At 62.3% G+C, this 43,179-nt stretch carries 34 protein-coding genes and 1 pseudogene; 10 read left to right on the forward strand and 25 right to left on the reverse strand.

Features of this window, described 5'->3' with window-relative positions:
• Positions 1 to 96: 96 nt before the first annotated feature.
• The 15 genes from BFP96_RS08010 to BFP96_RS08080 are packed head-to-tail and all read right to left on the reverse strand — an operon-like array spanning position 97 to position 13,414.
• Complete coding sequence (locus BFP96_RS08010; protein ID WP_065935993.1) at positions 97 to 579, reverse strand: hypothetical protein; 483 nt, start codon at positions 577 to 579, stop codon at positions 97 to 99.
• Complete coding sequence (locus tag BFP96_RS08015) at positions 576 to 1,325, reverse strand: class I SAM-dependent methyltransferase (RefSeq protein ID WP_065935994.1); 750 nt, start codon at positions 1,323 to 1,325, stop codon at positions 576 to 578. Before BFP96_RS08015 ends, BFP96_RS08010 begins: the two co-directional genes overlap by 4 nt.
• A complete protein-coding gene (locus tag BFP96_RS08020; RefSeq protein ID WP_083216604.1) occupies positions 1,322 to 2,569 on the reverse strand; it encodes an NAD(P)/FAD-dependent oxidoreductase in 1,248 nt (415 codons plus the stop codon). Before BFP96_RS08020 ends, BFP96_RS08015 begins: the two co-directional genes overlap by 4 nt.
• A gap of 33 nt (positions 2,570 to 2,602) precedes the next feature.
• A complete protein-coding gene (locus BFP96_RS08025) occupies positions 2,603 to 4,933 on the reverse strand; it encodes an MMPL family transporter (RefSeq protein WP_065935996.1) in 2,331 nt (776 codons plus the stop codon).
• A complete protein-coding gene (locus tag BFP96_RS08030) occupies positions 4,905 to 5,588 on the reverse strand; it encodes an outer membrane lipoprotein carrier protein LolA (protein WP_065935997.1) in 684 nt (227 codons plus the stop codon). The genes BFP96_RS08025 and BFP96_RS08030 overlap by 29 nt, the downstream gene beginning before the upstream one ends.
• The gene (locus BFP96_RS08035; RefSeq protein WP_065897121.1) at positions 5,585 to 6,010 is read right to left on the reverse strand and encodes an acyl-CoA thioesterase; all 426 of its coding nucleotides are present in this window, start codon (positions 6,008 to 6,010) and stop codon (positions 5,585 to 5,587) included. Before BFP96_RS08035 ends, BFP96_RS08030 begins: the two co-directional genes overlap by 4 nt.
• Positions 6,003 to 7,544: an HAL/PAL/TAL family ammonia-lyase gene (gene hutH / locus BFP96_RS08040; RefSeq protein WP_065935998.1), complete on the reverse strand. Its 1,542-nt coding sequence runs from the start codon at positions 7,542 to 7,544 to the stop codon at positions 6,003 to 6,005. Before hutH ends, BFP96_RS08035 begins: the two co-directional genes overlap by 8 nt.
• Positions 7,528 to 8,463, reverse strand: coding sequence for an LpxL/LpxP family acyltransferase (locus BFP96_RS08045; RefSeq protein ID WP_065897117.1), 936 nt, complete (start codon positions 8,461 to 8,463; stop codon positions 7,528 to 7,530). Before BFP96_RS08045 ends, hutH begins: the two co-directional genes overlap by 17 nt.
• Positions 8,460 to 9,194, reverse strand: a complete 735-nt coding sequence (locus tag BFP96_RS08050) for a glycosyltransferase family 2 protein (RefSeq protein ID WP_065892072.1) — start codon at positions 9,192 to 9,194, stop codon at positions 8,460 to 8,462. The genes BFP96_RS08045 and BFP96_RS08050 overlap by 4 nt, the downstream gene beginning before the upstream one ends.
• Positions 9,187 to 10,857 (reverse strand): acyl-CoA synthetase family protein, encoded by a 1,671-nt coding sequence (locus BFP96_RS08055; protein WP_065935999.1) that lies wholly within the window; start codon positions 10,855 to 10,857, stop codon positions 9,187 to 9,189. Before BFP96_RS08055 ends, BFP96_RS08050 begins: the two co-directional genes overlap by 8 nt.
• Positions 10,854 to 11,399 carry a COG4648 family protein gene (locus tag BFP96_RS08060; RefSeq protein WP_065897112.1) on the reverse strand — a complete coding sequence of 182 codons (546 nt, stop codon included), beginning with the start codon at positions 11,397 to 11,399 and terminating at the stop codon, positions 10,854 to 10,856. Before BFP96_RS08060 ends, BFP96_RS08055 begins: the two co-directional genes overlap by 4 nt.
• Complete coding sequence (locus tag BFP96_RS08065) at positions 11,396 to 11,650, reverse strand: acyl carrier protein (RefSeq protein WP_003209389.1); 255 nt, start codon at positions 11,648 to 11,650, stop codon at positions 11,396 to 11,398. Before BFP96_RS08065 ends, BFP96_RS08060 begins: the two co-directional genes overlap by 4 nt.
• 9 nt (positions 11,651 to 11,659) lie before the next feature.
• Positions 11,660 to 11,929: a phosphopantetheine-binding protein gene (locus BFP96_RS08070; RefSeq protein ID WP_065886594.1), complete on the reverse strand. Its 270-nt coding sequence runs from the start codon at positions 11,927 to 11,929 to the stop codon at positions 11,660 to 11,662.
• Positions 11,907 to 12,719: a lysophospholipid acyltransferase family protein gene (locus tag BFP96_RS08075; protein WP_065892066.1), complete on the reverse strand. Its 813-nt coding sequence runs from the start codon at positions 12,717 to 12,719 to the stop codon at positions 11,907 to 11,909. The genes BFP96_RS08070 and BFP96_RS08075 overlap by 23 nt, the downstream gene beginning before the upstream one ends.
• Entirely contained in the window at positions 12,695 to 13,414 is a 720-nt protein-coding gene (locus BFP96_RS08080; protein WP_065892064.1) for a beta-ketoacyl synthase chain length factor, read from the reverse strand. Before BFP96_RS08080 ends, BFP96_RS08075 begins: the two co-directional genes overlap by 25 nt.
• Positions 13,415 to 13,730: 316 nt before the next feature.
• Here BFP96_RS08080 and BFP96_RS08085 point away from each other — a divergent pair, with 316 nt between their 5' ends.
• Together BFP96_RS08085 and BFP96_RS08090 are read left to right on the forward strand one after the other, a co-directional pair.
• Complete coding sequence (locus BFP96_RS08085; protein WP_057724393.1) at positions 13,731 to 14,501, forward strand: ParA family protein; 771 nt, start codon at positions 13,731 to 13,733, stop codon at positions 14,499 to 14,501.
• Between the two features lie 464 nt (positions 14,502 to 14,965).
• Positions 14,966 to 15,184, forward strand: coding sequence for a DUF6124 family protein (locus tag BFP96_RS08090; protein WP_065886606.1), 219 nt, complete (start codon positions 14,966 to 14,968; stop codon positions 15,182 to 15,184).
• Between the two features lie 129 nt (positions 15,185 to 15,313).
• Here BFP96_RS08090 and trxC read toward each other — a convergent pair whose 3' ends face one another.
• On the reverse strand, positions 15,314 to 15,748 hold the full coding sequence (gene trxC, locus BFP96_RS08095) for a thioredoxin TrxC (protein ID WP_057724391.1): 435 nt from the start codon (positions 15,746 to 15,748) through the stop codon (positions 15,314 to 15,316).
• 222 nt (positions 15,749 to 15,970) lie between these two features.
• On the opposite strand from trxC, the pseudogene BFP96_RS08100 reads away from it, so the two are divergent.
• Positions 15,971 to 16,266: pseudogene (locus BFP96_RS08100) on the forward strand (type II toxin-antitoxin system HigB family toxin).
• Positions 16,263 to 16,664, forward strand: a complete 402-nt coding sequence (locus BFP96_RS08105) for a helix-turn-helix domain-containing protein (protein ID WP_065936001.1) — start codon at positions 16,263 to 16,265, stop codon at positions 16,662 to 16,664. The pseudogene BFP96_RS08100 and the gene BFP96_RS08105 overlap by 4 nt, the downstream one beginning before the upstream one ends.
• A 4-nt stretch (positions 16,665 to 16,668) precedes the next feature.
• Here BFP96_RS08105 and selO read toward each other — a convergent pair whose 3' ends face one another.
• The 4 genes from selO to BFP96_RS08125 form a co-directional block, all read right to left on the reverse strand.
• The gene (gene selO / locus BFP96_RS08110; RefSeq protein ID WP_065936002.1) at positions 16,669 to 18,132 is read right to left on the reverse strand and encodes a protein adenylyltransferase SelO; all 1,464 of its coding nucleotides are present in this window, start codon (positions 18,130 to 18,132) and stop codon (positions 16,669 to 16,671) included.
• A gap of 48 nt (positions 18,133 to 18,180) precedes the next feature.
• Positions 18,181 to 21,558, reverse strand: coding sequence for a mechanosensitive channel MscK (gene mscK, locus BFP96_RS08115; RefSeq protein ID WP_065936003.1), 3,378 nt, complete (start codon positions 21,556 to 21,558; stop codon positions 18,181 to 18,183).
• A gap of 49 nt (positions 21,559 to 21,607) precedes the next feature.
• Positions 21,608 to 23,350 (reverse strand): potassium/proton antiporter, encoded by a 1,743-nt coding sequence (locus tag BFP96_RS08120; RefSeq protein WP_065886587.1) that lies wholly within the window; start codon positions 23,348 to 23,350, stop codon positions 21,608 to 21,610.
• 266 nt (positions 23,351 to 23,616) lie between these two features.
• A complete protein-coding gene (locus BFP96_RS08125) occupies positions 23,617 to 25,242 on the reverse strand; it encodes a methyl-accepting chemotaxis protein (RefSeq protein WP_083216605.1) in 1,626 nt (541 codons plus the stop codon).
• A 276-nt stretch (positions 25,243 to 25,518) separates the two neighbouring features.
• Here BFP96_RS08125 and BFP96_RS08130 point away from each other — a divergent pair, with 276 nt between their 5' ends.
• Both BFP96_RS08130 and BFP96_RS08135 read left to right on the forward strand, forming a co-directional pair.
• Positions 25,519 to 25,749 (forward strand): hypothetical protein, encoded by a 231-nt coding sequence (locus BFP96_RS08130; RefSeq protein ID WP_065892051.1) that lies wholly within the window; start codon positions 25,519 to 25,521, stop codon positions 25,747 to 25,749.
• Positions 25,746 to 26,036, forward strand: coding sequence for a cell division protein ZapA (locus BFP96_RS08135; RefSeq protein ID WP_057724383.1), 291 nt, complete (start codon positions 25,746 to 25,748; stop codon positions 26,034 to 26,036). The genes BFP96_RS08130 and BFP96_RS08135 overlap by 4 nt, the downstream gene beginning before the upstream one ends.
• On the opposite strand, the gene BFP96_RS08140 is transcribed toward BFP96_RS08135, so the two are convergent.
• Both BFP96_RS08140 and putA read right to left on the reverse strand, forming a co-directional pair.
• Positions 26,033 to 27,835, reverse strand: a complete 1,803-nt coding sequence (locus BFP96_RS08140) for an acyl-CoA dehydrogenase (protein ID WP_065936005.1) — start codon at positions 27,833 to 27,835, stop codon at positions 26,033 to 26,035. The genes BFP96_RS08135 and BFP96_RS08140 overlap by 4 nt on opposite strands.
• 216 nt (positions 27,836 to 28,051) lie before the next feature.
• Positions 28,052 to 32,005 (reverse strand): trifunctional transcriptional regulator/proline dehydrogenase/L-glutamate gamma-semialdehyde dehydrogenase, encoded by a 3,954-nt coding sequence (putA, locus tag BFP96_RS08145; RefSeq protein WP_065936006.1) that lies wholly within the window; start codon positions 32,003 to 32,005, stop codon positions 28,052 to 28,054.
• 461 nt (positions 32,006 to 32,466) lie between these two features.
• Here putA and putP point away from each other — a divergent pair, with 461 nt between their 5' ends.
• The 4 genes from putP to BFP96_RS08165 all read left to right on the forward strand — a co-directional run bounded on the left by putP (position 32,467) and on the right by BFP96_RS08165 (position 37,935).
• Positions 32,467 to 33,951, forward strand: a complete 1,485-nt coding sequence (gene putP / locus BFP96_RS08150; RefSeq protein WP_065892045.1) for a sodium/proline symporter PutP — start codon at positions 32,467 to 32,469, stop codon at positions 33,949 to 33,951.
• A 336-nt stretch (positions 33,952 to 34,287) separates the two neighbouring features.
• Positions 34,288 to 36,294 (forward strand): type VI secretion system Vgr family protein, encoded by a 2,007-nt coding sequence (locus BFP96_RS08155; RefSeq protein WP_065936007.1) that lies wholly within the window; start codon positions 34,288 to 34,290, stop codon positions 36,292 to 36,294.
• Positions 36,294 to 37,019, forward strand: coding sequence for a DUF4123 domain-containing protein (locus BFP96_RS08160; RefSeq protein WP_065936008.1), 726 nt, complete (start codon positions 36,294 to 36,296; stop codon positions 37,017 to 37,019). The genes BFP96_RS08155 and BFP96_RS08160 overlap by 1 nt, the downstream gene beginning before the upstream one ends.
• 79 nt (positions 37,020 to 37,098) lie before the next feature.
• Positions 37,099 to 37,935, forward strand: a complete 837-nt coding sequence (locus tag BFP96_RS08165) for a 23S rRNA (adenine(2030)-N(6))-methyltransferase RlmJ (RefSeq protein ID WP_065886580.1) — start codon at positions 37,099 to 37,101, stop codon at positions 37,933 to 37,935.
• Between the two features lie 527 nt (positions 37,936 to 38,462).
• On the opposite strand, the gene msrA is transcribed toward BFP96_RS08165, so the two are convergent.
• The 3 genes from msrA to BFP96_RS08180 form a co-directional block, all read right to left on the reverse strand.
• Positions 38,463 to 39,110 carry a peptide-methionine (S)-S-oxide reductase MsrA gene (msrA, locus tag BFP96_RS08170; RefSeq protein ID WP_065936009.1) on the reverse strand — a complete coding sequence of 216 codons (648 nt, stop codon included), beginning with the start codon at positions 39,108 to 39,110 and terminating at the stop codon, positions 38,463 to 38,465.
• A gap of 72 nt (positions 39,111 to 39,182) precedes the next feature.
• On the reverse strand, positions 39,183 to 41,876 hold the full coding sequence (locus BFP96_RS08175) for a putative bifunctional diguanylate cyclase/phosphodiesterase (RefSeq protein ID WP_065934840.1): 2,694 nt from the start codon (positions 41,874 to 41,876) through the stop codon (positions 39,183 to 39,185).
• A gap of 301 nt (positions 41,877 to 42,177) precedes the next feature.
• Positions 42,178 to 43,179: 2-oxo acid dehydrogenase subunit E2 (locus BFP96_RS08180; RefSeq protein ID WP_170875991.1), on the reverse strand; the 1,002-nt coding region annotated here is incomplete at its 5' end.

Consider the following 43,179-nt stretch of genomic DNA (forward strand, 5'->3'; position numbering starts at 1 on the left):
GCATGCCGCCACAGGCGCCGGCAAACAGGCTGCGGCTGACCTCGGCCTGGCCGCGACCGAGGGCACAGATCACGCCCAGGGCGTTGAGGTAGGCGCTCATTTGCCCACGCCCAGCGGGGTAATGCGATAGCTCAACGGTTGGCCCGCCATGTTCACGCTGAACACCTCTGAAGACTGATAGACGATTTGCCAATGGCCCGGCAGCGTTCGCGTAAGGTCCATGGCCTGGGCCGCAGGATACAGCGCACGCAGGTCATCCGCCGAGGCCAGGGCAAACAACAGCGCGGCGAACAGCGCTCGGGCCTGGGGGTTGGGCGGCAGCAAGCCATCGGTCTGCCACTTGCCGTCGATCAACTTCTGCCGGGCCTGGGGAATGCCCAACGGGTCCATCATCGACCAGCGAATCGCCCGCCCTTCACGCTGGATCACCAGCAGCCAATCCTGGCTGAGTTCGCCCTCCAGGCGTTGTACATGCAGTTGCATCGGCAAGTTCAGGGCGGGCATGGTTTGCGGCAACGGCGCCTGGCTGGCGCACGCGCCGAGCAGCAACAGGCAACTCATCAGCAACCAGCGGATCATGAACGCGCGGCCTCTGCCGACTTGCGCGCCACGCAGTTGACCAGGGTTTCCTCGCGCTGGCCCACCGGCGGCGCCTTGCGCAGGCCCCAACGTTCCAGCAGGCCGAAATCGCTGGAGCGGCTCCACCACAGATAGGGGTACGAGACGTTCTGCGCGTCGAATTCAAAGCCCTGCTCGCGCAGCATGTCCAGGTACTGCTCGGCGCTTTTCTGCACATGCATGGGGTGGCGGAACAGCCAGCGAATCACCCAGGTGTCGATATAGGCTTCGGTGGATTCGGCAAACAGCAAATAGCCGCCCGGCTTGAGGACCCGATAGAACTCCTTGAGCGCGCGATGCTGCTCGACCAGGTGGTGAAAGGTCTGGTGGCAAAACACAATATCGACGCTGGCGTCGGGTAACTCGAGGGTGGCGCAGTCGCTGCCGATCAACTCCACGGCCAGGCCCTGGCGAGTGGCTTCTTCGCGGCTCAGGGCCAGGCTGTGAGGGTCGGCATCCAGGCCGATCAGGCGCGCGGGCGCAAATACCTGCTGCAGCAACTTGAACGATTTGCCCTGGCCGCAGCCGGCGTCGAGCAATACCGGCGCCACCGGCAGCGGTTCGCTGAACAGGCTGCGCAGGTCATTGATCGCTACGCGCAACACGTGATGCTGCCAGGTGTGGCTGCGCAGGAACCAGAAGCCGAAGCGGGTTTCTTCGACGTAGTTTTTACTCAGGTAGTTCTTTTCAACGACAGGGCTGGTCATACCGGCTCACTCGCACAGATTTGCGACAGCATCCGCAGGCGCCGCTTGGGCTCGCTGACAAACGGGTTGCTTTCATCCCAGGCGTAGCCGGCGAGGATCGAACTGATCATGCGGCGAATCTGCGGCGAACTGCCGGCGTGGAAGATAACGTCCTGGAACGTCCCGGCGTACCAGCCCTCGACGTAGCAGCGGAAGGTATCGACGCCGCGCTTCAACGGTTCGGCAAACTCGGTTTGCCAGTCCACCGCTTCGCCTTGCAGTTGGCGATGCAGCACGCCCGCGGCCATGCTCGCCGAGCGCATGGCGATGGTGACGCCGGAGGAGAACACCGGGTCGAGAAATTCCGCCGCGTTGCCCAACAGCGCAAAGCCCGGGCCGTGCAGGGTTTTGACGTTGGCCGAATAGCCGCCGATGCTGCGCGCCGGGGTGTCCCACACGGCGTTCTGCAGTACGCCGGACAGGCTTGGGGTTTCGTCGATAAAGCTGCGCAGGCAGGCATCCAGGTCGTGGTCACGGCCGTCGAAATGTTCCTTGGCCGCGACCACGCCCACCGAGCATCGGCCGTTGCTGAACGGGATGTTCCAGAACCAGATATCACGCTGCAGGGGATGGGTGGTGATCAGAATCTTGGTACGGTCGAAGCCTGGGTGTTCGATGCGGTCTTCGACGTGGGTGAACACGGCCTGGCGCAGCGGGAAACCGGACGGCACTTCGAGGTCCAGCAGGCGCGGCAGCACGCGGCCATAGCCACTGGCATCCAGCACGAATGCGGTCTTGAGGTGGTACTCGCTGCCATTTTCGCGGCGTACGTGAAGGTAGCGATGGTTGGCGGAAAAATCCACGCCGACGATGCTCTCGCCGTAGCGGATTTCCACACCCTGCAACGCCGCCTGATCGGCCAGCAGCTTGTCGAACTCGGCACGCTGCACCTGGAAGGTGGTCGGTTTGCCGTTGCTGAAGGTGTCACCGAAATCGAACGCACTGTATCGCTCGCCCCAGGCGAACGCCGCACCGGTTTTCCGTTGAAAGCCGGCCGCCTGCACGGCGTCGAGCATGCCGGCTTCTTCGATAAAGTCGATGCAGTGCGACAGCAGGCTTTCGCCAATCGAGAAACGCGGGAAATACTGGCGCTCGATAATCAATACATCATGCCCTTTGCGCTTGAGCAGCGCGGCCGCGATGGCCCCGGATGGCCCGGCACCGATCACCACCACCTGGCGACGTTCCATTTCAACTGTGGGCACGAAGGCTCCTTGCCACTTTGGCGATATTCACATTCATAAGGCGTGCTTTTGTTGCCCGGCCCAGGGCGCCAGCATAAAGCTGAATGCCAGGCCGAGGCTGACCGACAGGCCGAAATTGCTCACCGCCGGGGTACTGGAGACGGCCAGCAGGCCGAACGATAACCAAGTGGTCAGCGCCGCCAGTAAGGTTCCCAGCAGGCTGACGGCGGCCCCGCCGATCTGCTCGCGCATCAGGATCGCGTAGTCGACGCTGATGGCCGTGACCAGCAGCAGGCCGAACAGGCTGAACAGGGTCAGCGGCTGGCCCAGCCAACCGAGGCTGGCCAGGCTGCACAGCGCCGCCAGCAACGGCAGCGCGACGACGCGCAAGGCGCCGGTGAAGCCGAAGGGCAGCATCAACAGCAGCACGATCAGCCCACAGGACAGCAATTTCAATTCGGCCGCGCTGATTTGAGTGTCGGCAAACACACGGTTCAAATCACCCAGGCGATCGACCAATTGCACACCGGGCAAATCCACCGCCTGCACCCGCAGCAACGCCGGGTTGTTCAGGCCTTGCAGGCTGACCATCGCCGCCACGCCGCCGTCTACCTTGCCCAGCCACAGCGTGCGCCAGGGCTCGGCCAGGGGGCCTTTGAGCGCGGCGTCGATGTCTTCGGTGGGCAGCGCCTGCAACTGCGCGACTTCAGCTTGCAGCGCATCGACGGGGATGCCGATGTCCAGCAACGGTTGCCAATGCTGCTCAAGCTTATTGAGCGCATCGCGCAGTTGCTGCTGTTCGGCGGGCAGGTTGACCAGTTGATTCAGCGCCAGGTAACCCTGGAGCTTGTCCATATTCACCAGTTGATCCAGGCGCTGGCCCAGGGCGGCCTGGCGCTCCAGCAACTGCTGCTGATTGTCGGCGCGCACCAGGAAGAACTGGCTGGTGGGCTGGAACCCGGTAATGCGCGCCACGGCCTGGGCTTCCTGCAGCAATTGCGGCGGCGCGCCGATCCACTGGCGGATATCGTTTTTACTGTTCAATTGCCACAGGCCACCGGCGCAGAACAACAGCACCCACACCAGCAGCACGGCGCCGGGCACGCGCTTGATCAATCCCGCCCGCCACTGCCACAAGCGTTCGGCGATGCGCAGCGGCCATCGCGCCGGGCGCAGTTCGACGCCGTTGAGCAGTGCCGGCAGCAGGCACACGGCGCACAGGTACGCGCCGACCAGACCGGCTGCCGAGAACACCGCGATTTGCGTCAGCGCCGGGAACGGCGTCCAGGCCAGCGCCAGGTAGCCGATGCAACTGGTGGCCAGGCTCAGGCTCAAGCCCGGCAGAGTCAGGCGCAGTGCCGGCCAACTGCGCCACGGCTGCAGGCTCCAGCTTTTGGACAAATAGTGCAGCGGGTAATCCACCGCCACGCCGATCAGGCTGGAGCCCAACACCAGGGTCATCACATGCATATGGCCGAACAGCGCCACACAGGCCACTGCGCCAAACAGCATGCCGACCACCACCGGCACGAAGGCCAGCAGCACCCGCCAGCGCCGGAATGCCAGCAGCAGCAATATCAGGATGCCCAGGGTTGCGCCGCCGCCGACCCAGGTCATCTCCCGCGTGGCTTGCTGCTGCCCGTTGGCCGCATAGAGCAGGCCACTGGCGGCGAGCAGTTGCACGCCTTGCTCGCCGGCCTGGGCGCGGCTGGCCTGGAGCAAATCCGCCACGTGCAGCGGCAGTTTCATGTCGAATGCATTGCCGGTGGTGCGCGCCCGCAGGAGTACCCAGCTTTTGCCGTCGGCATCGGCGATCAACGCGCCGCTGCCGATATCCAGCTGTACCGCGCCGTGTTGCGGCTGGCTGTTCTGGATGCGCCCGGTCAGGCCCAGCCAGTCGTCCTGGCTGGGCACCAGGCTGAAGCCGGCAATGGGGTCGAACAGCGTTTGCACGCGTTGTTGGATAAACGCGTCGGGATGTTCGATCAGTTGCTCGCGGTCCTTGGCCGACAGCATCGCCAGTCGGTCGCGCAGCAGTTGTTCGCGCAGCGCCGGCAAGTCGGCCTGCAGGTTCCACTGCACCTTTTCAAACAGGCCGCTGGCCTGCCAGCGCTCGGCCAGTTGCTGCGCCACGGCCAGCGCTTGCTGGCGGTCGGCATGCCCCACCAGCACCAGCATTTCGCGGTTAAGCGGTTCCTGCATGCGCTGCTCGGCTTGCAGCTCCAGGGCGTCCGGCGTACTGCCGGGCACCAGCTCCATAAGGTTGGCCGACAAAGGCGCACCGTTACGCCACTGCCAGCCGGCCAGTGCCAGCACGGCCACCAGCAGGACCAGGAACAGGCGCGGCAGCAGGCGCTCACTGGGCAAAGTCGTGTTGCTCCGCATCGCTCAACGGTTGGTCGGCGCTGCTGTCCTGCATGCGCAGTACGGTGCTGTCGCCCTGGGCTTCCAACAGCTCGATGGTCTTCACTAGCGCACCGCCATCGATATTGATCTGGGTGAATACTTGCTTGAGCAGCAGTGAGCGCGGAATCAGCGTGAGCTTCCAGTCTTGCGCCTGGCCTTGCAACTGCAGGTCGAAGTCACGCTGCAAGCCGCTGCTGTCGCCCTGCAGCACGGCGAGGAACAGGCGATTCTGCTCGGTGCCGGCGCTCTTGTTCGGCAGCAGTTGCCAGCCATTGGCGTCACGCCGGGCGATGCCCTGACTGGTGATGCGATAGTCCTGTTGCAGCGGGGTTTTGAGCAGCCACAACAGGCCGTGGTCCTTGGCGAGCACGAAAGTGCCCTTGCTGACCAGCGGCTGGGGCAGGGCGCGCAGGTGTTTTTCCTGGGTGAAGTTACCGTGGATCACGCTGGGTTTGGCCAGTTGATCGCTCAGCTGTTGCAGGTCGAAGGCGTGGGCGCTGAAGCTCAGCAATGCGACGGCCACTGCAGGAGCGAGCTTGCTCGCGAAAAACCTGAGGGCGCCACGGGGTGTCAGGCGCCCCGCGTTATCGTTGGCGATCTTCGCGAGCAAGCTCGCTCCTGCAGGGGATCTCATTTCAGGGCCCTTTCGACGGCGTTGGTGAATATTGTTGGCGATGCAAGCTGCATTTCGCGGCTGGCGATTTCCACTGCCACTTGCACGGTGCTGGCGCGGGTCAAGCGTTCGCCGCTGGCCAGATCGGTAATCAGGTAATTGATCTTCAAACGGTTCTCCCACTCCACCAGGCTGGCGCGCACGTTGATCGTTTGGCCGAAGGTGGCGCCGCGCACGTAGCGCAGCTGCATGTCGATCACCGGCCAGGCATAGCCGGCGTCGAGCATCGCGGTGTAGTTATGGCCGATCTTGTCCAGCAACGCGCAGCGCGCCACTTCCAGGTACTTCACGTAATGCCCGTGCCATACGACGTGCATGGTGTCGATGTCGAAAAACGGCACGAGGATTTGAGTGTCGCAGTGCAATACGCCGGGGCTACGCATGCAGCCTCCAGTGTTGCTCGGCGATGCGTTGCAGGCACAGGCGCAGTTCGCCTTCCAGGGCGCGGTCTTCGATGACCGGCGGGAAGTCCCGGGCCAGTTCTTCGTGCATGGCAGCCAGTGCTGGTGGCAGCGCTCGTGCGTCTTCAGCCTGGGCGCGCAGCCACACGCCCTGGTTGGCGGCGAGCAAGGTGGCGGCGGCGACCTGTTCGGTCAGCTCGAGCACGCGGATCGCATCGCGGGCGGCGATGGTGCCCATGCTGACCTTGTCCTGGTTATGGCACTCGGTCGAGCGCGAGAACACGCTGGCCGGCATAGTGTTCTTCAGCGCTTCGGCGGTCCAGGCGCTGGTGCCGATCTGTACGGCCTTGAAGCCATGGTTGATCATTGCGCGCTCGGCCGGCGCGCCCGACAGGTTGCTCGGCAGGCCGTGGTTGTAACGCACGTCCACCAGCAGCGCCATCTGGCGGTCGAGCAGGTCGGCGACATTGGCCACCAGGGTCTTGAGGCTGTCCATGGCAAAGGCAATGTGCCCGCCGTAGAAGTGCCCGCCGTGCAGCACGCGTTCCTCTTCGGCGTCGATGATCGGGTTATCGTTGGCGCTGTTCAGTTCGATTTCGATAAACGCGCGCAGCCAGTTCAGACTGTCGGCCAGCACGCCGAGTACATGGGGCGCGCAGCGCAGGGAGTAGCGATCCTGCAGGCGGTGCAGCGGGGCCGTCGGTGCATCGATGGCCAGGTCCTGGCGCAGCCAGGCGGCGACTTGCATTTGCCCGGGATGGGGCTTGGCGGCGAACAGGCGTTCGTCGAAGTGTTCCGGGTTGCCTTGCAGCGCCACCACATTCAGCGCGGTGATGCGCGTGGCCAGCTGCAGCAGGTAGTCGGCGCGGGCGAAGGCCAGGCAGGCAATGCCGGTCATTACCGCTGTGCCGTTCATCAACGCCAGGGCTTCCTTGGGGCGCAGCACCAGCGGTTCCCAGCCCAGTTCGCGGTGTACATCGGCGGCCAGGCGGCGCTCGCCACCAAACAACACTTCACGTTCGCCGGACAAGGTGGCCGCCACATACGACAGCGGGGTCAGGTCGCCGCTGGCGCCCACCGAGCCTTCCTCAGGGATCAGCGGCAGCACGTCGTGTTCGAGGAATCCGTGCAGGCGCTCGAGCAGTTCCACGCGTACCCCGGACACGCCATGGCACAGCGACTGCAAGCGCGCCGCCAGCACAGCGCGGGTGGCTTGGGCATCGAGCAACTTGCCCAGGCCGCAACCGTGGAAGGTGTACAGATGACGCGGCAGCGCCTCGACGTGCTCGAGCGGCACCGCCACCACGCAGGAGTCGCCGTAGCCGGTGGTCACGCCGTAGATCACGCCTTCCTTGTCCAGCAGCGAATCAAGAAACTGCGCGCCCTTGGCGATGCGCCGGCGATACGCGGCATCGTCCTGCAAGCGAGTGGGCACCTGACGGTTGGCCAGGGCCAGGACGTCTTCGATGCGCAGGGGGCGTTCGCCAAAGGTGATCGGCTCAAGAGACGTGGTCATCGGTCTTCCAGAAAGGGTAAAAGTTGAACCATTGTTGCGGCGCTTGCAGGCAGAACTGGCCCAGGCGTGCGGCGTAGCGAGCGGCCCACAGGGCGATGACCTGCTCACGGGTGCTGCGCTTCCATTCGATCAATGGCGCGAAGGGCTCGATGGTCAGGCGATAGCGGCCCTGGTGCTTGAGGCACATCAGCAGGTTGACCGGGCACTTGAGCAGGCCGGCCAGCAGCCACGGGCCCTGGGGGAATGCGGCATCATGCCCGAGGAAATCCACGCGCACCGTGCGCCCGCCGTGCAGCGGGATGCGGTCGCCGGCAATCGCCAGCCATTCGCCGTCGTCCAGACGCTGGCTGAGCAGCAGCATGGTGGCCGGGTCCAGTTCGCTGACCTGGATCAGGCGCAAATGGGTCGCGCCGGCTTCGCCCAGCAGGCGGTTGAAACGCTCGGCATGCTTGGTGTGCACCAGCACGTTCATGGTCACCTGTTCGCCGATCTCCGCCAGCGCGCGGCACACTTCCAGGTTGCCCAGGTGCGCGCCCACCAGCATCTGCCCGCGCTCGCCACGCAACTGGCCGCGCAATTGCGCGGGGTCGTTGATTTCGATTTGCTCCAGGCGCAGCTTGCCGTTCCACACGTCGAGCTTGTCGAGCAGGGAGTCGGCGAAGGCCATGAACTGGCCGAAGACCTTGGCATGGCTCGGCTGCAGCTCGGCACGCCCGCTCCACTGCGCCAGGCGCTGCTGGTATTGCCAGGCGCTCTGGCGCGCGGTGCGGCCGAACACGAAGAAGTAGAACACGATGCTGTAGAGCAACGGGCTCAACAGGCGCCGGCCAAGAATCTTTGCCGCGAACGCCGTGAGTTTCATCAGCCGGAAGCTGCCGCGCTCCTCGCGGTCGGCCCAGTGTTTGCTGCGCTCGCTCATGCCTGCCACCGGCGCCACAGGATGGCGGGCGCGCGCACCAGCATGCCGAAGAACAGCCGCGTATGCATGGCGCTGATGCGCGCGTTGTCGTGCAACAGGCGAAAGTGCGACAGGCCGTCGGCGGGGTAATGCACCTGGGTCGGCAGCCAGCGCATCGGCTGGTTGCGCCAGGCCAGGCGCACGAGGATGTCCGAGTCGAAATCCATGCGCGTGCCGATGTAGGCCGAGTCCATCAGCGCCAGGGTGGGTGCCAGCGGGTACACGCGAAAGCCGCACATCGAGTCGCGAATCTGCAATGACAAGGTGTTGATCCACACCCACACGTGGGTCAGGTAGCGCGCGTAGAGGCGGCCCTTGGGCACGCTTTCGTCGTATTCGGGATAGCCGCAGATGATCGCGTCGGGGTGCCTGCGGGATGTATCGATAAAGGTCTCGACTTCGCGCAGGTCATGCTGGCCGTCGGCGTCCACTTGCAGGGCGTGGCTGTAGCCCAGGCGCGCGGCTTCGCGAAAGCCCGCCATGACGGCGGCGCCCTTGCCCTGGTTGCGGGGCAGGGTCAGCAGGGTGACGTTATCCAGCGTCGCCAGTTGCATAAGCACCGCCGCACAGGCCGGGCTGCTGCCGTCGTCCACCAACAGGCAGGGCAGGCCACTGTTCAGAAGGCTGCGCACCACGGCGGGCACGGCGGCTTCGTGGTTGTAGACCGGGATCAGGGCGCAGGGGTTATGCATGTGCGGCCTCCAGCACGATCCGGCCACTTGAGCATGCAGCCTCCCCATTGCGATAGGCGAAGTACAGCTTGCCGCGCTCTTGGTCAAAGCGCAGGTGCAATTGAATGTGATCGCCGGGGCGCACCAGTTGCTGGAACTTGAGCACTTCCATACCGGCAAACGTGCTCGGCAAGTCGAGCAGTTGCTTGCCCAGGTTGAAGGCCCATTCCACTTGCACCACGCCCGGCAGCACAGGCGTGACTGGAAAATGCCCGCTGAAATAGGCCAGGTCGGGCGGCACGCTCAGTTGCAATGTCCATTCGCCGTCGATTTCGACCTGCTCCAGTACGTCCGGCGCCTTGGGGCGGGGGGCCAGCAACAGCGCCTCAATGTCCGCCTGGGGCAGTTTGCCCTGGCTGTTTAGCGGCAGTTGGCGCAACAAACGCCAGCGGCGGGGCAAGGCCAGGGCTTCGCAATGCTGGCTCAGGTGCTGGCGCAGGGTTTGGGTCACCGTGCGCCGGCCCTGGTTGCGCAGAACATGCAGGCCCTTGGCGCTCAGTACCACCAGGGCACCGAGTGACGCGCGGTTTTCCTGCACCACGCCCAGGCGGGTTTCAGCGACCCACGGATGGGTCATCAACGCCTGTTCGAGCATCGGCAGGGCGATGCGTTTTTCTTCCAGCTTGACGATACGGTCCAGGCGACCGAGCAGTTCGAACCGGCCATCGGCATGGATGCGCGCGGCGTCGGCGGTCTGTTCGATATGCCCGGCGGGCAGGTAGGGCGAGGCAATGCGCAGGGCACCGTCGGCCGCCTGGCTCAGGTGCACGTCGGCAAACGGCTGCCAGGGTTGTGCGCCCTGGCGCCAGGCGATGCCGCCGGTTTCCGAACTGCCGAGGATTTCCGTCGGCCACTGCTGCAAGCGATCATAGAGGCTGCCGGCGGCTTCGACAGGCAAGGCTCCCCCTGAGGAAAACACCCGTGAGACCTGGCTCAGCGCCGGCCAGTCGAGGTTATCGCCCATGCGCTTGAGCAGCGCCGGGCTGGCCACCCAGGCGAATGGCGAATGCTCGCGACTGGCGCGCTGCATGTCCTCGGGGAATGCCAGTTGCCTGCGCAAAAACGTGCGACCGGCGCACAGTGGCCACAGCACACGGAACAGCAAGCCGTAGATGTGTTGGGTGGCGACGCTGCCGATGATGCAGGCGTCTTGCAGGTCGGCGCCCCACAGTGCCTCCAGCGCCTGCACCTCATTGGCCAGCTGGCGCAGGGACTTGTCGATGCGCTTGGGTTCACCGCTGGAGCCGGAGGTGCACAGGCTCAGTTGGCAGCGATCGAGGTCGAGGGCGGCAGGGCTCAGAGGCGCCTGGTACAACGCTTCAACGTCCGCCGCTTCTGTCAGCCAGGCATCGACGACGGTATCCCAGCGTTGACGGGTTTGCGGCTGCAGGTCGGCAGGCAGCAACACGCCGACCCCGGCACGCCAGGCGCCGAGCAACGCAATCGCCAGCACGCCGGCGTCTTCCAGGTGCACCGCCAGGTGCTGGATGCCACGCGCTTGCAAGCCGGCCGCCAGGCGCAGCGACTGCTCCACCAGTTGAGCATGATTGAGCGCCGGCTCAGTGGTGATCCGACGCTGTTCCTGTGGCTCAAGCAGCAGGTGCTCAAGTTTCAAACCTTTCATACGCGGCCTCGAACCCTTTGTCGTACCAGCCATTCCACGGCAAACAACAGCCCCATCAGCGCGTAGGCGATAAAGCCGTTGTACAACGTCCACCAGCTCAGCGGCGCCCACAAGGTGAGGGCGGCAGCGAGCAGGCCATTACACAGAAAAAACACACTCCACACCACGGTGACCTGGCGCGTATACAGCACCGCGTTCGCCGGCAGGTCCGGCTCAGTCATGCGCGCCAGGCGCTCGACCATCGGCGGCCCGTATTTCAGGCTCAGGCCGAACAGTGCCAGCATGAACCCACTGACCAGGCTGGGGTACCAGCGCAACCATTGCGGGTTATCGAACCAGGCCAGCGCCAGGCAAAACACAATCACCACCAGCGCCATCCAGCGACTGCCGGGGCGTCGTGCAGCGGTGAACGCGCGCAGCAACCACAGGCTGCCCAACAACAGGCCAAATTGCCAGGGCGCAAAATGCTCGGTGCCGTAATACACCGCGAAGGGGTACAGCAGCCCCGCCAGCAACAGGCCAAGGCCGATCAGCCGGCTCATGCGGCGGGCTGGACCAGACGGTACACCGCCTCAACCACGTCATTGACGGTGCGCACCGCCTTGAATTCCTCGGCGGCGATCTTCTTGCCGGTCTGGCGCTTGATATGGTCGATCAGGTCCACGGCATCGATGCTGTCGATTTCCAGGTCCTGGTACAGGTTGGCGTCCAGGGTGACGCGCTCAGGTTCCAGTTCAAACAGTTCCACCAAGGCATCGCGCAGGGTGTTGAAAATATCGTCACGAGTTTGCATGGTCCGGTCTCAAGCTGCCTGTCTGGCCGTGACGAATGCCGCAAGGCTGGCCACGTTGGTGAAGTGATTGCGCGTGTCCTTGGCGTCGGCGTCGATCTTGATGCCGTACGTTTTCTGAATCGCCAGGCCCAGTTCAAGGGCGTCGACCGAATCCAGTCCCAGGCCCTCGCCGAACAGGGTCTGGTCGCTGCCGATGTCGTCGGCGCTGATGTCTTCCAGGCCCAGGGCCTCGATGATCAGCGTCTTTATGTCGTGCTCAAGGCGGTGTTGGTCGCTCATCTTCGGCGAGCTCCTTAATGAAATAGTGATGCAGGTAATCGTTGAGCTTGCGTGACGCCTGGGGCGCGGGGCCCAGTGCGGCAAACGCGTGTGGTTCTATATCGGCACCCACACGCAAACTGAAGTGAAATCGGCACTTGGGAATGCGATACCAGGGCTCGGCCTTGGTCAGGGTGGTGGGGCTGACCTTGATCACCACCGGGGTGATGATCGTCGCACCGCGCAGTGCAATCGCCGCGCCGCCGCGATGAAAGGCCGGTGCCGCGCCGGGTGTGGTGCGGGTGCCCTCGGGAAAGATGATCAGGGTTTGCCCCGCGCGCAGGGCATCGGCAGCGGCATCGAGCATGTCGGCGCTGCCATCGTTGCTGATGTAGCCGGCGTCGCGCACCGGGCCGCGGGTGAACGGGTTCTGGAACAGGCTCTGCTTGACCACGCAATTGGTCTGGCGCATCAGGCCGATCAGGAACACGACATCGATCAGCGACGGGTGGTTGGCGACGATCATCTGGCCCGGGCGACCGAGCTTTTCCGCGCCCTCGACGCTGTACGTGAGGATGCCCAGCCGTTTCATCAGGCGAATGAAGAACCAGAACAGGCAACTGATGGTGTGGCGCGCGCGTCGTTGATGCTGCCCGGCGTCGCCCGGCAGGCAACTGAGCAGCGGGAACACCAGCAAGCGCAGGCACAGCCCGCCGACGCCGAACACAAAGAAGCTGGCGGCCGTGGCGAACAGGCGCCAGTAATAGGCCTGCCGTGGTTTGTCGTTCAGGACTTGGGTCGCCAGTTCCATACTCGGTTCTTCCAGGCATGTTGGCAGGCGCCCTGTTCGGTCAGCAGGGTGCGCAGCAGGTTCAGGGCGTGGGGCCACTGGGTGTGAGTGAGTTGGACAGCGCTGCTGTTTAGTTCCAGTTGCCACTCGTCGCCCGGCGTCAGCAACAGGCCCAGGGCATAGGGGAAGGGCACGTCAGCAATCCAGCTGGCGTACGCCTCGGGCGGTTGTTCTTCGGTAATTATCAGCAATACGGCCGGGGCGCCTTCGTTGAGCAATGCGGCGGCTTCGAGCACGCCGTGTTCGAGGCCATCACCGGCGGCGGCAAGGGCGGTCATCTCGCTGGTTTCATTGCGCAGGATCGACCACAGGCCAATCACCGCGTTATGCACCGACAGGCTGAACTGGGTCGGCGACAGTGGCTGCTCGTTGGCCAGGTCGCTGAGGATGTCGAGGGTGCGCGGGGTTTCGCCGTGGCGGGAAATGAACACCAGCGGCAGGTCTTCAAGGCCTTCGGCCAGTGGCCAGCCGACGCTGAACGCCATGCGCGCCAGACGGCTCAGGCGGCGGCGCTGCATAGCTGGCAAAAATGACACATCGGGGGACGCGTCGCTGACAGGCAGCAACACCGGGTCCCGGCACCAGGCGTGCCAGTCGTCCGCACTCTCAAGGCTTGGAGCCCAGGCGCGCCATTGGGCGATGTTGAAGTTGATCACTGAGAAGTTATCCCGCCCCTGCGGGCTTCCATGTGCGGCCAATGGCCCCGGATTCCGGGACAGAGGGCAATGGCCGAATGGCGCGCATTATCCCGGTGCCGTGGGGTTCTAGCAAATACTGGTTAAAATTTGTTCGCTATTGATTACAAATAAGTCGTTGAAATTTACGCGCTGTGTGCGACAGAAGGTCGAGCCGGAATATCGGAACGTTCCCATTCATTTGTGAGCCAGGCACAGCGGATGGATGAACGAGGTAGCTAACCGGCGCTTTTGCGCTCTACACTCGGGTTATTCATTGATACACGGAGGCTTTTCCATGCGGCGCGTGGTGTTCAATCAGAAAGGCGGCGTGGGCAAGTCCAGCATCGCCTGCAACCTGGCGGCGGTCAGCGCCAGCGAAGGTTATCGAACCCTGTTGGTAGACCTCGATGCACAGGGCAACTCCACCCAGTACCTCACCGGGCTGACCGGTGATGACATTCCCATGGGGATCGCCGATTTTTTCAAGCAAACCCTGTCTTCCGGGCCGTTTTCCAAGAAGAACAAGGTGGATATCTACGAAACGCCTTTCGACAACCTGCATGTCATCACCGCCACCCCGGAACTGGCGGACCTGCAGCCCAAGCTCGAGGCCAAGCACAAGATCAATAAGCTGCGAAAGCTGCTGGATGAGTTGAGCGAGGACTACGACCGTATCTACCTGGACACGCCCCCGGCGTTGAATTTTTATGCGGTTTCGGCGCTGATAGCCGCTGATCGCGTGCTGATCCCCTTCGATTGCGACAGCTTCTCGCGCCAGGCCCTGTATGGCCTGCTGGCTGAAATCGAAGAATTGAAGGAAGACCATAACGAAGGCCTGGAAGTGGAAGGTATCGTGGTCAACCAGTTCCAGGCCCGGGCGAGCCTGCCGCAGCAGATACTCGACGAAATGATTGCCGAAGGGCTGCCGGTGCTGCCGGTGTACCTCGCCAGCTCGGTGCGCATGCGTGAGTCGCACCAAGAGAACAAGCCGCTGATTCACCTGGACCCACGGCACAAGCTGACCCAACAGTTTGTGGAATTGCATAACTTGCTGGAAAACGCCTGATCTCAAGCGCTGCATGGATTCAATGTGGGAGGGGGCTTGCTCCCGATGCGGTATGTCAGCCAGCGTATTTGTAGCTGACCCACCGCTATCGGGGGCAAGCCCCCTCCCACATTTGGATTTGGATTTTTCCCACAAGGTCTGTAGGAAGTCTCTGGCAGCAGAGGATTGGCCTTGTAACCTTGCCTACAGCTACGCCAGAATCCGCCGGCTTGTGCGTCTGGATGTGGGTCTCTAAGGTTTGCCGGTCGCTGAATGTTCAGTGATCGGGTTTAGTAGCCCGCTCAGACGAAAGCATGTGCACCGCTCCAAAAGCATGGCGTCTTTGCCTGTCGATGGTAGCTGTGCGCAGGGCACCTTCGGGTGCGCCGGGTTTTGCTTTCGTTCTACCGGTCTACTAACCTGCGTACAGCTGCCGCCCCTTGTTTAGTAGCAAGCAGGCGATGGCCCTGGCAGAGAACGAAAATATGAATTTATTCACCGTTACACCCAACCTTCCCACCGAAGCGCTGGTGATCAACAGCTACGAAACCTTCTCTTCGGTCCGCACCTTATTGCTCAATCTATCCAACGACCTTACCGGTGAACACCGCGATGTGGCCCTGGCTATCCATCAACTGAGCGAGCTTGGCGTCATGCTGGTCAGCCAGATGATGGACCGCCAAGCCCCGCTATCCTCAAGTTAAAACGCGGTTAAAAATGTGGGAGGGGGCTTGCTCCCGATAGCAGAGTGTCAGGCACTTATGTGTCACTGATACACCGCTATCGGGAGCAAGCCCCCTCCCACACTGTCCTGTGGTGCTTTCCTGACCGGGTTACACGCCCTGACTACGCAACCAACTCATCAACTGCGGCAACGGAAAGGCCCCACTCTGGCGCGCCACTTCCCGGCCATTCTTGAACAGAATCAAACTCGGAATCGACCGGATCCCCAACTGCGCCGACAACTGCTGGTTAGCCTCACTGTCCAGCTTGGCCAACCGGCATTTGCCTTCAAGCTGCCCGGCGGCCTGCTCGAATACCGGCGCAAACGACTTGCACGGCCCGCACCAGTCAGCCCACACGTCCACCAGCAACGGCAGGTCGCCCTTGATCTGGCTGGCGTAGTCGCCCTGTTTCAATTCAAACGGCTTGTTCAACAGCACTGGCTGCTTGCAACGGCCGCATTTGGGCGCATCACCCAGGCGTGCGCCGGGGATGCGGTTGAGACCGTTGCAATGAGGGCAGGGGATTACGAGAGGTTCAGACATCGGAGGCTCCTGGGGACTGGCCAATAGGTTGTATCTGGTGCCGGGGCTGAGATTTATCAAGGCTGGATGCAGAGACTCATTCGCTCACAGTTTCTCCCGCGCCGAATGAATCGTCTGTCTAGGATTGCTGTTGTGCGCCATTGGTCTGTTTACGGCTATAGCAAATTGCGATAGTCGGAAATCAGGTTTAACCTCCATAGCAAGATGCGATAGGGACGTTGCATGCGAGTCATCAGTGAAAAGAGGATCTGGGAAGCAAAGGAAACATGGCCGCGCTCGGCAACAGCTTTGGACCAGTGGTATCGCGTGATCAAGCGCACGCCCCCAAGGACTTCGCTGCAATGAAAGCCATGTTTCCCGCCACGGACAAGGTAGGTGAATTTCATGTGTTTGATATTGGCGGTAACAAGCTGAGGTTGATCGCGTCGGTGCAGTATCGAATGCAGCGCGTTTACATCGAGCACCTGCTGGACCACCGCGACTATGAGAAGGACAAATGGAAGGAAAAAAACAGATGAGCCCGCTTATGCAAGTAGCGGCAGAACACTGGCAGTTCGTTTCGCCGGTGCTGCGCAAGCCGGAAAACGAGGCGGACTACGACGCACTGGTATGCGGTCTGGATGAGTTGTTGAGCCTCGTGGGTGAAGACGAGGACAGCCCGCTGATGAGCCTGGTCGACATTCTCAGTGACTGGATCGAAGCGTATGACCGTGAACACCGCTCAATGCCCGTCGCCAGCGGGGTCGATGTGCTGCGCTACATGATGCGCGAGCACAATCTCACCCAGAGCGACCTTCCGGGGGTTGGGGCACAATCAGTCGTCTCTGAAATATTGAGCGGAAAACGCCAGCTCAACGTGCGTCAGATTCGTTGGCTGGCCGAGCGTTTCGGGGTGTCCGTGGAGACCTTTATCTAAGCGGTCAAGACGAACAACTGATCTCCAAATGCTTGCCCCAATCCGGCGGCCGCTGCGCGTACTGCTCCATCCCCGCTTGTTCCTCAAACGGTTTGTTCAGCACTTCATGCAGCCGCCGCACTTCGCTGTAGTCCCCGGACTCGGCGGCGGCGATAGCGTTTTGGGCGAGGTAGTTGCGCAGGATGTACAGCGGGTTCACGGCATGCATGCGTTCGCGGCGCTGTGCCTCGCTGTCGTCCCCGTCCCTTGCGACACGGGCCTTGTACTGCTCGGCCCAGGCATCGAAACCGGCCAGGTCGACAAAGTCGTCACGCAAACGCGCCACGGCCAACGCCGCTGATTCATCGCCCAAACGCCGGAAGAACAGGGTGTAGTCCACGCCGCTGTTCTGCATCAGTTTGAGCAAGCGCTCCACCAGCTTCTGATCATCCTCTTCGGCGGTCGTCAGCCCCAACCGGCGACGCATCAGGTCCAGGTAGTGCGCCTGGTAAATCGGCAGGTACAGGCCAAGTGCTTCCTTCAAGGCGTCAACGCTGATAAACGGCGTGAGCGCCTGGGCCAGCGCGCTGAGGTTCCACTGCCCGATCGGCACCTGATTACTGAAGGAGTAACGCCCTTCATGATCGGAATGGTTGCAGATGAAGTGCGCGTCGAAGTCATCCAGAAACGCGAAGGGCCCGAAGTCGAAGGTGATGCCCAGGATCGACATGTTGTCGGTGTTCATCACGCCGTGGCAGAAACCATACGCCTGCCATTTGGCGATCATCTCGGCGTTGCGCTCAACGATTTCGCGGAACATCGCCAGATACGGCTCAGGCTGTTCGCGGCACTCGGGGTAATGCAGGTTCAATACGTGTTCAGCCAGCTCGGCCAACTGCTCGGGCTTCTGGGTGTAGTAGAAATATTCGAAGTGCCCGAAGCGGATATGGCTGGGGGCCAGGCGCAACACCATGGCCCCGCGCTCCTGCTTCTCACGCCACACCGGCGTGCTGGAGCCGATCACGCACAAGGCGCGGCTGGTGGGAATGCCCAATGCATGCAGCGCTTCGGAGGCGAGGAATTCGCGGATCGAGGAGCGCAATACCGCGCGCCCGTCGCCCATGCGTGAGTAGGGCGTCATGCCGGCGCCCTTGAGGTGCAGGTCCCAATGCTCGCCGGCCTGGTTATACACCTCGCCCAGCAGCAGCCCTCGGCCATCGCCCAGTTGCGGGGTGTAGCCGCCGAACTGGTGCCCGGAATAGACCATCGCCCGCGGCTGCGCTTCGGCCCACAGCTTATGGCCGCCGAACAGTTCGGCAAACACGGGCGTTTCGGCCATGGCCGGGTCGAGGTCGAGCAGGGCCATGGCGGCGTCGCTCGCCACCACCAGGCGCGGCTCGTCCAGGGGCTCGGGCAGTACGTGGGTTGAGAACGCATCGCCCAGGCGTGCGAAGCGGTTGTCGAAGGTCAGTTCGTCGAGGGCTTTCACCGGGCATCTCCAGCAGGATGCCCCAGCATTTGGCTGGGGCTCAGTTCGTTAGTCGAGTTTGCTCGGCGGGGGTTCAGGCGCATCTTCGACCTTTGCGGCGGGCGGCTCGGGCGTATCCTGCTCTGGCGCGACGAGGGTCTTGCGTTCGTCTTCCACCGGCACCAGTTTGTATTCCTGGCCGTGCATGTTCTTCAAGTACACTTCCATCTGTCGGAACGAGATGTTGATGTGCTGCTTCTTGAACTCACGGTTGATATAGCGGTTGACCTCGTCCAGCACCGGGTTGCGGTCGCCCAGGTCGCGCACGTGCATGCGCAACTCGTGGTCCAGGGTGCTTTCGCCGAAGTTGAGGAAATACACATGGGGTTCCGGTTCCTTCAGTACCCGTGGGTTTTCCCTGGCGGCCTTGAGTAACAGCTCCTTCACCAGATCCAGGTCGGAGCCGTAGTCCACGCCCAGTTTCAGGGTCACTCGCGTGATGGTGTCGGTCAGCGACCAGTTGATCAGTTGCCCGGTAATGAAGGTCTTGTTCGGGACAATGATGTCCTTGCGGTCGAAGTCGGTGATGGTGGTGGCGCGGATGCGGATCTTGCTCACCGTGCCCGACAGGTTGCCGATGGTGATGGTGTCGCCGATGCGCACCGGGCGCTCGAACAGGATCATGATGCCGGAGATGAAGTTGGCGAAGATTTCCTGCATGCCGAAGCCCAGGCCCACCGACAATGCCGCCACCAGCCATTGCAACTTGTCCCAGCTCACGCCCAGGGTGGACAGGGTGGAGACGAAACCGACGCCGGCGATCACATAGGACAGCAATGTCGTGGTGGCATAGGCGCTGCCTTGCGCCAGTTCCAGCTTGGACAGCACCAGCACTTCGAGTAAACCGGGCAGGTTGCGCGCCAGGGCGAAGGTGATACCGATGATGATCAACGCGCCGAGCAAGTCGCCGATGCTGATGGGCACCATGCTGATATTCGCACCGGTGCCGCTGGTGTATTCGTACAGCGTAACGTTATCCAGGTAGGAAAATACCGAGATGAGGTCCGACCACACCCAGTACAGGGCTGCGATAAAGCCGCCGAGCAGAGCAAGGCGGATCAGGCGCAAGGATTGTTCGTTGACCTTTTCGATGTCCAGGGTCGGCTCTTCAACCACCGCTTCGCCTTCACCGGCTTCCTTGGCGGCCTGGCGTTTGGCCAGGGCGCGCGCATAGGCCAGGCGTCGGGCGGCCACGCTCAGCCAGCGTACGAAGGTGGCTTCGATCACCAGCCAGAACATCAGCAGGTACAAGGTGTTGATCAAGCGGTCGCTGAGCTTGAGCGCGGTGTAGTAGTAGCCGAAGCACACCGCAATAAACAGCGCAATCGGCAGGGCGGTGAACAGCAGGCCCACGGCTTTGCGAAACAGCGAGGCTTTTTCGTGGGTGGGGCTGTTGAGCAGCAGGCGACTGAGCAACCACGCCATCAGGGCGTAGCAGGTGAGGACCACGGCGATGCCCAGCACGTCTTCGGCGAGTGCCGCCGGTTGGTGCTCGGCGATGGCCACCACGGCCACCAGGGCCAGTACCACCAGCCCGAGCTTGCGCACCCAGCCCTGGAGGAATTCGACCTGGGGTTTTTCCCAGCGAAAGTGCAGCTCGGCCACGCCGCCGGGCGCGAGGATGCGGTAGGCGGTGTAGAACACCAGCCACGCCTGGGCGATCTGCAACAGGGCCGAGCCCAGGTTGGCGTTCTGCCCACGGGCGTCAATCTGCAAGGCATAGCCGCACAGCGCCAGGCCCAGGGATACCGGCATCGCCAGCAGGATATTGATCAGGATCGCCTGCGGCGTGTGCCACTGGCTGTCGCGCTTGAAGTGACCGATGTCCAGGTGAACCTTGTTCAGGCGCTGATACAACGCCTTGCGCCGCCACAGCAGCGCGCCGATCAACAGCAGCAGCGGCAGGAACAGCAGCGGACGCTGGGTCAGGCCGTCATACAGCTCGCTGACGCTGGAGGCCCAGGGCAGGGTGGTGACTTGCTTGGTCAGGTGCGCCGGTACGGTTTCCAGCCACTCGGTGTCCAGCGGTTTGTTACTCGGAATCCAGAACATCTGCTCATCGAGCGTGGCGCGCAGGGTGGTGGCGGTGCTGAGCAGTTGTTTCTGGTTCAGTTGCAGGGTGATGGATTCGTTGAGCAGCGCGCTCAATTCACGGCTCAGGCGCTCCAGCAGGTCGCTGCGGGTGATCGCCAGTTCCAGCAGGGTGCGGCGCAATTGCGGGGTGACGTCGTCCGGCGGCTGGTTGGCCAGCAGGTTATCCACATAGGTGCTGGGAGAGCTGATCAGCTCGCGCTGCTGGTTGACCTCGAACTGGTACAGGCGAATGTTGGCGATGTCGTCGGCCAGGTCGCGGTCGACGGTCAAGCGCGGCAGCGCCTGTTTCTGTTTGTAGAGGATCTTGGACAGCAGCAGGCTGCCCTTGAGTACGTTGATCTGTTCGTCCAGCGCCGAATCGCTTTGGGTCACGGTGTCCAGTTGCTGCTTGGTCTGCAGGTTTTTCTGGGTCAGGTCGTTGAGGCGGTCGGTGCTTTTGAGCAGGTAGTCGGAGAGCTTCAGGTTGGCCGCGCTTTCCGTGGCCAGCAGGCTGCTGCCGCCGGCTTTCTGCGCTTCGATGGACTGTTGGGTCACCGTCTGCTGGGACTGGGCCAGGCGTTTCTGGTTGATCAGGGTTTGCAGGTCCTGGATTTCCTGCTCCAGGCGTGTGGTTTTTTCCTGGATCAGGTCGTGCTGGCTGTTGCCCAGGTCTTGCAATTGGCTGTTGCCGGCCAGTTCCTGGCGGCGCAGGGGAATCAGCGCATTCAGGGCGGCGAGTTCGGCGTTGAGCTGGTTGCGCTGGTCGGCGTTGAGGGCTTTGCCGTTGTCCTTGCCGGTCTTGAGGGTCGCATTGATTTGCTGGATGCGCGTCTGGCTGCTGCTGATTTCGGTCTGGGCGCGCTCGGGCCGGGTCTGGGCGGCGATGGTCAGGCTGTTGGCGTCGGCCAGCTCTTTTTGCAGGTCGCCTTGCTGGGTACTGCGCTGCACCAGTAATTGCTCAAGCTGCGGCACGGGCAGGCTGGCGTAGCGTTGGGCCACCGGGACGATTTTGGTGGCCTTGAGCCGGGTCAGCTCGCGCTGGTTGTCGACCGTCTGGCGCGGCGCGTCCTCAAGTTGGCGTTTGAGGTCGGCCAGGCGCTGCTCGTAATCCTGCTTGTTGGCCAGGTACGTCAGGGTCTGTTGCAGGATGCCCTGCAATGCCTTCATGTCGGCGTCGGGCAGCTTGCGGTCGGGCAGCTTGTCCAGGGTTTGCTGGATAGCGTCGGCACTGGGCGGGTCGGCGGCGTGGACGGTGCCGACACAAAGGGTCAGGCCCAGCAGGGCAGTAGCGAGAAAAGTGCGCAGGATTGGCATAGAGACCGGTCGAGCAAGGTAAAGAATCGGGGCGTTGTCGCCCCGCAGTTTAGAGGAAGAGCCCGGGGCCCGGGCGACTTCCTTCGGGGAATCTGACGCCGACTTTGCCAATCTTGTTCCCGTCCATGACTGCGACGGTCCAGATGGTGTTGTTCCACTCCACCTGGTCGCCCACCACCGGCGCGCCGCCGACTTTCTGGGTGATGAAGCGGCTCAACGGCATGTCCGGGTCGATACCCTCCAGCTTGAGCCCGTACAGCGCCGACACCGCGCCCAGCTGGGCGTCGCCTTCAAGGACGAAGTCGCCGAAGAAGCGCAGGTCCAGGCCGCGTTGCGGTGCCTGGCTGAACAGTTTGCCCAGGGCCGGCAGGTTGTGTTCATGGCCGATGACGCAGAGCAAATCATCGACTTCCAATACTGTACTACCCGACGGATGGAGCAGTTGCTGGCCACGAAACAGCGCGGCGATCCGCGTGCCCTCGGGCATTTTCAGCTCGCGCAGGGCAGCGCCGATGCACCATTTTTCCGCGCCCAGGCGGTAGACGAACAGCTCCCACTCACTGGTGACGTGCACTTCCAGGGCGGCGCGGGAAATCGGCGCCGGGTCCGGCGGTACGGTGACTTTGAGCAACTTGGCCACCCACGGCAGGCTGGTGCCTTGCACCAGCAGCGACACCAGCACGATAAAGAATGCCAGGTTGAAGTACAGCTGCGCATGGGGCAGGCCGGCCATCAGCGGGAACACCGCGAGAATGATCGGCACCGCACCGCGCAGGCCGACCCAGGCGATAAAGGCTTTTTCGCGACTGTGGAAGGCCTTGAACGGCAGTAGGCCGACCATCACCGACAGCGGGCGCGCAAACAGGATCATCCACAGCGCCAGGCCCAGGGCGGGCAGGGCGATGGGCAGCAAGTCATGGGGCGTGACCAGCAGGCCCAGCACCAGGAACATGCCGATCTGCGCCAGCCAGGCCATGCCGTCGAGCATATGCAGGATGCCGTGGCGGCTGCGCACCGGACGGTTGCCGATCACCAGGCCGCACAGGTACACGGCGAGAAAACCGCTGCCGTGCAAGGCGTTGGTCAGGGCGAAGACGAACAGGCCGCCGGCGATCACCAGGATCGGGTACAGGCCGTTGGCCAGGTTGATGCGGTTGACCATTTGCAGCATCAGCCAGCCGCCGCCCAGGCCGACCAGGCCGCCGATGCCGAATTCGCGGATCAGGTGGGTCAGCAGGCTCCAATGCAGGCCGGTCTGGCCGCTGGCGAGCATGTCGATCAGGGTCACGGTGAGGAACACCGCCATGGGGTCGTTGCTGCCCGATTCGATTTCCAGGCTGGCGCTGACCCGTTCGTTCAGGCCCTTGCCGCCCAGCAGCGAGAACACTGCCGCAGCGTCCGTGGAGCCGACGATGGCGCCGATCAGCAAGCCCTGGATGATATTGAGGTCGAACAGCCAGGCCGCCGCCATGCCGGTGAGGCCGGTGGTGATCAGCACGCCCACTGTGGCCAGGGACAACGCCGGCCAGAGTGCCACACGGAAACTCGCCACCCGCGTGCGCAAACCGCCGTCGAGCAAGATCACGGCCAGAGCGAGGTTGCCCACCAGGTAGGCGGTCGGGTAGTTATCGAAGATGATGCCGCCGCCATCGACGCCGGCGATCATGCCCACGGCCAGGATGATCACCAGGATCGGGATGCCCAGGCGTGACGAAAGAGAACTCACCAGAATGCTCGCACTCACCAGCAACGCGCCGATCAAGAACAGGCTGTTGATGGTCGTCGCATTCAAAGGCAGTACTCCAGAGCAGGGAAGACAGGGCGCAAACTGACCATGCAGTCTGCGTGCCAGGGATTCTAACCTGTTGAATTGCTGCGCTGTCAAAAAGCTTTTTCTGATTCTTGCAAAACCAAATGTGGGAGGGGGCAAGGCTTTTTGTAGGAGCGAGCTTGCTCGCGAAAAACTCACAGGCGCCGCGTTCATTCAGGAAGCACGCGTTATCGTTGCCGTTTTTCGCGAGCAAGCTCGCTCCTACATTTTTAAGCCGGTGCCGTCAGTCAGAGGCGGAAACGGCCGACCATGCCATTCAAATCCACCGCCAGGCGCGACAGCTCGTTGCTCGCCGCGCTCGTCTGGCTGGCGCCGGTCGCCGATTGCACCGACAGGTCACGGATATTCACCAGGTTGCGGTCGACTTCCCGTGCGACCTGCGCCTGTTCCTCCGCCGCACTGGCGATCACCAGGTTGCGCTCGTTGATCTCGACAATTGCGGTGTTGATGGTGTCCAGCGACAGCCCCGCGCCCTTGGCGATGTTCAGCGTCGATTCGGCGCGCTCGGTACTGTTGCGCATCGAATCCACCGCGTGCTCGGTGCCGGCCTGGATGCTGCAGATCATGCGTTCGATCTCGCTGGTGGACTGCTGGGTACGATGGGCCAACGCGCGCACCTCATCCGCCACCACCGCAAAACCACGCCCGGCCTCACCGGCCCGCGCCGCTTCGATGGCCGCGTTGAGGGCCAGCAGGTTGGTCTGGTCGGCCAGGCCACGGATCACGTCCAGTACCTTGCCGATATCGCGCGATTCATTGGCCAGCTCACCGATCAAGGTCGCGGTGGCTTGTACGTCGCCGCTCATGCGTTCGATGGCGCTGACGGTTTCCTGCACAAGGTCACGCCCGTCGCCGGCGGAGGTGGTGGCGTTGCGCGAGGCTTCAGAGGTGCTCACGGCATTGCGTGCGACTTCCTCGACCGCGCTGGTCATCTCGTTGACGGCGGTGGCGGCCTGTTCGATTTCGTTGTTCTGCTGGGTCAGGCCGCGCGCGCTTTCGTCGGTGACGGCGTTGAGCTCTTCGGCGGCCGACGCCAGTTGCGTGGCCGAGCCGGCGATGCGTTGCAGGGTGTCGCGCAGTTTGTCCTGCATTTTGGCCATGGCGGCCAGCAAGCGCCCGGCTTCATCGTTGCCGTCGACCTTGATCGGGCGCGTGAGGTTGCCTTCGGCCACTTCTTCCGCCGCTTCCAGGGCCTGGGAGATTGGCACGGTGATGCTGCGGGTCAGCAGCCAGGCGAACAACAGGGTCAGCGCGGTGGCGATCACCAGCAGGCCCACGACCATGTTGAAGGCCAGGTTGTACTGGTCTTCGGCCTGCTGGTTGGTGTCCAGGGCCATGGCGTTATTGATTTCCAGCAGGCGGTTGAGTACCCCGTTGACCTGCTCGGAGTTGGTCAGCAGCTCGGTGTTGAGCAGGGCGCGCAATGCCTCGACATGGTTGCCCTGCGAGAGGCTCTTCATACGCTCTTCGATCTGATGGTACTGAGCCAGCAATCGCACGTATTCGTTGTAGGTCGAACGTTCTTCGCTGGTCTCGATCAGCTTTTCATATACGCCTTGGGCGGTGCGGATCTGCTGGTTGCGCAGGTCGAAGGCTTCCAGGGTCTTTTGCTGCACGTCCGGCTCGCGGTTGGTGAGCAAGCGGTACGACAACACACGCAGGCGCAATGTCAGTTGGGTGAACTCGTCGAGGGCGCGGATGCTGGGTACGCTGGCCAGGGTGATGTCTTCGGTGGCCGCTCGGATCTTGCTCATCTGGTTCAGCGCGAACACGCCGAGAAACAACATCAAGGCGCCAATAAACGCGAAGCCGAGGAAGGCCCTCGGCGCGATATTCATATTACGAAGAGACATGCTGGAATCCTGGGGGGAGCGCGATCCGTGCGGCCATGAGGTGGTGTGTGCATCGCGTATCGGCCCTACGACTAAAGTCTTAAGGGACTGTGCGTTTTTGTCGCATCTGACCAGGGGTTTCAGCGATTCAGGAACCAGATTGGGTAATTGCAGTCACTAAGGCTCGAAAGTGCGGCCCGGGCCTTCGGAATCGGGCTGCGCGCCGGGGGATAACCCTGGCATCCGAGGTGAATTTTCTTTATCGTCACCGCCCTTTTAAAAGCTCGAGAAATCAAAATGTTAGAAGCATCCCTCAGCCAACTGGAACAACTGGTCAGCGACCTCGTACAGCAGAATCATGACCTGCTGGGCAGCAACGAATCCCTCAAGGCGGAGCTTGCCCGTGCCAGGGACGAAAACGACAGCCTGCAACTGAACCTGATGGAACAGGAAGAAAAACACGGTGCCACCGCCGCCCGTATCCAGGCACTGGTTGAGCGTGTAAGCGCAGGGCCTGTCAGCGCATGAACGAAGGGATAAAGGTCGTTTCGATTCTCGGAGAGGATTACTCGATCAAGGCACCGGCCGGGGAAGACCAGACCCTGATGCACGCCGTGACTATGCTCAAGGCCTCCCTGGCCACCACCAAGAAAAAGTACCCGACCCTGATCGGTGACAAATTATTGGTACTGGCCGCGCTGAACCTGTGCGCCGAGCAAATCGAAATGCAGCAGGCTCACCAACAGGAACTCGACCGTTACCAAGAGCAAGTCAGCGCCACGGTCGAGGTGATTTCCAAGGCGATCCAGCCCTAGAACCACGCATCCTGCATGCCCAGGCACGTATCGTCACGTGCCTCCAGAATCGCCAGTTCATGATGGCAGCCTGGTACTTCCCAGGTCAGGAAGTACCGGGCGGCCTGGAGCTTGCCTTTATAGAAGGCCACATCGGCCGCGTTGCCCCTGGCCAGTCCTTCTTCGGCGCGAATCGCCTGTTCCAGCCAGCGCCAGCCAATCACCGTGTGTCCGAACACCTTCAGGTACAGCGCCGAGTTCGCCAGGCTGCTGTTGACCTTGCCCTGGGCGAGATCGCCCAGCAGGCCGAGGGTGACGCTTTGCAGGCGACTGACCAGGTGCTCCAGTGGTTGCCTCAGCGCGGTCAGCGATGGGTACTGCTGTGCCCGGGCGCCTGTCTCGGCGATCAGTCGAATCAATTGCTTGAGCCCGGCACCCCCGTTCTGTGCCAGTTTGCGCCCGAGCAAATCCAGTGACTGGATGCCATGGGTGCCTTCGTGGATCGGGTTCAAGCGGTTATCGCGGTAGTACTGCTCCACCGGGTATTCACGGGTATAGCCATGGCCGCCAAGAATCTGGATCGCCAGTTCGTTGGCCTTGAGGCAGAATTCCGACGGCCAGGATTTGACGATAGGGGTCAGCAGGTCCAGCAACTCGTGGGCCTGTTTGCGCGCGTCGTCGGTCGGCAGGGTGGTGGTGTCGTCGAACAGCCGCGCGGCATACAGGCCCAGGTCGAAGGCGCCTTCGACATAGGCTTTTTGTGTCAGCAGCATGCGCTTGATATCGGCGTGCTGGATGATCGGTACCGGCGCGGTGCCTGGGTCCTTGTTGTCCGGCAGGCGGCCTTGCGGACGTTCGCGGGCGTACTCCAGCGAGTAAAGGTAGCCCGCATAACCGAGCATCACCGCGCCCATGCCCACGCCAATGCGGGCTTCATTCATCATCTGGAACATGCAGCTCAGGCCCTGGTGCGGTTTGCCCACCAGGTAGCCGACACAGTTGCCGTTATCACCGAAATTAAGCGCTGTGGACGTGGTGCCGCGCCAGCCCATCTTGTGAAACAGCCCGGCCAGCAGCACGTCGTTGCGCTCGCCCAGGCTGCCGTCATCGTTGACCAGGAATTTGGGCACGATAAACAGCGAAATACCCTTCACCCCGGCCGGCGCGTCGGGCAGCTTGGCCAGCACCATGTGCACGATATTTTCCGACAGCGGGTGGTCGCCGCCGGAGATAAAGATTTTATTGCCCTTGAGGCGATAGCTGCCGTCCGCCGCAGGCTCTGCGCGTGTACGAATATCCGACAAAGACGACCCGGCATGCGGTTCGGTGAGGGCCATGGTGCCGAAGAAACGTCCGTCGATCATTGGCTGCAGGAAGCGTTTTTTCTGCTCCTCGGTGCCAAAACTTTCAATCAGGTTGGCGGCGCCCATAGTCAGGAACGGGTAGGACGTGGACGCGGCGTTGGCCGACTGGAAGTGCGCAAAGCAAGCCTGGGACAGCAATGTAGGCAGCTGCATGCCGCCGGCTTCGAAACTGCGCGCGGCGTTGAGAAAACCGGCTTCAAGAAAGGCATCCACGGCCGGCTTTACTTCCGGAATCAGGATCGCCTTACCGTCTTCATAGCGCGGTTCGTTTTCATCGTTCTTGCGGTTGTGCGGCGCGAAGTACTTTTCGGCGATGTTGCGCGCCGTGCCGATGGCGGCATCGAAGGTTTCGCGATTGTGCTCGGCAAACCGCTCGCGCTGGGTCAGGCCCTCGGCATCGAGGACTTCGTACAGCTCGAAAGCCAGATTGCGGGAACTGAGCAGCGTCTCGGACATGGCGGATTACCTTTGAAGGAATTGGCCTGAGTCTAAGTGCGCGAATGGAGGGTGGATAGCAAGATTGATCTGGGTGATAGAGGGGCAAAACGCAGGCAGGGAATTGAAAGGGGGCCAAATGTGGGAGGGGGCTTGCCCCCGATAGCGGTGTGTCAGCCAAACATAAGCTGTCCATCGCAATCGGGGGCAAGCCCCCTCCCACATTTTTTATCGCGGTTAGCCGATGGTCATCAGGCTGGCGTTACCGCCTGCCGCAGCGGTGTTGACGCTCAATGCCCGCTCAATCACCAGGCGCTCCAGTGCAATCGCCGTTTCGCCCTGCGACAGACCATGCACGCCAACAATCGCACCGCCACGCTGCGCCACTTGCTGGCACACCGCGCGCAGTTGGTCGGAATCACCGTGATGCAGGACCGCGTCGAACACCACGTCGTCCTTGGTCCAGTCGGCCACGCGCTTGATCTTCGCCTGAATATCTTTCGGCAGACGTGGGAACAAGGCCTTGGTCAGCTCGGTTTCCGGCCATACCGCCGAACCGCCTACCGCCAATACCGCGGCCAGTTGGGTCAGCAGGTCGCCTTCCACTTCGGCCAGGCACAGCACGTGTTCGCGCGGCAGGATCGCATAGCTGTTGCGCTCGCCGGTCGGGCCGGCCAGTTGACGGGTGATACCGCTTTGCGACTGTGCGGCAAATTGTGTGCACAGGGCGCTCAGTTCGCTGAACTTATGAGTGTCGGCCCAGGTTTTCAGCGCGGTCAGCGGTTGGCTCATGGCGTCGCGCAGGCGCAGGTCGGGTGCGGTCAAAGCATCGCCACGTAAGAAGGATTGCTCGATCGCATCGGTAGGACGGGTCGACAACAGGCGGTACAGGTACAGCGGACCACCGGCTTTGGGGCCGGTACCCGACAGGCCTTCACCGCCGAACGGCTGCACGCCGACCACGGCGCCGACAATGTTGCGGTTGACGTAAACGTTACCGGCGTTGACGTTGTCGATCACCTTGGCGATGGTCTCGTCGATGCGGGTGTGCACGCCCAGGGTCAGGCCGTAGCCGGATGCGTTGATCTGGCCGATGAGCTGGTCGATTTCTTTACGCTTGTAGCGCACCACGTGCAGCACCGGACCGAAGATTTCCCGTTGCAGCTCGTCGAAGCTTTCCAGCTCGATCAGGGTCGGCATCACGAAGGTGCCACGCTTGATCTCGTCGCCATCGGCAATCGCCACCTGGTAAACGTTGCGGCCTTTGTCGCGCATGGCCTGGATGTGTTTCTCGATGCCGGCCTTGGCTTCGGCGTCGATCACCGGGCCGATATCCACCGACAGGCGCTCCGGGTTGCCCAGGCGGCATTCAGCCATGGCGCCTTTGAGCATTTCGATGACACGGTCTGCCGAATCTTCCTGCAGGCACAAGACGCGCAGGGCCGAGCAACGTTGGCCGGCGCTGTCGAAGGCCGACGACACCACGTCGATGACCACTTGTTCGGTGAGCGCCGACGAATCGACGATCATCGCGTTCTGGCCACCGGTTTCGGCGATCAGCGGAATCGGACGCCCCTGAGCATCCAGGCGCCCGGCCACACTGCGTTGCAGCAAGCGTGCAACCTCGGTGGAACCGGTGAACATCACACCTTTGACGCGCTCGTCACCGACCAGGCGGGCACCGACGCTTTCGCCCTGGCCCGGCAGCAATTGCAGCACGCCTTGCGGGATACCGGCTTCGAGCAGGATGCGCACAGCCTGGGCGGCGACCAGCGGGGTTTGTTCGGCAGGTTTGGCCAGTACCGGGTTGCCGGCGGCCAGCGCAGCGGCAACCTGGCCGCTGAAGATCGCCAGCGGGAAGTTCCACGGGCTGATACACACCACCGGGCCCAACGGGCGGTGGGCGTCGTTGGTGAAATCGTTGCGTGCCTGCACCGCGTAGTAGCGCAGGAAGTCCACGGCTTCGCGCACTTCAGCGATGGCGTTGGCGAAGGTCTTGCCGGCTTCGCGGGCCAGCAGGCCCATCAGTGGCTGGATTTCGCCTTCCATCAGGTCGGCGGCGCGTTCCAGGATCGCGGCGCGCTCGGCGGGCGGGGTGGCCTGCCAGATCGGTGCGGCGCTGATAGCGCACTGGATGGCATTGTCGACGTCTTCGACCGTGGCTTCCTGAACATGACCGACCACATCGCGCAGGTCGGACGGGTTCAGCACCGCGGTAGCCGGTTGTTCGCTGGAGGCGCAACCGAGCATCGGCGCGGCTTTCCAGTTGTTGTGGGCGGTGGCCAGCAGGGCGCAGGACAGCGATGCCAGGCGATGCTCGTTGGCAAGGTCGATACCGGCCGAGTTGGCGCGGTCGCGGCCATACAGGTCACGCGGCAGCGGGATACGCGGGTGCGGCAGGCCGAAGCCGCCTTCCAGGGTCGCCATCTGCTCGATGCTCGCCACTGGATCGGCCACCAGCTCCTGGATCGAGATGGATTGGTCGGCGATGCGGTTGACGAACGAAGTGTTCGCGCCGTTTTCCAGCAGGCGACGCACCAGATACGCCAGCAGTGTTTCGTGGGTACCGACCGGGGCGTACACGCGGCACGGACGGTTCAACTTGCCTTCGGAAACCTTGCCTACGACCTGTTCGTACAGCGGCTCACCCATGCCGTGCAGGCATTGGAACTCGTACTGGCCGGGGTAATAGTTCTGACCGGCAATGTGGTAGATGGCGGCCAGGGTGTGGGCGTTGTGCGTGGCGAACTGCGGGTAGATGACTTCCGGCACCGACAGCAGTTTGCGTGCGCAGGCAATGTAGGAAACGTCGGTGTACACCTTGCGCGTATACACCGGGTAGCCTTCCAGGCCTTCGACCTGGGCGCGCTTGATTTCGCTGTCCCAGTACGCGCCTTTGACCAGGCGGATCATCAGGCGGTGGCGGCTGCGGCGGGCCAGGTCGATCACATAGTCGATCACGTACGGGCAACGCTTCTGGTAGGCCTGGATCACGAAACCGATACCGTTCCAGCCGGTCAGTTGCGGCTCGAAGCACAGGCGCTCAAGCAGATCCAGGGACAACTCGAGGCGGTCGGCCTCTTCGGCGTCGATGTTCAGGCCGATGTCGTACTGTTTGGCCAGCAGGGTCAGCGACAACAGGCGCGGGTACAACTCGTCCATCACCCGCTCGTACTGCGCGCGGCTGTAACGCGGGTGCAGGGCGGAAAGCTTGATGGAGATGCCTGGGCCTTCATAGATCCCACGGCCGTGGGACGCCTTGCCGATGGAATGAATGGCTTGTTCGTACGAGGCCAGGTACTTCTGCGCATCGTGCTCGGTGAGCGCGGCTTCCCCGAGCATGTCGTAGGAGTAGCGAAAGCCCTTGGCTTCGAACTTGCTCGCATTGGCCAGGGCTTCGGCGATGGTTTCGCCGGTGACGAACTGCTCGCCCATCAGGCGCATGGCCATGTCGACGCCCTTGCGGATCATCGGCTCGCCGCTTTTGCCGATGATGCGGCTCAGGGACGAGGTCAGTCCTGCTTCGTTGTGGGTGGCGACCAGTTTGCCGGTCAACAGCAGGCCCCAGGTGGCGGCATTGACGAACAGCGACGGGCTGTTACCCAGGTGCGGGTGCCAGTTGCCGGTGCTGATCTTGTCGCGAATCAGTGCATCGCGAGTGCCCTTGTCCGGGATGCGCAGCAGCGCCTCGGCCAGGCACATCAGCGCCACGCCTTCCTGGGACGACAGGGAAAATTCCTGCAGCAGGCCCTGAACAATACCGGCACGGCCGCCGGCGCTCTTCTGGTTGCGCAGCTTCTCGGCAATCGTGGCGGCCAGCTTGTGGGTGGCTTCGGCCATGTCGGCCGGCAGACGGGCCTGTTCGATCAGCATCGGCACCACTTCCGGCTCGGGGCGACGGTAAGCGGCGGTGATCGAGGCGCGCAATACGGACTGCGGCAGGATGCTCTCGGCGAACTCAAGGAAGCACTGGTGCGCGTGGTCGGCCTGGACCTCGCCCGCATCATCGGCGTCCTTGTTGCTCAAGCCATTGAGCTCGTTCAGGGTTGCACCACCCTCGAGTTTCTCCAGGTAATTGAAAATTGCCTGTTTGATCAGCCAGTGCGGCGTGCGATCAATGGAGGACGCGGCGGCCTTGAGGCGTTCGCGGGTCGGGTCGTCGAGTTTGACCCCAAGGGTGGTCGTAGCCATATTCTTATCCTCATGGGTGCCACTACCGAGTGGCATCTGCTGGCGGCAAGATTAGCTTTGCCCATGGCGAGGTGCAACCGGGTGCAACCCTTTTTGTTCATGAAATTTACGACGCTTGATCGGAAAAAATCCGGCCTTTGACCGAATCGGCTGCTTGTCGGTGCATTTGCTTCTGAGATTGAATGTTCTTGCTCCGAAAAGGAGCAAAAAAACGGTGTTTGTGCGCAAAAGCGCGCAGGTGCAACTTATTCGCAAGAAACTGGTTGCACCTTATTTGCATTGTTGAATAGCATTCGCGCACCAAGGTGCAACCACCTCTACGGTTTGGTTCATCGGCTGGCGGCTTTCCTGGGGAAACGCCAGTCATAAATGCGCGGCATTCAGCATCGTTTATTCGGTTACTACCGGTAGCGGTCTGACAGACCGTCGCTACATAAAAACAAAGCCAGGGCGTCACTTCTATGAGCGTTAGCAATCCCACCCTGATCACGTTCGTGATCTATATCGCAGCAATGGTGCTGATCGGCCTGATGGCCTATCGCTCCACCAACAACCTTTCCGATTACATCCTTGGCGGTCGCAGCCTCGGTAGCGTGGTGACAGCCTTGTCCGCCGGTGCTTCCGATATGAGCGGCTGGTTGTTGATGGGCCTGCCTGGCGCGATCTACATGTCGGGCTTGTCGGAAAGCTGGATCGCCATCGGCCTGATCGTCGGTGCCTACCTCAATTGGCTGTTCGTGGCCGGTCGCCTGCGGGTACAGACCGAACACAACGGCGACGCCCTGACCCTGCCGGATTACTTCTCCAGCCGCTTCGAAGATAAAAGCGGCCTGCTGCGGATCATTTCCGCCGTGGTGATCCTGGTGTTCTTCACCATTTACTGCGCCTCCGGCATCGTGGCCGGTGCGCGTCTGTTCGAAAGCACCTTCGGCATGTCCTACGAGACGGCGTTGTGGGCCGGTGCCGCGGCGACCATTGCCTACACCTTTATCGGCGGTTTCCTGGCGGTCAGCTGGACCGACACCGTGCAAGCCACGCTGATGATCTTCGCGTTGATCCTGACGCCGATCATCGTATTGCTGGCCACCGGCGGCGTGGACACCACCTTCCTGGCCATCGAAGCCCAGGACCCGACCAACTTCGATATGCTGAAAAACACCACCTTCATCGGCATCATCTCGCTGATGGGCTGGGGCCTGGGTTACTTCGGCCAGCCGCACATTCTCGCGCGGTTCATGGCGGCGGATTCGGTGAAGTCGATTGCCAACGCGCGCCGTATCTCCATGACCTGGATGATTCTGTGCCTGGGTGGCACCGTGGCGGTGGGCTTCTTCGGCATCGCTTACTTCTCGGCGCATCCCGAGGTGGCCGGTCCCGTGACCGAAAACCCTGAGCGCGTGTTTATCGAACTGGCCAAGATCCTGTTCAACCCATGGATTGCCGGTGTCCTGCTGTCGGCCATCCTCGCGGCCGTCATGAGCACCCTGAGCTGCCAGTTGCTGGTGTGCTCCAGCGCCCTGACCGAAGATTTCTACAAGGCCTTCCTGCGCAAGGGCGCGTCCCAGCTTGAACTGGTATGGGTCGGTCGGATCATGGTGCTGGTGGTTGCCTTGATCGCCATCGCCATGGCCGCCAACCCGGAAAACCGCGTACTGGGCCTGGTCAGCTACGCCTGGGCCGGTTTCGGCGCTGCCTTCGGTCCTGTGGTGCTGATCTCGGTCATCTGGAAACACATGACCCGCAACGGCGCACTGGCCGGCATCCTGGTGGGCGCAATCACCGTGATCGTGTGGAAACACTTCGAGTTGCTCGGCCTGTACGAAATCATCCCAGGCTTCATCTTCGCCAGCCTGGCGATCTACTTCGTGAGCAAGATGGGTGCACCGACTGCCGGTATGGTCGAGCGCTTTGATGCGGCGGAAAAAGATTACAACCTCAACAAGTAATACCGCTGGGCGTTGATCGCCCGGTCATCGAAAAGAAGGCCTGCGTCCGACGGATGCGGGCCTTTTTTTATGCCTGATTTGCCTGATCGTTCCCACGCTCCGCGTGGGAATGCATCCCGTGACGCTCCGCGTCACCATTGCGCAAATGCCTGTGTTTCGCTGAAAGCAGGACGCGGAGCGTCCGGGGCGGCATTCCCACGCAGAGCGTGGGAACGATCGGGCCTTGAGGATTTCGGCGCTGAGGATGTAGGACCTTACTTATTTTCCGGAGCAGTGCCCGACTCGGTAAACGGCTGTTGCAGAATCGCTCACTCACCCTTCGCAGAGAAACACCGGATGTTCGCTCCTGCCAATCAAAGTGCCTTTAATCTGACCCTGGATGGGGAGCCTTGTGATCTCAAGGTTCATGGATTCATGGGCGATGAATTTATCAGCCTGCCCTTTCGCTTTGACCTTGAGTTGGTCAGCGAACAACCCGACCTTGACCTCGATAGCCTTCTGCACCGCCAGGCATTCCTGGGGTTCGACGCCCACGGCCATGGCATTCATGGCCAGGTTTACCGCGTCGCGCAAGGCGATTCGGGCAAGCGCCTGACCCGTTACCAGATCACCCTGGTACCGCAGTTGGCGTATCTGGAACACAGCACTCACCAACGGATATTTCAGCAAAAAACCGTGCCGCAGATCATTGCGCGGGTGCTGGAGGCTCAGGAGATCCAGGCCGATACCTTCGTGTTTCGCCTGAGCGGTCAATATCCCGAGCGCGAATACTGTGTTCAGTTCGACGAAACCGATTTGCAGTTCATCCATCGCTTGTGCGTTGAGTCGGGCATTCACTACCACTTTCAGCACAGTCCCGAGCGCCACTTGCTGGTGTTTGGCGATGACCAGAGTGTGTTCAGGCAGCCGGACCAGGAAACGTCCTACTTGGCCGGTTCCGGGATGGTGGCCGGGGCCCCCGCGATCAAGCGCTTTATGTTGCGTCTCGAAACCCGCACGGCTGGTGTGAACCTGCGGGCCTACGACTTCAAAAAGCCCAGCCTGGTATTGGAAGGCACGGCCTCCAGCGGGCAACGCCCGACCCTCGACGAACAGCGCTACCCCGGTGACTTTACGGACCGAGCGCACGGCAAGTACCTGGCGCAACGTGTGTTGGAGCGTCATCGCAGTGACTTTCGCCAGGCCAGCGGTATCAGCGACCAGCCGGCCCTGGTCACCGGGCAGTTTCTGAAGATGGCCGACCACCCGCGTCAGGAGTGGAATGATCTGTGGCTGGTCACCCGGTTGCACCACACCGGGCAGCAGCCGCAAGTATTGGAGGAGTCTGCGCCTGAGGACGTGCCCGCAGGCTACAGCAACGAATTTGTCGTCACGCCTTGGGATGTGCCGTTCCGAACACCTTTGATCATGCCCCGGCCGCAGCTGTCGGGCTACCACAACGCGGTGGTCACCGGGCCTGTCGGCAGTGAGGTGCACTGCGATGAATACGGTCGGGTCAAAGTGCAGATGGCCTGGGATCGCGACGGGGAACACAACGAACACTCCAGTTGCTGGCTGCGCGTGGCGAGCGGCTGGGCCCATGACCGTTACGGGGCGGTGCTGACCCCGCGCGTCGGCATGGAAGTGCTGGTGGGCTTCGTTGATGGCGACGTGGACATGCCGCTGGTGATGGGCTGCCTGCCCAACGCGGCGAATCGTTTGCCCCTCGATCTGCCGGCGGACAAGACCCGCAGTATCTTTCGCAGCCAGAGCAGCCCCGGTGGTGGCGGCTACAACGAACTGCGCATCGAGGACCGCAAGGGCGCCGAGGAAATTTACCTGCGCGCCCAGCGCGACTGGACCCAGCACGTGTTGCATGACCAGCAGGTGCAGGTCGATAACCAGCGCCGGATTACGGTGGGCGGCGAGTCGCACCATGAGTTGCAGGGCGAAGAGCAACGCATCACCCACGGCAATCGCCTGACTGAACTCAAGCAGGATGACCACCTGAGGGTCGGCGGTTCGCAGCACATGCATGCCGGTCGCACGCTACAACTGGTGGCAGGGCAGAGCATCGTCATCGATGCGGGGGCCAGCGTTACGATTCAGGCGGGAGGGCAGTCGATCACGCTGTCGGCGGGCGGCATCTTCAGCAGTGTGCCCATCCAGCCTGGCGGGGCGCCTGCCGCAACGATGGCGCCGTTGACGCCTGGTTTGAAGGAGGCGCTGCAGGCGGTTATCCCGCTGCCCCTGAGCCCTGTGCAAGTGGCCACCCTCAAGCGCAGCGCGCCGTTTTGCGAGGAATGCGAGCGTTGCCGTGCCGGGCAGTGCGATATCAGCGGGCATGCACGGAGTGTTTCCTGATGCGCACACCCATGGACCCCCGCAGCTGGCTGGCGCAGTGCCCTTTGCTTGCCGATGAGCGAATTTATGCCGTACTCGGCAATGCCAGCGACGCCAGGCCGCTCGCTGCCTGGCAAGCCACAGCGGCGGGGCCGCTGCCCCAAGCGATCTGGGCAGGCACGGCCTACGCCCAGTGGGAGGCGGTGATGCCTTACGTGGGCATCGTCGAGCCGGGCAGCGCGTTTCTCGATTGGGTAGCCGCCGCGCCATCCGACGATTGGGGGTGGCTGGCGGTATCTTCCAGTCCATTGGAAAGCGTGGTAGCCCACCTGCGAGGCTTGAGCAAGGTGTTCCTGCCCAATGACCAGGCGGTGTTTTTCCGCTTCTGGGATGGCGCCCGGTTTGAGCCGATGTGGCAGCACCTGGATGACCAGGCAGGCGCGGTCTTGCCGGTGTTTGGGCGTTACCTGATCAATGGCCGCCCGCTGACGGTGGCAACTGGACCGGTCACGCCAGCTCAAGCGTGCCCGTGGTGGCGAGTGCCTGCGTCGTTGCTCAGGCACCTGGAGGAACAGTCGCCGGGCGTGCTGATCGACAACCTGCTGCAATGGCTGCAAGCGCAGCGTCCTGATCTGTGTGCTGCCTTCACGCCGGCCACCTTGCAGCACAAACTGGGCTGGTTCGTGCGCAGGCGGGGGGCCAGCCATGCCACGCTGGTCGATTACCTCCAGTCGCAGTTGAGTTAGACAAAGATGCCACCCGCCATGCGGCCCTGCACCTTTGCGCCGGTAGAAGGTAAACTTCGCCCCCTGCGCAGGAGCAACCATGAATTATCGTCACGCCTTTCACGCCGGCAACCACGCCGATGTCTTCAAACACCTGACCTTGACCCGCCTCATCGCCCTGATGTCGCGCAAGGAGCAGCCGTTCGCCTACCTCGATACCCACGCCGGCATTGGCCTGTACGACCTGCAGGGTGACCAGGCCAACCGCACCGGTGAATACCTGGAAGGCATCGCCCGCCTGTGGGGCGCCAACGACCTGCCGCCGCTCACCGCCGATTACATGCGCGTGCTGCACGAGATGAACCCGGATGGCCAGTTGCGCTACTACCCGGGCTCGCCGGAGCTGGCGCGGCGCCTGACGCGCCCCCAGGACCGTGTGCTGCTCAACGAAAAACACCCGGAAGACGGCGTGCTGCTCAAGGACAACATGAAGGGTGATCGCCGGGTCAAAGTGCACCTGGGCGAAGGCTGGCATGTGCCGCGCGCCTTGTTGCCAGTACCGGAAAAACGCGCGCTGATGCTGATCGACCCACCGTTCGAAAAACTCGACGAAATGCAGCGCTGCGCGGCGTCCCTCAAGGAAGCCGTGAGCCGCATGCGCCAGACCGTCGCAGCGATCTGGTACCCGGTGAAGGACCCGCGCATGCTGCGCCGCTTTTATCAGGACCTGGCCGGCACCGGCGCGCCGAAACTGTTGCGCGTGGAGCTGTTGGTGCACCCGCTGGACACGCCCAACACCCTGACCGGCTCAGGCCTGGCGATTGCCAACCCGCCGTGGGGGCTGGAAGAGGAATTGCGTGAACTGCTGCCATGGCTGTCCAAGAAGCTTGGCCAGACCCAAGGTGGCTGGCAGATGGATTGGCTCATCGCTGAGTAACTAATCTCAACAAACGCAGAACCCAATGTGGGAGGGGGCTTGCCCCCGATTGCTGGGTGTCAGTCATTACATCTGTGACTGACACTCCGCTATCGGGGGCAAGCCCCCTCCCACATTTTTAACCTGTGTTGCTCTTTAGATCGGGCAGGTCACGCCGGTGCCGCTGATCCATGGATTGGCTTCTCGCTGGGTAACCGGCTCTGAAGCCAAGCACGGACCCAATGTGGGAGGGGGCTTGCCCCCGATTGCTGGGTGTCAGTCATTACATCTGTAACTGACACTCCGCTATCGGGGGCAAGCCCCCTCCCACATTTTTAACCTGTGTTGCTCTTTAGATCGGGCAGGTCGCGCCAGTGCCGCTGATCCATGGATTGGCTTCTCGCTGGGTAACCGGCTCTGAAGCCAAGCACGGACCCAATGTGGGAGGGGGCTTGCCCCCGATTGCTGGGTGTCAGTCATTACATCAGTAACTGACACTCCGCTATCGGGGGCAAGCCCCCTCCCACATTTTTAATCTGTGTTGTGCTTTAGATCGGGCAGGTCACGCCGGTGCCGCCGATGCCGCAATAGCCCTGCGGGTTCTTCGCCAGGTATTGCTGGTGATACGCCTCGGCGAAGTACACCGTCGGCGCTTCGTCGATTTCGGTGGTGATCTCGCCCAGGCCGGCCTTGGTCAGCTCTTGCTGATAGGCCTGGGCACTGGCCTTGGCTGCCGCCAGTTGCTCCGGCGTGGTGGCATAGATCACCGAACGGTATTGGCTGCCGATGTCGTTGCCCTGGCGCATGCCCTGGGTCGGGTTGTGCAGTTCCCAGAACATCTTCAGCAGGTCTTCGTATTTCACTTTGGCCTGGTCGTATACCACCAGCACCACTTCGCTGTGGCCGGTCAGGCCCGAGCAGACTTCTTCGTAGGTCGGGTTCGGCGTGAAGCCGCCGGCGTAGCCGACCACGGTACTGACCACCCCGTCGCGCTCCCAGAATTTGCGCTCGGCGCCCCAGAAACAACCGAGGCCGAAGATCGCGAAACCGACGTCGTCGGTAAAAGGGCCCAGCAACGGGTTGCCGTTGACGAAGTGAGTTTCGGGCAATGCCATCGAGGTTTCACGGCCGGGCAAGGCTTGTTCTTGAGTAGGCAGCACGTTTTTGTTCACCAGAATTTCCGAGCGCAAGACCATGATCAGTCCTCTCGTCAGGTTGAGTAACAGTAAATTTTCAGACAGCCAGTGTGCCCGAGTGTTACCGCGCTGTCAGGCAATTGGCCCACGTGGATAACGTTTGAGCTTTTCCAGCAGCTCTGCGCCGGGGATTGGCCGGTCGAACAGATAGCCCTGGCCCACGTCGCAACGATGCCGGCGCAGGAACGCCAGTTGCTCGGCGGTCTCGATGCCTTCGGCCACCACCTTGAGCTTGAGGTTGTGAGCCATGGCGATGACCGCCGAGGTGATCTCCATGTCGTCCTGGTTATCCGGGATTTCGTGGATAAAGCTGCGGTCGATCTTAATGATGTCGATGGGGAATTTTTTCAAGTAGCTCAGCGACGAGTAACCGGTGCCGAAGTCGTCCATGGCCAGGGTCAGGCCAAAACTCTTCAGTTGGTCCAGTTGCTGGCGCGTGTCTTCGGTGGCTTCCAGCAGCAGGCCTTCGGTCAGCTCCAGCTCCAGCAGATTGGCCGGCAACTGCTCTTCCTTGAGGATCGTGGCAATCGAGGCCACCAGATCCGGGTCGGAAAACTGCTTGGGCGACAGGTTGATCGCCACCTGCAAATTACCCAGGCCCGCGGCCGTCAATCGACGGCTCATGCGGCATGCCTGCCGGGCGACCCATTTGCCGATGGGGATGATCAAACCGGTCTCTTCGGCCACGCTGATGAACTGGTCGGGGCGGATCATGCCCTTTTCCGGGTGGTTCCAGCGCAACAGCGCTTCCATGCCCAGCAGGCGACCACTGCGCAGGCACAGCTTGGGCTGGTAGAACACGTCCAGCTCATTCTGGGTCAGGGCGCGGCGCAGGTTGTTTTCCACAAACAGCTTATAGCTGGCCTCGGCATTCAGTGCTTCGGTAAACACCTGCACCTGGTGTTTGCCGTTGGCCTTGGCCTTGTGCAGGGCCAGGCCGGCGTTGCGCATCAGGGTCTGCGGATCGCGCCCGTGCAACGGCGCGCAGGCGAGGCCCACGGAGCCGGTCACGCTGATCAACTGGTTGTCGACGAACATCGGTTTGTCGAGGGTGGCCAGTAACTGGCTGGCCACCTGCTGGCCGGTCTCCATGTCGGCATCGTCAAGCAGCACCGCAAACTCGTTACTGGCAAAGCGCGCCAGGCTGCCGCCGCTGCTCAAACTGTTGCGCAGACGACGGGCCAGGCTGATCAGCAGCTTGTCACCGGTCTGGTGGCCGAGGCTGTCGTTGATCCGCTTGAAGTTGTCGATGTCCACCAGCAGCAGGCTGATCGGGCTGTCGCTGTCGCGGGCAAAGCGCTCATCGAGGTTGCGGATGAACGCCGGGCGGTTGCCCAGGTTGGTCAGGTTGTCGGTGTAGGCCAGGCGTTCGATGCGCTGTTGCGCCAGCTTGGTCTGGGTAATGTCTTCGTAGATGCCGATGTAATGGGTCAACTCACGGTTGTCGCCATATACCTTGGAAATCGACAACTGGCCCCAGTAGGGTTCCAGGTTTTTGCGCCGGCTTTTGAATTCGCCTTGCCAGCTGTTGCTTTTGGCCAGGACCGACGGCGCGTCGAACAGTAATTCGCTGAGGTTCTCCAGGGCCGGCAACTGCGCCAGGCGGTGGCCATGCACCTCTTCGGCGCTGTATTGGGTAATGGCGGTAAAGCTTGGGTTGACGTACTCCACCACGCCATCGCAATTGACCAGCAGAAAGGCGTTGGCGCTCTGTTCCACCGCGCGCTGGAACAGGTGCAGGGCGCTGGTGGCGGTGCGCCGGTTGTGGTTGTTGATGACTTGGGCGAACTGGTCCGCCAGCTCGCCGGCAAAGGCGATCTCATCGGACTGCCATGCCCGCGAACTGCCGCTTTGCTCCAGGCACAGCACGCCGACCACCTGGCCATCCACGCGGATGCTCGCGTCGAGCATGGCGTGGACATCCTTGGCGATCAGGCTTTCGGCCATTTCCCGGGTGCGCGGGTCTTGCACGGCATGGGTGGCATCGATGGCGCGGCTGCTGTGCAGGGCTTCGAGGTAGTCGGGGAAGCAGCTGGCGTCGATCGCTTCGGGCAAATAGTGGCGTTGATCGGCGCGCAGATAGGCCGAAATCGGCACCAGGTGCTGGCCGTCCAGATTCCAGATGCTGGCGCGATCGATCTGATAGATGTCGCAGGCGCTGCGGGTGATCAGTTCGGCGGCTTCTTGCAGCGAATTGGGCGTGGTGTAGCGCTGGCGGGCCAGCAGCAGGATCAGCTCCTGCTGGGCGCGTACCCGCTCCAGGTGCTGCAGTTGCTCCTGCTGCGCGCGCTGGTTGAGTTCCAGGGCGATTTGCAGGCGGCTGTTCTGGTTTTCCAGGTCGGCGGTCGGCACCGTGACGGGCAGTTCGCTGAACAGGCCATCCACCACCATCAGGTAGCCGCGCAGCAGGTGACGGTTGTGCTGTTTGTAGGCCTCGCCCATTTCGAGCAGGCTCAGCGGGCCATCGCTGGTGTGCAGGGTGTAGCGCACCAGGTAGTGGGCGCTGTGGCTCAGTTGCTGCTGGATCGCGTCGTGCAGTTGATAGCGCGCCTGGGGCTCCATCAGGCTGGCGTACGGCGTGCCCAGCAGGGCGCACAGTTCGACCGCCGGCAAGCCGAATTGGCGCTCGCAATTGGGGTCAAGGTAGAGCAGCGCCCAGCTTGCCTCATTCAGCCGCTCGAAACGCAGCATACCGAGGCGCGAAGGCACCGGTAATTGCGTCACTACCTCGGTCGCCATTCGGGCAACATCGGGTTGGCTTTTCATGGGGGAAACTCGCTTGGGAAAATACGCACGGCGCCGGGCTCACGCCCTCTTTACTGTCGCTTGCGGCAAGGTTGCATCATGCGGCACGCACTGACAAGAGAGGATGAAGGCTAAGTGCTATAAGGGTGTTATCGGCCACACGGGGGATTTCTGCAATCAGGGTGACAGAAGGTGTACAAGCCTGTCCTGTGTGTACAAAAAACCCAAAAAAAGCCCCGCCAAGTGGCGGGGTTGAGGTACGAGCGTGGCGCTCGGAAATCGAGGCGGCAATGGCCTCCCCTCAGGGGGAGGCCGTTGCGGCTTACAGCAGGATGGTGCGGATGTCGTTGAGCAACTGGCTCAGGCGCTGGGTGAAGCGTGCCGCTGCGGCGCCGTTGATCACACGGTGATCGTAGGACAGCGACAGTGGCAGCATCAGCTTGGGCTGGAACGCTTTACCGTCCCAGACAGGCTGGATAGTCGCCTTGGACACACCCAGGATCGCCACTTCCGGCGCGTTGACGATTGGCGTGAAGCCCGTACCGCCAATGTGCCCGAGGCTGGAGATGGTGAAGCATGCGCCCTGCATGTCGTCCGGGGTGAGCTTCTTGTCGCGGGCCTTGGCGGCCAACGCAGCCGCTTCGCCAGCCAGTTGCAGCAGGCTCTTCTGGTCGACGTTCTTGATGACCGGTACCAGCAGGCCGTCAGGGGTGTCGACCGCAAAGCCGATGTTCACGTACTTCTTGCGGATGATCGCTTTGCCGCTTGGCGCCAGCGAGCTGTTGAAGTCCGGCAGTTCCTTGAGCAGGTGCGCACAGGCCTTGAGCAGCAGGGGCAGCACGGTCAGCTTCACGCCGGCCTTCTCGGCCACGGCTTTCTGCGCAACGCGGAAGGCTTCCAGGTCGGTGATATCGGCCTGGTCGAACTGAGTCACGTGCGGGATGTTCAGCCAGCTCGCGTGCAGGCCGGCCGCGCCGATTTGCATCAGGCGGGTCATCGGCACTTCTTCGATTTCGCCGAAACGGCTGAAATCCACGGTACGGATCGGCGGAATGCCCGAGCCCCCGGTAGCGCCACCGGCAGCCGGCGCTTCCTTGGCCTTCTGCATCATGGCCTTGACGTAAGCCTGCACGTCTTCCTTCAGCACGCGACCGTGAGGACCGCTGGCCGAGACGGCGCTCAGCTCGACGCCGAATTCACGGGCCAGTTGGCGTACAGCCGGGCCGGCGTGAACCTTGGCACCGCTTGGCGCGGGGGCAGCAGCAGCAGGGGCCGGAGCGGCCTCAGCTTTTGCAGCAGGCGCAGGGGCGGCAGCAGCCGGAGC

The sequence above is a fragment of the Pseudomonas sp. 34 E 7 genome (genome assembly GCF_900005715.1).
GTDB lineage: Bacteria > Pseudomonadota > Gammaproteobacteria > Pseudomonadales > Pseudomonadaceae > Aquipseudomonas > Aquipseudomonas orientalis_A.

Excerpts from the sequence above, each read along its gene's own strand:
- BFP96_RS08140 (WP_065936005.1), bottom strand. The coding sequence starts at position 27,835 with ATGTCCGAGACGCTGCTCAGTTCCCGCAATCTGGCTTTCGAGCTGTAC.
- BFP96_RS08065 (WP_003209389.1), bottom strand. The coding sequence starts at position 11,650 with ATGCAAACTCGTGACGATATTTTCAACACCCTGCGCGATGCCTTGGTG.
- BFP96_RS08030 (WP_065935997.1), bottom strand. The coding sequence starts at position 5,588 with ATGAGATCCCCTGCAGGAGCGAGCTTGCTCGCGAAGATCGCCAACGAT.
- BFP96_RS08070 (WP_065886594.1), bottom strand. The coding sequence starts at position 11,929 with ATGAGCGACCAACACCGCCTTGAGCACGACATAAAGACGCTGATCATC.
- msrA (WP_065936009.1), bottom strand. The coding sequence starts at position 39,110 with ATGGTCTTGCGCTCGGAAATTCTGGTGAACAAAAACGTGCTGCCTACT.
- hutH (WP_065935998.1), bottom strand. The coding sequence starts at position 7,544 with ATGACCACGTCTCTTGAGCCGATCACCTTTGGCGAACGCCCCCTGCGC.
- BFP96_RS08035 (WP_065897121.1), bottom strand. The coding sequence starts at position 6,010 with ATGCGTAGCCCCGGCGTATTGCACTGCGACACTCAAATCCTCGTGCCG.
- BFP96_RS08010 (WP_065935993.1), bottom strand. The coding sequence starts at position 579 with ATGATCCGCTGGTTGCTGATGAGTTGCCTGTTGCTGCTCGGCGCGTGC.
- BFP96_RS08130 (WP_065892051.1), top strand. The coding sequence starts at position 25,519 with ATGTTAGAAGCATCCCTCAGCCAACTGGAACAACTGGTCAGCGACCTC.
- BFP96_RS08135 (WP_057724383.1), top strand. The coding sequence starts at position 25,746 with ATGAACGAAGGGATAAAGGTCGTTTCGATTCTCGGAGAGGATTACTCG.
- BFP96_RS08155 (WP_065936007.1), top strand. The coding sequence starts at position 34,288 with ATGTTCGCTCCTGCCAATCAAAGTGCCTTTAATCTGACCCTGGATGGG.
- putP (WP_065892045.1), top strand. The coding sequence starts at position 32,467 with ATGAGCGTTAGCAATCCCACCCTGATCACGTTCGTGATCTATATCGCA.
- BFP96_RS08060 (WP_065897112.1), bottom strand. The coding sequence starts at position 11,399 with ATGAGCCGGCTGATCGGCCTTGGCCTGTTGCTGGCGGGGCTGCTGTAC.
- BFP96_RS08075 (WP_065892066.1), bottom strand. The coding sequence starts at position 12,719 with ATGGAACTGGCGACCCAAGTCCTGAACGACAAACCACGGCAGGCCTAT.
- mscK (WP_065936003.1), bottom strand. The coding sequence starts at position 21,558 with ATGCCAATCCTGCGCACTTTTCTCGCTACTGCCCTGCTGGGCCTGACC.
- putA (WP_065936006.1), bottom strand. The coding sequence starts at position 32,005 with ATGGCTACGACCACCCTTGGGGTCAAACTCGACGACCCGACCCGCGAA.
- BFP96_RS08015 (WP_065935994.1), bottom strand. The coding sequence starts at position 1,325 with ATGACCAGCCCTGTCGTTGAAAAGAACTACCTGAGTAAAAACTACGTC.
- BFP96_RS08165 (WP_065886580.1), top strand. The coding sequence starts at position 37,099 with ATGAATTATCGTCACGCCTTTCACGCCGGCAACCACGCCGATGTCTTC.
- BFP96_RS08045 (WP_065897117.1), bottom strand. The coding sequence starts at position 8,463 with ATGAGCGAGCGCAGCAAACACTGGGCCGACCGCGAGGAGCGCGGCAGC.
- BFP96_RS08055 (WP_065935999.1), bottom strand. The coding sequence starts at position 10,857 with ATGAAAGGTTTGAAACTTGAGCACCTGCTGCTTGAGCCACAGGAACAG.
- BFP96_RS08160 (WP_065936008.1), top strand. The coding sequence starts at position 36,294 with ATGCGCACACCCATGGACCCCCGCAGCTGGCTGGCGCAGTGCCCTTTG.
- BFP96_RS08050 (WP_065892072.1), bottom strand. The coding sequence starts at position 9,194 with ATGCATAACCCCTGCGCCCTGATCCCGGTCTACAACCACGAAGCCGCC.
- BFP96_RS08125 (WP_083216605.1), bottom strand. The coding sequence starts at position 25,242 with ATGTCTCTTCGTAATATGAATATCGCGCCGAGGGCCTTCCTCGGCTTC.
- BFP96_RS08085 (WP_057724393.1), top strand. The coding sequence starts at position 13,731 with ATGCGGCGCGTGGTGTTCAATCAGAAAGGCGGCGTGGGCAAGTCCAGC.
- BFP96_RS08175 (WP_065934840.1), bottom strand. The coding sequence starts at position 41,876 with ATGAAAAGCCAACCCGATGTTGCCCGAATGGCGACCGAGGTAGTGACG.
- trxC (WP_057724391.1), bottom strand. The coding sequence starts at position 15,748 with ATGTCTGAACCTCTCGTAATCCCCTGCCCTCATTGCAACGGTCTCAAC.
- BFP96_RS08025 (WP_065935996.1), bottom strand. The coding sequence starts at position 4,933 with ATGCGGAGCAACACGACTTTGCCCAGTGAGCGCCTGCTGCCGCGCCTG.
- BFP96_RS08090 (WP_065886606.1), top strand. The coding sequence starts at position 14,966 with ATGAATTTATTCACCGTTACACCCAACCTTCCCACCGAAGCGCTGGTG.
- BFP96_RS08105 (WP_065936001.1), top strand. The coding sequence starts at position 16,263 with ATGAGCCCGCTTATGCAAGTAGCGGCAGAACACTGGCAGTTCGTTTCG.